Source organism: Paenibacillus sp. EB106-04-04-XG159, assembly GCF_058791835.1.
In genome coordinates this window covers 57,672-115,342 of sequence record NZ_JBYTDY010000004.1, presented here as the reverse complement: position 1 = coordinate 115,342, position 57,671 = coordinate 57,672, and the positions used below count along the sequence as shown (strand labels likewise).

Annotated in this window: 59 protein-coding genes and 2 riboswitches (2 of these 61 cut by a window edge); of the genes, 20 read left to right on the top strand and 39 right to left on the bottom strand. The window is 49.6% G+C overall.

Translation table 11 applies throughout. The features are described from left to right. A protein-coding gene (locus AC3WTP_RS06510) for a LysR family transcriptional regulator (RefSeq protein WP_492393778.1) crosses the window boundary here: on the top strand, positions 1-112 show its 3' end. 785 nt of this gene lie to the left of the window's left edge; 112 of the gene's 897 nt are visible here — the last part of the coding sequence; its start codon lies off the left edge, out of view; the stop codon is at positions 110-112. Positions 113-237: 125 nt separating this feature from the next. Then, positions 238-612 carry a GntR family transcriptional regulator gene (locus tag AC3WTP_RS06505; protein WP_492393777.1) on the top strand — a complete coding sequence of 125 codons (375 nt, stop codon included), beginning with the start codon at positions 238-240 and terminating at the stop codon, positions 610-612. Between the two features lie 85 nt (positions 613-697). On the opposite strand, the gene AC3WTP_RS06500 is transcribed toward AC3WTP_RS06505, so the two are convergent. Both AC3WTP_RS06500 and AC3WTP_RS06495 read right to left on the bottom strand, forming a co-directional pair. Further along, on the bottom strand, positions 698-1,372 hold the full coding sequence (locus tag AC3WTP_RS06500; protein WP_492393776.1) for a potassium channel family protein: 675 nt from the start codon (positions 1,370-1,372) through the stop codon (positions 698-700). Between the two features lie 23 nt (positions 1,373-1,395). Continuing rightward, positions 1,396-2,757 carry a TrkH family potassium uptake protein gene (locus tag AC3WTP_RS06495; RefSeq protein ID WP_492393775.1) on the bottom strand — a complete coding sequence of 454 codons (1,362 nt, stop codon included), beginning with the start codon at positions 2,755-2,757 and terminating at the stop codon, positions 1,396-1,398. A 61-nt stretch (positions 2,758-2,818) separates the two neighbouring features. Continuing rightward, positions 2,819-2,986, bottom strand: a riboswitch (cyclic di-AMP (ydaO/yuaA leader). A 256-nt stretch (positions 2,987-3,242) separates the two neighbouring features. Between AC3WTP_RS06495 and AC3WTP_RS06490 the strand changes: the two genes are divergently transcribed. Continuing rightward, a complete protein-coding gene (locus tag AC3WTP_RS06490) occupies positions 3,243-4,919 on the top strand; it encodes a CPBP family intramembrane glutamic endopeptidase (protein WP_492393774.1) in 1,677 nt (558 codons plus the stop codon). 57 nt (positions 4,920-4,976) lie between these two features. Here AC3WTP_RS06490 and uvrC read toward each other — a convergent pair whose 3' ends face one another. Together uvrC and trxA are read right to left on the bottom strand one after the other, a co-directional pair. After that, entirely contained in the window at positions 4,977-7,040 is a 2,064-nt protein-coding gene (gene uvrC, locus AC3WTP_RS06485) for an excinuclease ABC subunit UvrC (RefSeq protein ID WP_492393967.1), read from the bottom strand. Positions 7,041-7,351: 311 nt separating this feature from the next. Next, the gene (trxA, locus tag AC3WTP_RS06480) at positions 7,352-7,672 is read right to left on the bottom strand and encodes a thioredoxin (protein WP_492393773.1); all 321 of its coding nucleotides are present in this window, start codon (positions 7,670-7,672) and stop codon (positions 7,352-7,354) included. 248 nt (positions 7,673-7,920) lie between these two features. Between trxA and AC3WTP_RS06475 the strand changes: the two genes are divergently transcribed. Continuing rightward, positions 7,921-8,073 (top strand): YqzM family protein, encoded by a 153-nt coding sequence (locus AC3WTP_RS06475; protein WP_458568952.1) that lies wholly within the window; start codon positions 7,921-7,923, stop codon positions 8,071-8,073. A 106-nt stretch (positions 8,074-8,179) separates the two neighbouring features. Here AC3WTP_RS06475 and dnaI read toward each other — a convergent pair whose 3' ends face one another. From dnaI to AC3WTP_RS06450, 5 genes are all read right to left on the bottom strand, one after another. Further along, positions 8,180-9,124, bottom strand: coding sequence for a primosomal protein DnaI (gene dnaI / locus AC3WTP_RS06470; RefSeq protein ID WP_492393772.1), 945 nt, complete (start codon positions 9,122-9,124; stop codon positions 8,180-8,182). A gap of 58 nt (positions 9,125-9,182) precedes the next feature. Further along, positions 9,183-10,733: a DnaD domain protein gene (locus AC3WTP_RS06465; protein WP_492393771.1), complete on the bottom strand. Its 1,551-nt coding sequence runs from the start codon at positions 10,731-10,733 to the stop codon at positions 9,183-9,185. A gap of 123 nt (positions 10,734-10,856) precedes the next feature. After that, a complete protein-coding gene (locus AC3WTP_RS06460; protein WP_492393770.1) occupies positions 10,857-11,402 on the bottom strand; it encodes a flavodoxin family protein in 546 nt (181 codons plus the stop codon). Between the two features lie 160 nt (positions 11,403-11,562). Beyond that, positions 11,563-13,278: an ABC-F family ATP-binding cassette domain-containing protein gene (locus tag AC3WTP_RS06455; RefSeq protein WP_492393769.1), complete on the bottom strand. Its 1,716-nt coding sequence runs from the start codon at positions 13,276-13,278 to the stop codon at positions 11,563-11,565. Between the two features lie 453 nt (positions 13,279-13,731). Beyond that, positions 13,732-14,028 (bottom strand): YuiB family protein, encoded by a 297-nt coding sequence (locus AC3WTP_RS06450; protein WP_492393768.1) that lies wholly within the window; start codon positions 14,026-14,028, stop codon positions 13,732-13,734. Positions 14,029-14,286: 258 nt separating this feature from the next. On the opposite strand from AC3WTP_RS06450, the gene hemQ reads away from it, so the two are divergent. Continuing rightward, positions 14,287-15,036, top strand: a complete 750-nt coding sequence (gene hemQ, locus AC3WTP_RS06445) for a hydrogen peroxide-dependent heme synthase (protein WP_492393767.1) — start codon at positions 14,287-14,289, stop codon at positions 15,034-15,036. Positions 15,037-15,145: 109 nt separating this feature from the next. Here hemQ and AC3WTP_RS06440 read toward each other — a convergent pair whose 3' ends face one another. After that, on the bottom strand, positions 15,146-15,394 hold the full coding sequence (locus AC3WTP_RS06440; protein ID WP_492393766.1) for a hypothetical protein: 249 nt from the start codon (positions 15,392-15,394) through the stop codon (positions 15,146-15,148). 2 nt (positions 15,395-15,396) lie between these two features. Beyond that, entirely contained in the window at positions 15,397-16,587 is a 1,191-nt protein-coding gene (locus tag AC3WTP_RS06435; protein ID WP_492393966.1) for an NAD(P)/FAD-dependent oxidoreductase, read from the bottom strand. 455 nt (positions 16,588-17,042) lie between these two features. Here AC3WTP_RS06435 and AC3WTP_RS06430 point away from each other — a divergent pair, with 455 nt between their 5' ends. Beyond that, positions 17,043-18,047, top strand: coding sequence for an NAD(P)/FAD-dependent oxidoreductase (locus AC3WTP_RS06430; protein WP_492393765.1), 1,005 nt, complete (start codon positions 17,043-17,045; stop codon positions 18,045-18,047). Between the two features lie 93 nt (positions 18,048-18,140). Then, positions 18,141-18,425 (top strand): hypothetical protein, encoded by a 285-nt coding sequence (locus AC3WTP_RS06425; protein WP_492393764.1) that lies wholly within the window; start codon positions 18,141-18,143, stop codon positions 18,423-18,425. A gap of 35 nt (positions 18,426-18,460) precedes the next feature. Here the strand turns inward: AC3WTP_RS06425 and AC3WTP_RS06420 are convergent, their stop codons facing one another. Further along, positions 18,461-18,610: a sporulation histidine kinase inhibitor Sda gene (locus AC3WTP_RS06420; RefSeq protein ID WP_492393763.1), complete on the bottom strand. Its 150-nt coding sequence runs from the start codon at positions 18,608-18,610 to the stop codon at positions 18,461-18,463. Positions 18,611-18,898: 288 nt separating this feature from the next. Continuing rightward, positions 18,899-19,561 carry a YheC/YheD family protein gene (locus tag AC3WTP_RS06415; RefSeq protein ID WP_492393762.1) on the bottom strand — a complete coding sequence of 221 codons (663 nt, stop codon included), beginning with the start codon at positions 19,559-19,561 and terminating at the stop codon, positions 18,899-18,901. Between the two features lie 231 nt (positions 19,562-19,792). On the opposite strand from AC3WTP_RS06415, the gene AC3WTP_RS06410 reads away from it, so the two are divergent. The 5 genes from AC3WTP_RS06410 (at position 19,793) to AC3WTP_RS06390 (ending at position 25,003) form a co-directional block, all read left to right on the top strand. Then, positions 19,793-19,999 (top strand): hypothetical protein, encoded by a 207-nt coding sequence (locus tag AC3WTP_RS06410; protein ID WP_492393761.1) that lies wholly within the window; start codon positions 19,793-19,795, stop codon positions 19,997-19,999. 207 nt (positions 20,000-20,206) lie between these two features. Further along, positions 20,207-20,881 carry a response regulator transcription factor gene (locus AC3WTP_RS06405; protein WP_492393760.1) on the top strand — a complete coding sequence of 225 codons (675 nt, stop codon included), beginning with the start codon at positions 20,207-20,209 and terminating at the stop codon, positions 20,879-20,881. 2 nt (positions 20,882-20,883) lie between these two features. Further along, complete coding sequence (locus AC3WTP_RS06400) at positions 20,884-22,266, top strand: sensor histidine kinase (protein ID WP_492393759.1); 1,383 nt, start codon at positions 20,884-20,886, stop codon at positions 22,264-22,266. Between the two features lie 92 nt (positions 22,267-22,358). Then, positions 22,359-24,593, top strand: a complete 2,235-nt coding sequence (locus AC3WTP_RS06395) for an MMPL family transporter (protein ID WP_492393758.1) — start codon at positions 22,359-22,361, stop codon at positions 24,591-24,593. A gap of 14 nt (positions 24,594-24,607) precedes the next feature. Next, positions 24,608-25,003: a DUF2871 domain-containing protein gene (locus AC3WTP_RS06390; RefSeq protein ID WP_492393757.1), complete on the top strand. Its 396-nt coding sequence runs from the start codon at positions 24,608-24,610 to the stop codon at positions 25,001-25,003. A 149-nt stretch (positions 25,004-25,152) separates the two neighbouring features. On the opposite strand, the gene AC3WTP_RS06385 is transcribed toward AC3WTP_RS06390, so the two are convergent. Further along, complete coding sequence (locus AC3WTP_RS06385) at positions 25,153-25,686, bottom strand: hypothetical protein (RefSeq protein WP_492393756.1); 534 nt, start codon at positions 25,684-25,686, stop codon at positions 25,153-25,155. Between the two features lie 87 nt (positions 25,687-25,773). On the opposite strand from AC3WTP_RS06385, the gene AC3WTP_RS06380 reads away from it, so the two are divergent. From AC3WTP_RS06380 to AC3WTP_RS06370, 3 genes are all read left to right on the top strand, one after another. Continuing rightward, positions 25,774-26,277: an RDD family protein gene (locus AC3WTP_RS06380; RefSeq protein ID WP_492393755.1), complete on the top strand. Its 504-nt coding sequence runs from the start codon at positions 25,774-25,776 to the stop codon at positions 26,275-26,277. A 104-nt stretch (positions 26,278-26,381) separates the two neighbouring features. Continuing rightward, a complete protein-coding gene (locus tag AC3WTP_RS06375) occupies positions 26,382-26,741 on the top strand; it encodes a VOC family protein (RefSeq protein ID WP_492393754.1) in 360 nt (119 codons plus the stop codon). A gap of 110 nt (positions 26,742-26,851) precedes the next feature. Next, complete coding sequence (locus tag AC3WTP_RS06370) at positions 26,852-27,076, top strand: hypothetical protein (RefSeq protein WP_492393753.1); 225 nt, start codon at positions 26,852-26,854, stop codon at positions 27,074-27,076. 615 nt (positions 27,077-27,691) lie between these two features. Here the strand turns inward: AC3WTP_RS06370 and AC3WTP_RS06365 are convergent. Continuing rightward, the gene (locus AC3WTP_RS06365; RefSeq protein ID WP_492393752.1) at positions 27,692-28,051 is read right to left on the bottom strand and encodes a HesB/IscA family protein; all 360 of its coding nucleotides are present in this window, start codon (positions 28,049-28,051) and stop codon (positions 27,692-27,694) included. 224 nt (positions 28,052-28,275) lie between these two features. Between AC3WTP_RS06365 and mqnE the strand changes: the two genes are divergently transcribed. Both mqnE and AC3WTP_RS06355 read left to right on the top strand, forming a co-directional pair. Next, complete coding sequence (gene mqnE / locus AC3WTP_RS06360; protein WP_492393751.1) at positions 28,276-29,382, top strand: aminofutalosine synthase MqnE; 1,107 nt, start codon at positions 28,276-28,278, stop codon at positions 29,380-29,382. A gap of 161 nt (positions 29,383-29,543) precedes the next feature. After that, positions 29,544-30,617 carry an NAD(P)/FAD-dependent oxidoreductase gene (locus AC3WTP_RS06355; RefSeq protein ID WP_492393750.1) on the top strand — a complete coding sequence of 358 codons (1,074 nt, stop codon included), beginning with the start codon at positions 29,544-29,546 and terminating at the stop codon, positions 30,615-30,617. Between the two features lie 38 nt (positions 30,618-30,655). Here the strand turns inward: AC3WTP_RS06355 and AC3WTP_RS06350 are convergent, their stop codons facing one another. After that, a complete protein-coding gene (locus tag AC3WTP_RS06350) occupies positions 30,656-30,898 on the bottom strand; it encodes a YuzB family protein (protein ID WP_492393749.1) in 243 nt (80 codons plus the stop codon). 92 nt (positions 30,899-30,990) lie between these two features. Between AC3WTP_RS06350 and AC3WTP_RS06345 the strand changes: the two genes are divergently transcribed. Then, complete coding sequence (locus AC3WTP_RS06345; RefSeq protein WP_492393748.1) at positions 30,991-31,236, top strand: NifU family protein; 246 nt, start codon at positions 30,991-30,993, stop codon at positions 31,234-31,236. Positions 31,237-31,278: 42 nt separating this feature from the next. Here AC3WTP_RS06345 and AC3WTP_RS06340 read toward each other — a convergent pair whose 3' ends face one another. From AC3WTP_RS06340 to AC3WTP_RS06320, 5 genes are all read right to left on the bottom strand, one after another. Next, a complete protein-coding gene (locus tag AC3WTP_RS06340; RefSeq protein ID WP_492393747.1) occupies positions 31,279-32,052 on the bottom strand; it encodes an SDR family oxidoreductase in 774 nt (257 codons plus the stop codon). A gap of 151 nt (positions 32,053-32,203) precedes the next feature. Beyond that, entirely contained in the window at positions 32,204-33,037 is an 834-nt protein-coding gene (locus AC3WTP_RS06335; protein ID WP_492393746.1) for a MetQ/NlpA family ABC transporter substrate-binding protein, read from the bottom strand. A gap of 107 nt (positions 33,038-33,144) precedes the next feature. Next, on the bottom strand, positions 33,145-33,816 hold the full coding sequence (locus tag AC3WTP_RS06330; RefSeq protein WP_492393745.1) for a methionine ABC transporter permease: 672 nt from the start codon (positions 33,814-33,816) through the stop codon (positions 33,145-33,147). Then, the gene (locus AC3WTP_RS06325; RefSeq protein ID WP_492393744.1) at positions 33,816-34,844 is read right to left on the bottom strand and encodes a methionine ABC transporter ATP-binding protein; all 1,029 of its coding nucleotides are present in this window, start codon (positions 34,842-34,844) and stop codon (positions 33,816-33,818) included. The genes AC3WTP_RS06330 and AC3WTP_RS06325 overlap by 1 nt, the downstream gene beginning before the upstream one ends. 188 nt (positions 34,845-35,032) lie before the next feature. Then, a riboswitch (SAM riboswitch) is annotated at positions 35,033-35,180 on the bottom strand. A 154-nt stretch (positions 35,181-35,334) separates the two neighbouring features. After that, positions 35,335-36,033, bottom strand: coding sequence for a Cthe_2314 family HEPN domain-containing protein (locus AC3WTP_RS06320; protein WP_492393743.1), 699 nt, complete (start codon positions 36,031-36,033; stop codon positions 35,335-35,337). A gap of 261 nt (positions 36,034-36,294) precedes the next feature. On the opposite strand from AC3WTP_RS06320, the gene AC3WTP_RS06315 reads away from it, so the two are divergent. Further along, positions 36,295-36,474: a hypothetical protein gene (locus AC3WTP_RS06315; RefSeq protein ID WP_492393742.1), complete on the top strand. Its 180-nt coding sequence runs from the start codon at positions 36,295-36,297 to the stop codon at positions 36,472-36,474. On the opposite strand, the gene AC3WTP_RS06310 is transcribed toward AC3WTP_RS06315, so the two are convergent. Continuing rightward, positions 36,475-37,404 carry a COX15/CtaA family protein gene (locus AC3WTP_RS06310; protein WP_492393965.1) on the bottom strand — a complete coding sequence of 310 codons (930 nt, stop codon included), beginning with the start codon at positions 37,402-37,404 and terminating at the stop codon, positions 36,475-36,477. It abuts the gene before it with no gap. Between the two features lie 242 nt (positions 37,405-37,646). Beyond that, positions 37,647-37,985, bottom strand: coding sequence for a thioredoxin family protein (locus AC3WTP_RS06305; RefSeq protein WP_492393741.1), 339 nt, complete (start codon positions 37,983-37,985; stop codon positions 37,647-37,649). A 141-nt stretch (positions 37,986-38,126) separates the two neighbouring features. Between AC3WTP_RS06305 and AC3WTP_RS06300 the strand changes: the two genes are divergently transcribed. Beyond that, on the top strand, positions 38,127-39,398 hold the full coding sequence (locus AC3WTP_RS06300; RefSeq protein WP_492393740.1) for a DUF2515 family protein: 1,272 nt from the start codon (positions 38,127-38,129) through the stop codon (positions 39,396-39,398). 62 nt (positions 39,399-39,460) lie between these two features. Here the strand turns inward: AC3WTP_RS06300 and AC3WTP_RS06295 are convergent, their stop codons facing one another. From AC3WTP_RS06295 to AC3WTP_RS06220, 16 genes are all read right to left on the bottom strand, one after another. Next, positions 39,461-41,035, bottom strand: coding sequence for an acyl CoA:acetate/3-ketoacid CoA transferase (locus AC3WTP_RS06295; RefSeq protein ID WP_492393739.1), 1,575 nt, complete (start codon positions 41,033-41,035; stop codon positions 39,461-39,463). Further along, the gene (gene fabG / locus AC3WTP_RS06290; protein WP_492393738.1) at positions 41,035-41,778 is read right to left on the bottom strand and encodes a 3-oxoacyl-ACP reductase FabG; all 744 of its coding nucleotides are present in this window, start codon (positions 41,776-41,778) and stop codon (positions 41,035-41,037) included. Before fabG ends, AC3WTP_RS06295 begins: the two co-directional genes overlap by 1 nt. A 1-nt stretch (position 41,779) precedes the next feature. After that, positions 41,780-42,676: an intracellular short-chain-length polyhydroxyalkanoate depolymerase gene (phaZ, locus tag AC3WTP_RS06285; RefSeq protein ID WP_492393737.1), complete on the bottom strand. Its 897-nt coding sequence runs from the start codon at positions 42,674-42,676 to the stop codon at positions 41,780-41,782. After that, a complete protein-coding gene (locus AC3WTP_RS06280) occupies positions 42,661-43,764 on the bottom strand; it encodes a 3-oxoacyl-ACP synthase (RefSeq protein ID WP_492393736.1) in 1,104 nt (367 codons plus the stop codon). Before AC3WTP_RS06280 ends, phaZ begins: the two co-directional genes overlap by 16 nt. After that, entirely contained in the window at positions 43,736-43,942 is a 207-nt protein-coding gene (locus AC3WTP_RS06275) for a hypothetical protein (protein WP_492393735.1), read from the bottom strand. The genes AC3WTP_RS06280 and AC3WTP_RS06275 overlap by 29 nt, the downstream gene beginning before the upstream one ends. Continuing rightward, on the bottom strand, positions 43,939-44,916 hold the full coding sequence (locus tag AC3WTP_RS06270; protein WP_492393964.1) for a branched-chain amino acid ABC transporter permease: 978 nt from the start codon (positions 44,914-44,916) through the stop codon (positions 43,939-43,941). Before AC3WTP_RS06270 ends, AC3WTP_RS06275 begins: the two co-directional genes overlap by 4 nt. 95 nt (positions 44,917-45,011) lie before the next feature. Next, complete coding sequence (locus AC3WTP_RS06265) at positions 45,012-45,881, bottom strand: branched-chain amino acid ABC transporter permease (RefSeq protein WP_492393734.1); 870 nt, start codon at positions 45,879-45,881, stop codon at positions 45,012-45,014. A gap of 28 nt (positions 45,882-45,909) precedes the next feature. Beyond that, the gene (locus tag AC3WTP_RS06260; RefSeq protein ID WP_492393733.1) at positions 45,910-46,614 is read right to left on the bottom strand and encodes an ABC transporter ATP-binding protein; all 705 of its coding nucleotides are present in this window, start codon (positions 46,612-46,614) and stop codon (positions 45,910-45,912) included. After that, complete coding sequence (locus AC3WTP_RS06255) at positions 46,586-47,416, bottom strand: ABC transporter ATP-binding protein (protein WP_492393732.1); 831 nt, start codon at positions 47,414-47,416, stop codon at positions 46,586-46,588. Before AC3WTP_RS06255 ends, AC3WTP_RS06260 begins: the two co-directional genes overlap by 29 nt. An 85-nt stretch (positions 47,417-47,501) precedes the next feature. Next, positions 47,502-48,818 carry a substrate-binding domain-containing protein gene (locus AC3WTP_RS06250; RefSeq protein ID WP_492393963.1) on the bottom strand — a complete coding sequence of 439 codons (1,317 nt, stop codon included), beginning with the start codon at positions 48,816-48,818 and terminating at the stop codon, positions 47,502-47,504. A gap of 97 nt (positions 48,819-48,915) precedes the next feature. Further along, on the bottom strand, positions 48,916-52,257 hold the full coding sequence (locus tag AC3WTP_RS06245) for an ATP-binding protein (protein ID WP_492393731.1): 3,342 nt from the start codon (positions 52,255-52,257) through the stop codon (positions 48,916-48,918). Positions 52,258-52,429: 172 nt separating this feature from the next. Further along, positions 52,430-54,025, bottom strand: a complete 1,596-nt coding sequence (locus AC3WTP_RS06240) for an acyl-CoA synthetase (protein ID WP_492393730.1) — start codon at positions 54,023-54,025, stop codon at positions 52,430-52,432. Further along, the gene (locus tag AC3WTP_RS06235) at positions 53,994-55,172 is read right to left on the bottom strand and encodes an acetyl-CoA C-acetyltransferase (protein ID WP_492393729.1); all 1,179 of its coding nucleotides are present in this window, start codon (positions 55,170-55,172) and stop codon (positions 53,994-53,996) included. The genes AC3WTP_RS06240 and AC3WTP_RS06235 overlap by 32 nt, the downstream gene beginning before the upstream one ends. A 172-nt stretch (positions 55,173-55,344) precedes the next feature. Beyond that, a complete protein-coding gene (locus AC3WTP_RS06230) occupies positions 55,345-57,024 on the bottom strand; it encodes a putative polysaccharide biosynthesis protein (protein WP_492393728.1) in 1,680 nt (559 codons plus the stop codon). 65 nt (positions 57,025-57,089) lie between these two features. Continuing rightward, a complete protein-coding gene (locus tag AC3WTP_RS06225) occupies positions 57,090-57,575 on the bottom strand; it encodes a DUF456 domain-containing protein (protein WP_492393962.1) in 486 nt (161 codons plus the stop codon). A gap of 42 nt (positions 57,576-57,617) precedes the next feature. Further along, positions 57,618-57,671 carry the end of a Cof-type HAD-IIB family hydrolase gene (locus AC3WTP_RS06220; protein WP_492393727.1) on the bottom strand. Its footprint extends 681 nt past the window's final position, so only the last 54 of its 735 coding nucleotides appear in the window; its start codon lies off the right edge, out of view; it ends in the stop codon at positions 57,618-57,620.

The following is a 57,671-nucleotide window of genomic DNA, read 5'->3' as shown; positions in this document are numbered from 1 at the left end:
GAAGCAGACGGAACGCATTACATCACTAGTTTATTCTGAACAAGCCTCCTTCTCGAATGAAGTCAAGCAGTTCTTGATGGATGCTGCACTCCACAGCAATTGGTCAGAATAATGGCTATATTTTTCATTAACCATTTTGATTAGGGCTTAATACATGTACACACAATCGTAATTTTTAACAAGAGGCATCTTCGCTTCTAGAAATAATCAACTGTTGCAGCAAGTGAGGTGAGTTATGTGCTGTTAGATGAATCGAAGTCTATATATCTGCAGATTGCCGAATTAATTGAAAATGAAATCCTAAACGGAGAGCTGCAAGAAGAGCAGCAGGTCTCTTCAACTACCCAGTTCGCCAAAGTGCTGCAGATTAACCCGGCAACAGCTGCTAAAGGCATCAATCTGTTAGTAGATGAAGGAGTGCTGTACAAGAAAAGAGGGGTTGGAATGTTCGTCGGCGCTGGAGCGGCAGCCATCGTGAGGAAGAAGCGCCGTGATCAATTCGCGGAGGTTGAGCTGCCCCGCATTCTGCAGACTGCGAAAGCATTGGAGATTACGAAAGAAGAGCTTGTACATATGATTATGGAAATAAAAGAAACGCCGCAGGATGAATAACGTGCATATAGCGCAGTCACACAATAAAAGCCCCGAGCGATGCTCCTGACTATTGTTCAAGAGCTTGCTTGGGGCTGTAGTATAATTAAGATTTCCGATTATCTGTAATCTTTTCTTCAAATTGTTCAATTTGCAAATTAGTACCGATCATGACCATGATATCATTCTCTGCCAACACATCATCTGCGGATGGAGCAACTATAATGCCATTAGGTTTATTCAAGGCTACGATGCTGCAGCCGTATCGTACGCGCGAGTTCAGCTCACGCAGTGTGACTCCATTCAAGCATCTCGGTACGTTGAGCTCCACAATCGTATATTCCTTAGACAACTCAATATAATCAAGGAGATTAGGTGATACGAGATGGTGAGCAACCCGAATGCCCATATCCCGTTCCGGATATATAATTCGGTCAACTCCAAGCCGCTCCAGGACTCTGCCATGCAGATCAGACAGCGCCTTGGCAACTACTTTCTTGACCCCCAGCTCCTTCACCTGAATACTAACCAGTATACTCGTCTGGATATCATTGCCTATTGCTACAATGACACAGTCAAAGTTGCGAATGCCGAGCGAACGAAGCACTTCCTCATCTGTCGCGTCAGCAACGACTGCATGTGTTACCACATTGTTCATTTCATCAATAACTTCCTCATCCTTGTCGATTCCCAATACCTGGTGACCAAGCTTCATCAATTCTTCAGCCAAGCTGGAACCGAACCGTCCCATTCCAATGACGGCATACTGCTGCACATCCATCTTTGATACTATCCCCTTTGTTGTTAACCTATCGTTATCTTTCCTTCTGGATGACGGAACAATTCACGTTCCGTCTTCGGTCCAAGCGCATATGCAAGTGTAAGCGGGCCTAATCGGCCGATAAACATCGTCATCGCAATCAACAGCTTGCCGATGCTCGATAGATCGCTGGTGATCCCCATAGTCAGACCTACAGTACCGAATGCAGAAGTTGTTTCAAATAAGATCGCAAGAAAATCTGCATCCTCTGTCGTTGACAGGATCATGGACACGGTAATGACCAGACCTAGCGCTATCAATATTAAAGTGAGTGCTTTATTCAATCGGTCTTTCGCCAAGCGATGCTTAAACATCACGATATCATCCTTGCCGCGTACCATCGCAACGACCCCGCCGAATAATATCGCGAATGTCGTCGTCTTAATACCGCCGCCCGTCGAGCCTGGAGAAGCACCGATAAACATGAGAATGACTATAAAGAATTGAGTTGCCTGCCGCAATCCGGCAATATCAACCGTATTGACCCCTGCTGTACGAGGTGAAACCGATTGAAAGAATGAAGCTAATATCTTCTCGAAGAAGTTCATATCCCCCATCGTGTTCGGATTCGAAAATTCGAATACGAAGATGACAAGCGCCCCGAATAAGATTAAGAAACCAGTCGTATACAGAACAACCTTCGTATGAAGCGACAAACGCTTCGTCCTGCGATAATCAACCAGATCGGACATGACGATAAATCCTATACCTCCCGATACAATCAGGAACATCGCTACGATATTAGTGATCGGATCATCGACATAGCTGGTCAAGCTGGAGAACGGTCCGCTTGCTGTCATCCCGAATATATCGAATCCCGCATTATTGAAAAAGGATATCCCGTGAAATATACCAAAGTACAGCGCCTGTCCAAAAGGCATGTCGACCGCCCAACGCAGTGCAAACACAATAGCGGCTGAACCTTCAATGATGAGAGAATAGAGCAGTACTTTGCGGATCAGACGAACGATACCTTCCATCGAACCCTGATTCAGCGCCTCCTGCAAGATCAATCGTTCCTTCAATGATATCTTCTTCTTGAATACGAGCGCGAACAACGTCGCCATCGTCATAAATCCCAGACCGCCGATCTGGATAAGACATAAGATGACTATCTGTCCGAACATGGTAAAGTGCGACCCCGTATCAACGACAACCAATCCTGTAACACATGTTGCAGACGTCGCTGTGAACAATGCATCGATAAAGTGGAGCGGTTGACCGTCAACGTTTGATATGGGGAGCATCAGAAGAAATGAGCCTAACAAAATGATTGCAGCGAATCCCACTGCCAGTATGCGCGCCGGAGTTAATCTCCATGGTCGTAAAAGCTCAATCTTTTTCAATTGCTGTGCCCACCTCTAAAAAATTTCATAAAAAAAAGCATCGGAATACCAATGCTGTCTGGTTTCCTGACGTGCTCGCCTACGAGGTTAGCTGACGGATTCGGGCACGTCAAGTTGCCCTATTCGCAGCGCTTGCAGCTTATACTCTAAGTCTGCAGCACATTGCGAAATTCACCCCAAATATCGGTTCCCCCGCTTTCGCTTGCGCGAAATTCGGCTCTATACAATTCATAACGAGATGATTATATACGTTTATACGAGCACTTACAAAGTCAATAAACTGGCAAATTCATCTGAAATGTACCCGAATTAGGGATTAAGAGCGTTTACATTAGATTGTTTTCATGCAATGCATCAGTGTGACGCCTGTTTTCTTGACGTTGCATTATAATTTCGATAACCTTGTTCTATTCAAATGAAACATAAGCGGCTATGATCAGATATACAATCATAATAAGACCATTTCACGATAGAGGGGGATTCCCTTGTCTTCTCACTTTGAACAAGCATCCGTTACTGCGTCTTTGCATCAGAGAACCGTCTCAAGACTTGTTGTCGTTTGCTCCGTGATCGGGTTCATGATCTTCTTGGCATTTCAAGTCATAGCTCCCATTACATCTGGCAGTGAAGAAGCACTCGCTAAGCCCATCACGAAACAAGAAGCTTTGAACCTCGCATATAAGGTGTATGCGGATGAGGCATTCGCCTCAGGAAGACAGTCCTCTAAACCGCTGGAAACAGCTGTTATATACGATACGAATCAACTCTTATCCGGTTATGTGAGCAAAGAACAATTGATGGAAAGCTATGAGCCTTGGGACAAGCTGGCTCCATACGACTACTACCGTGTCTTGATGAGAAGAGGGAATCTGCATGATCTGGAATACACGATTGTAGATCTGCATATGACGAGCGGCAAGCTGGTCGGTTATCAGACCCAAACGACTGACATGCCTTCTAGTTCATCTAACCTTAGCGAGGCCGACATGGCGGCTCGGACGGATGAAGCAATTCGGGAGCTCGGGTATACAGATGCCCAAGTACAGCGATTGCCGATGTCAGCCGCGAATCCGAATGAGATCAGATATCGTGTACCTGCTGCCAAGGTAGGCGACGCCTCGTTGGAGCTAGTTGCCACATGGTCTGGAGACTATATAACCAGCCTTAGGCCTGTATGGGATGTTCCACCTGCATATACTTCTGAAATGAAACACCAGCAGGAATCAGCAGAGAAGACTCAAAACTACGCCTATCAGCTAATGTCACTTATTATGGGGATTGCAGCTGTCGTATGTGCTGTAGTCTATCGACGTACGATACATTTCGGTTCCTGGACGATCATATTGCTTGCTGTCATATCCTGCGGATTATCCGTCGTCCACTCATGGAATGCCCTGCCCAGCTATGTCATGCTGGAACAGAAAGTACCTGTCACAACCGGCGATATACAGAACGCCCTATATCTGCAATCTGCAATTGTTGTCGTACAAGGCGGAATTATGTTATATCTGGCCTTGGTCACGGGACGCGCGCTGTGGAGACGGAGCCTCCATACTAATTTGCTGCCTACATGGAGACATCCCAACTTTGGAACCGCATTGGTGAATGCCTTCTGGAACGGACTATGCTGGGCAGGAATACTGCTTGGTATGCAGACGATTATATTCACCCTGCTGGAGCTCGGTGTCGGTGCTTGGAGCTCAACGGATTCGATCTCATCTCCATTGAATCTGACTTATATGTACATGTACCCCTTGCTCGCATGGGTAGCCGCGATCTCTGAAGAAGGATTCTACCGTTTATTCGGCGTAGGGCTGTTGAGAAGATGGATTCCGAACACATGGATTGCTGCCATCGTCCCTACCTTCGTCTGGGCCGCGGGACATGTGATGTATCCGATATACCCGTTCTACTCAAGACCAGTAGAACTGATGATTATCGGCTTCGCCTTCGTATGGATAATGGTTCGGTACGGCTTCTGGACAGCCGTCAGCGCTCATCTGATGCTCGATACGCTGCTGATGGTGATGTCCCTATTCCTGGAGCGCTCCTTGGCGGGCTTTACATTCGGTATTATATACCTGCTGCTTCCAGTAACAGTTGTGTATTGCTTAGCCGCGATGCACCGCAATCGCAAAACGGTTACATATTCAATCCCATAAACAATTGAGGCACTTGCTGAAATACTATTTATAAGTATTCCAACAAGTGCCTCTTATTTATTCTATATCCCCATCGACGCTTTCGATATCATCATGATCTGCTTCTGCTGACTGATCCTCTTCTCTCAGATGTGATAATATCGTTTGCGCCAACTGCTCACCTATGCTTACTTCACGGAAGTCTTCTACAGAAGCCTCCCGAATCTTCTTGAGCGACCCAAAATGCTTCAGCAGCATCTTGCGCCGCTTCTCGCCGATCCCCGGAATCGAATCCAATGCTGACACGACCATAGACTTCGCTCGCCGTTCCCGATGGAACGTGATCGCGAAGCGATGCACTTCCTCCTGTATACGCTGCAGCAGATAGAATTCCTGGCTGTCACGAGGCAGATTGACTTCCTGCGGAGGGTCGCCAGCCATAAGCTGAGCGGTCTTATGCTTGACATCCTTCACAAGGCCGCACACGGGAATCGCTAACCCCAATTCATTCTCCAGGACGTCTATGGCTACCGCCATCTGTCCCTTGCCGCCATCGACCACGATGATGTCCGGCATCTCCAGACCTTCCTTCAATACGCGCTCATACCGTCTGCGAATGACCTCACGCATCGTCTCATAATCATCCGGTCCTTGTACAGTCCGCACCTTGTATTTGCGGTATTCCTTCTTCGCAGGCTTGCCATCGATAAATACAACCATAGCCGATACAGGGTCGGAGCCTTGGATGTTCGAGTTGTCGAACGCCTCGATCCGGCGCGCTGAGGCAACTCCGAGTGCTTCTCCAAGCCGTTCCGCCGCACGGGCGGTTCGATCTTCATCACGCTCGATGAGCTTGAACTTCTCCTCAAGGGTCACTCGCGCATTATCTATCGCCATCGTGACCATCTGCTTCTTCAAGCCGCGCTTCGGAATCACAACCTTAACCTTCAGCCATTGTTGCAGCGCATCCGCTCCGAAGCGATTCTGCTCATCCTCATGGGCTTCTTCAGGATGGTCAGAATGATCTTGACCCTCACCAGTGCCATGAGTGTCAATATGGTCAGAGTCTGCTGTTGCTGCTTGATCCGTTCCTTGCTCCGTCACATCAAGCGGCAGCATAATTTCTTTCGGCAGTGCCGGGTTATCGCTGTAATACTGGGCTACGAAAGACATAAAGTCATCATAGGCGGCGCCATAATAAGGAAACTTAGTCGCGTGCCGCTCAATCATCTTGCCTTGACGCATGTATAGAATCTGGACGCACATCCAGCCCTTATCAACCGCGAAGCCGAATACGTCACGGTCAAGCTGATCAGCCGTATTAATCTTCTGCTTCTCCATGATCGCGTCAATTGCCATCAGCTGATCGCGATATTCCTTCGCGCGCTCAAACTGGAGCTCTTCCGCAGCCTCTTCCATCTTCCGCTGGAGCTCCTTCTTGATCTCCTCATGTCCGCCGCTTAAGAACTTGGCAATCTCCTGCGTCATCGCATCATATTGCTCTGCGGTTACTTCATATTCGCAAGGTGCCAGGCATTGCTCGATATGATAATACAGGCAGACGCGATCAGGCATCGTGCTGCACTTGCGCAGCGGATACAAGCGATCGAGCAGCTTCTTCGTCTGCTGCGCGGCGTAAGCATTCGGATATGGTCCAAAATACTTGGCCTTATCCTTCAACACTCGACGCGTAACCTCCAGCCTTGGGTGCTTCTCGTTCGTTATTTTGATATAAGGAAAGCTCTTGTCGTCCTTCAACAGCACATTGTAGCGCGGATGATGCTTCTTAATCAGATTGCATTCCAGAATTAGTGCTTCCATGTTGCTGGCTGTGACAATATATTCAAAGTCTCTTATCTCCGAGACAAGCCGTTGTGTCTTGCCATCATGACTTCCTGAGAAGTAGGAACGTACTCGGTTCTTCAGTATCTTGGCTTTCCCCACATAGATAATGGTACCTTCCTGATTCTTCATCAGGTAGCAGCCAGGCAGATCAGGCAGCAACGCCAGCTTATGCCGAATGCGCTCGAGCGCTTCATCTCGTTCTGCAATCTCTTCAGCTGTTGGTTCATGTCCCAGATCCTGCTCCGCTCCGTAGCGTTCGTTCCAGCGCGCCTTCCACTTTTCAGATTTCATATTCATGATGGGCGGCTTCTCGATGATCTTAAGATCTTCCGTACTTGGCGGCTTGTTATGCTTATCTTTACTCACCGGTCTCCTCCTATCACCGCTTCGGCATTCTATTACGACTGTAAGCTGCCGCTCAACATTCCGTTCATCTCTTCTATTGTAACCGCAGCACTCCAAAAAGCAAAAGGCTGGCGGATCGCTGATTTAGCAAAAATCATGGTTGAGGTATACGGTAATTTCGACTATATGTCCCTATATTGCAAAAGAACCCAACACCGTTAGCGGTGCTGGGTTCTTACAATTGCCATAAGGCAAGCTGCATCTTATTGATGTTTAGCTACCAAGTTCTTCAACGCATCCTTGGAGTTCAAGCCAACAACCTTATCAACTGGCTGACCATCTTTAAATACGATGATTGTTGGAATGCTCATTACCCCGAAGCGGGAAGCGGATTCCGGGTTTTCGTCAACATTCACTTTCGCAATTGTTGCTTGACCTGCGATATCGTTATCCAACTCATCAAGAATTGGTGCAAGTGCTTTACAAGGTCCGCACCACGGAGCCCAGAAATCAACCAATACTACGCCTTGTTTGTTGTCCACGTCGGAGCTGAAGGATTGGTCAGTTACGTGTACGATTGCCATGAGAAAGTTCCTCCTTATATTGTAGAGCTTATAATTCTGAGTCAACATGTAAAGTATACCACAACTTCATCTTTTATGCGTCATGGTTCCTTAAAATTTGTCTCCGATTTGTCACAGAGTTGCCATACCTATTCTTTACAATTCTATGACAGATTCGTTATACTGGATACAATAATTGGCTAAATTTGCCTGTATCGGCTGATAAACAATCATCTGCCGATAGACATAATGAGATTGGAGGACTATCTATGGAAGCGAGAACGCTTGACCCTCGTGAGCACGTGAATGAAGAGCCGCGCGACGACTTGGGAGACTTAATGGTCGGCTTCACGGCCATGTTTGTATTCATGACCGTCGTCTTCTTTGGAATGGTGATCGTCAAGTTCATCATGTCCTCATGAGTTTCTCCGACAAGCCAATACATAAGAAGTCCGGTCATTTCCTACATGGAAGTGACCGGACTTCTTTGCGAATACGGGTTGTATTGAACTCTTATCGCTTGCAGAGCTATTCCCGTTTGTTTCTTCCCAACACCTCAACGACCTTCACATACGGCTTGACGCGATTCATCAATCGCTCCGCCTTATGTATGTCCTCGCCTTCACGCGTATAGCTGAAATGCTTCAGCAGCGCATCCAGATCGTAATTAGACGTGTAGAACGTCGGCTTGCGATTCATTCGGTGGTTAAGGATCGAACCAAGCACATGATCGCGTACCCACGGAGTCATATTTTCCGCACCAATATCGTCAAATACGAGCAGATCCGTCTCCTTGAGCATGTCCAGTGTGTCACGCAGCTTCGTCGGCTCTTGAAACATCGACTTCAGATCCTCAACGAACTCTGGCATATACACGATGACTCCTGTGTGCTCAGCTCTAGCCAGCTCATACAGCATATAGCTCATCAAGAATGTCTTGCCGGTACCAAAGCCGCCTACGAGATACAGTCCCTCCGCTGTCAATCCCTTCTCTTTCACATCTTCTACGTATTGCATGATGGCCGTTACAGCTTGAACCCGTTCATAATCTCGTTTAATGATCTCTTCCGCAGAATATCCCTGCTTCAACGCCATCTCATCCACATGGAAGGAACGAACGCGATTGTATACCGCTTGCTGTCTCTCATGAGTCAACAGCTTCTGACACGGAGCCTTGCGATCATCGATGATCGTAATCCCGTTCACAGACTCCGCATTCAGCTTCGTAAAGTGACCCTGGAAGTCGTTCGGACAGCGTTCCAGCCCTGGGCAATGCGCGCAATGATCCTGTTCTTTCACGTGTTGATACAGCTTATTGAGATTAAGCTTGAGGTCGCGTTCACTCACCTCTGGATGCTCCGAGCAAAACTGCACGATCAGCGGATGACGCAGCAGTTCAGCCATCTTCTGTTCCGCGTCAGCTCTTCGTTTATTCAGCGGCAGCTGCTTTAACACATCTCCCAACGATTCCATGGGCTGCACCTCCCTCTTCTATCCTCGCAACTTAATACGTTGTACTATCGCTTCTACCTTATTTGGTCTTTCGACCAGCGTCAAGGCGCCGTGCCAATTCCAACGCCCGATCAAGATCATCCTGTGATAGAGCTGGCTTCTCGCTTGAAGGCTGCACGATCGGAATGACCGGCTTCTGAGACTTGGCATAACGGCTGTTGTTCGTTCGCGGCCTGCCGCCCTTGCCATTAGCAGGTGCTCCGCCTTGTTCACGTTCGTGCTTCTCTGAAGCTACTTGAGCCTGTGTGCGAATATATTGTACAGCTTCCTCGTAGGTCTTAACCTGCTTGAGCAGCATATTCGATACGATCTGTTCTACAAAATTGCGGTTGAGTCGCTGATTCGAGCCTTGTGCCAGCAGCATCATTAAATAATGTATGAGGACATTGATCACTTCGTCCGGCATCTTGTAGTTCAGATCCATCTTCGTAAACATATCCATGAAGGAATCCGGAACCGCTCCTGGGAAAAACCTCTCCAACATTCTCGTATACGGCGTGTTGCGCAGCATCATATTGTATTGGTGAATATCGCATTTGCCCGAGAATTGAGGAGGTACCTCCAGATAGAACTCCATCTGCACGGCTATTTCTGGTTCATCGTCCTTCTTAGCTCCAGCGGTGTTCTCATTCTGCACTCTAGTCTGAATCTTCTGCTGTTCTCGTTCTCTCCATTCATCACGTCGCTTATTCTGTCTGAAATGCAGATGCGCGCGACTCTGAAGCTCGTCCAGCAGCAGCTTGCCGTCCGCAGCATCAAAGACGCCGTCTTCATCAAGGAGGCGGCACAATTCCTGCGGCGTCAGCTCAAACTTATTCGAGACATGGTTCAGGATCGCCATGCCTTCCCTGTCATAACGCAAACGTTCCACGTAAGCACGATTATAAGAATACTTCGGAAAACGAGTAATGATATCAGCGTAATTCAACGCATTCGCTGAAGCATCTTCCGCTGCCAGCTTCGTGCGTTTGTGCGGAGCGACCTCTTGCAGCGCTTGCTCCAGCTCATAATCAATAACTTGCGTGTTCAGCCTGAACAATTCATAGAACGGCACCGAGATGTTCTCTCGATTAACGGAGTCCGCATCATACGGCACAGGCTCCTTCGTTATAAATTGCTCGCGCAGCTCCAGCACGGCATATTTGCCCACTTTATCTCTCAGCAGCAGTGTTAAGTGCTGCGTATCGAAGAACTCGCTCGGCTTAAGCGGCGTTTGGAGCTCATACTCGAACATGTAATCGTCCGCCTCAGGCTGCATAATTCGCGAGGTCTGCAGGAGACCTACCGCCTCCAGCTTGGACGTCTGCTCGATAAAGTAGGTTCGCCCCTTCTCGCTTGGTTCCAAGCCAAGCAGCAGAAACAGCTTGCGCTGTGAATCCATACCAGAGAAGCCTATAACATCAGAAGGTATATGCTGATAGAGAAGGCGGTACAAACCAATAGCGAATGCCCCAACCATCGGTTGGTAGACATGGGAGAGCATCTTCTGATCCAGCTCGCTCATGCAGAAATCTCGATATACGGTATAACGATGATGCTCCGTAAAATAAAACAAATTCGACATCCGCACCAGCTTGTCGACTCCCCTTTCAATTAATAGTATAGTGCACTTATTGTAACATAAAGAGGGCATATTCGTCCGACAAAATGGTGGTAAACCGTCGAATATGCCCTAATGCTGTCAGCTTATCATTTAATTATTATACAATCGCCGAAGTTCCTCGTTCAATGCTTTAGCCTCAGCAATCGTCTGTGTATCCGTCAATATATCTTCCGGTCTAGAGCCGCGACCGATGATCCATCCTTCGAAGCTCATGCCCATGAAGTCAAAGATGTGGCGGAACTGCTGAATGAGCGCAAGGCCCGTCATCTTTGCCTTCGGTCCGCCTACAACGACGACATAGGCCTTCTTGCCTCTCATCCGCTCCTTGAACTGCATCGACTCAACTCGCAAATATTGTGTCCAATAATCAATAAACAGCTTCATATGGCTGGACATTCCATACCAATACAACGGAGTCGCGAATACAATCGTGTCATGCTCCATCATCGCAAACATTAACTTGGACAAGTCATCTTCCTCTTGCGGAAACCCGTTAGGATCGTGACGCTTGTCTATGAACGGCTCCATATGATATTCACGCAGGCGAATTGTTTCCTTGTCTATGCCTTCGAGCAGAAGCTCTGCCAACTTCTCTGTGTTGCCGCCATCTCGGGCGCTTCCTTGTATAACAAACATGCCGCAACTCCTCCTAAGCCTGTCGCCAACTGCTGCATTCTTCACTAGCCCTCTATAACATTCCTTAGACTTCGAGTGAATAGATAGCTGTTATGTTCCATACATGTTCCACGATTGAGGTTTAGTGTTGCCTTGAACTGATTATTTTATTGGCGAGAGCCTAGCCAAATCGCTCCGCTCTTTCCTTGGCCATCGAACGGAATTGAAGCTCCAGCTCTTCCTTCTCTTCGTCTGACATGCCGGGCTGGGACAGCCTAGCCAACAGCGCGGTCCAAGCCAGCTCGAAGCTGAGCCGATCGATATCGCTGATCGGCGAGGCCGCCGGAGCTTCATCTCGCTCGGCGCTGCCCTTCCGCGGCGGGGAATCGGTATCGATCGAACCGAACACCGCCTTCGCGCCGCTCATATCCAAGCGGTGCGTCGCGATCTTCTCGACAAACACACGGTCATGCGACACGAACAAGAGCGTGCCTGGATAATCGCGCAGCAGCTCCTCCAGCCGTTCGCGAGCATGAATATCGAGGTAGTTGGTCGGCTCGTCAAGGACGAGTACATTCGCTTCGCTGAGCAGCAAGCGTATGAGGAGCACCTTTACCCGTTCTCCGCCGCTCAGCAGACCGACTGGCTTGAGGGCCATGTCCCCAGCCAGGTTCAAGCGCGCCAAGGCGGTGCGGATCAGGTGCTCCGGGTACTTGCTCGCCAGTTTCACGTTCTCGACTGCGCTTCGCTCGGACACAAGCTCCTGCAGCTGCTGATCGTAGTATCCGAGCCGGGCCCGCGGCGCGGTCTTCACTCTGCCACTGACCTCGATGCCCGCTTCATCGGGCCATATCGCGGACACGGCTCCGCCTTCCGCGATGGACCGTGCAGCGGCATCCAGCAGCACGCGCAGCAGCGTCGACTTGCCGCAGCCGTTCGGGCCTGTCACCGCTATGCGCATGCCTGGGCGCAGGCGGAAGGCCGCCGGCTCGGTCAGCACCTTGCCGCCGCTCACGGCCATGCCTAGCGCTTCGCATTCCAGCAGCACCTTGCTCCGCACCTGCTCATGGAGCGCGACGTCGAATCGAACGACCGGCTCCTCATAAGGCCGCTCCAGCTTCGGAAGCTGCTCGATGCGGGACTGAATCGAGCCCGCCACGCGATCCATCTTCGCCTGCTTGCGGCTGAAGTGAGGCTTGGCGATCCGAATCTCCTTGCTGTTCAATGACTTCGTGTTCGGCTTCTTCATCATGCCGCGCGCCTGCTCACGCTTATCCGCAAGCGTCTCCGTCAAGCGCTGCCGCTCTTCCTCCACTTGCTCGTAGGCGCGGCTTCGCTCCTTGAACAAGCGCTCCTTCTCCTCCTGATACGCTCGGTATGCGCCGGGACGCGCTGCTGTGTATACCTTCAGCTTGCCATTTTCCACTTCCCATATCTTCGTACACAATTGATCCAGCGTCGCGCGGTCATGCGAGATGATAAGCACCAATCCGCGATGCTTCAGCACAAGGCGCTCCAATTCTTCCATACCATCAATATCCAGATGGCTCGTCGGCTCATCCAGCAGCAGAATATCTGGACTGCTTCTCAGCGCTTCGCGCAGCTTATGCTTCGTCCATTCCCCTCCACTTAGGTTTACAAGAGAGGAGTCATGCAGCTCCGAACGGTCATCCCATTGTTTTACCAGCACTGCGCTTCCATTCAACAGCACCTCTCCGCGCTCGGATTCCGCTGTTCCCGCCAGCACGTGCAACAGCGATGATTTGCCCGCTCCGTTCGTTCCGACAATGCCGATGCATTCCCCTTCATAACAAGTCATCGTCTCTGGTATATCCACGATTAGCCGATCCGCGTGGCTAATGCGCAATTGTCTCATTTCCAACATCCATCTAGTCATAAAAAAACCTCCCCGGGTCATCTAGTCCCAGAGAGGATCGTCTGTTGTTCCAACTTACACATATGTACTCCTGTGCAAACATCCAAGCCCTGCTCATCAGCAGCGAACATTCGCTAACTAATAACATAACGGCAGCAGACAATATGATCTCATCATGAAACCATACAACCATGAAGATCATACCTTACAGCCAGCACTATGAATGGTTCAGGACTGCACTCAGCGCATATCTGAAAATAGACAGACTAATCCTCTCTTAACGTTCACATCATTTACATGGCGCGTATCATACGCGTTCTGTTGTGTCGTCATCGATTGGATTAATTGCGCATCGGCAGAGTACCTTGCCTTTCATCAGGATAGTGGATGTTTCAACAATAGTATATGCTACATTTCGCTTATCGGTCAAACTCTCCATATAATATCCATGCTCAAGCCATTCATTACATCTTGTTAGAACATCTTAAACCCGCGCTTGCGCAAGGTGTTGATCGCCATTCCGCTAACGAGCGTTCCCATCAAGCCTGCCAGTCCTGTCAAATAATCAAACAAACCATATCCGATCAGGTTCTCAGCAAATGACTCAGCGTTATCCCACATCATATATACCGCTAACGGGACAAAGACGACAACAAAGAGTCCGACTGGAAACCAGGTCGTTTTCATGAGCATATTCAAGATAAAGCCAATGCCGAACATCATAACGAAAAATAGCACCATTAATATAAGCGCCATAATTAAGCCTTCCATAACAACCTGTCCCCTTCCTGCGTGTAACGCCCCTCACCGCGGACCTCATGAATCCCGTTGTTCTTAATTACGAATGACCATACATAATTCTCATAATTTACCTGTAATAATATTCTAAGTTTACTTGCCGCTAACGGAAAAATCAACGAACATTCAGTGACATTTCTCATATCGAGTTGCTCCACACTCTATAAATAGGCTACAATGTGGACATTGAACATGGTACAAAATTATCGTGATAACTGGAGGCTCGCCTTTATGAATGAAGCGGCTTTAACCCTCGAAGGTTGGTATGCCCTGCATGATTTCCGCTCCATAAACTGGGCTATGTGGAATAAGGCTGACAGCGAAGAGCGTGCGCACGCACTTGATGAACTCCATTCGCTGTGGGAATCATGGAGTCAAAAAGAACAAGATAATCAAGGTTCAACTGCTGTTTACTCGATCCTTGGACAGAAAGCGGATTTCGTTATGTTCCATCTCCGCGAAAGTCTTGAGGAATTGAACATGCTCGAGAACGAATTCAATAAATCATTATTTGCTCAATATACTATTCCGACATACTCCTATGTCAGCGTCGTGGAATTGAGCAATTACTTGGCTAAGCCAGGCTCAGATGTAGACCCTATGCAGATTCCAGAAGTAGTTGCTCGCCTGAAGCCGATCCTGCCTAAGTCCAAGCATATCTGCTTCTATCCGATGAATAAGAAGCGAGACCTGCAGGATAACTGGTATATGCTGTCCATGGAGGAACGCCGCGAGATGATGCGCAGTCACGGCATGATTGGACGAGGCTACGCCGGCAAGGTCAAGCAGATCATTACCGGCTCTGTTGGCTTTGACGATTGGGAATGGGGCGTGACCTTGTTCAGTGACGATCCGCTTCAGTTCAAGAAGCTTGTGTATGAGATGCGCTTCGATGAAGTTAGCGCTCGTTTCGGAGAATTCGGCTCCTTCTTTGTCGGCAATCGCCTAACTCCTAGTGACATTGCTGTAATGCTCAAATAATAAGCATCCATGCATTCAAGCTTCCGTATACCGCACCGCAATTGGCTTCGGAAGCCCAAATATAATAAGCCGGCTTAGCACCGTTAGGCGCCAAGCCGGCTTATTTATGTCAATCCTCATCCTCGTCCTGTTGTAAGGAAGCCAAGTATTCAGCAGTCATTCGATCTCGTTCACGACCCTTATCCTTTAAACGTTCAATTGCAGGCTGAATAAGGATATCAACTTCCTTCTGAAGGGTATATGATAAATCATATCGATTCTGCGACTCTAAGTAAGATCCAACTTCCATTAATGCGTTGTATCGATCAAGCTCATCTCGCGTCAACAAACCTCTTACCTGTACACTGCAATGTCTCATAGTTACAGGATCTTACCTTTGCGAAGAGCTAATGGTACCCCGCCAATGATGAGCAGCCAACGCACGTCGATTACCTTTTTCAATTGCGCGGCCCAGAAGCCTTTTAGCTTCTTATTGCCAACAACCCCTATTGCCTCACCCTTACCAAGAGATGCGACTGTACCTTTATTCTGGAAGGTAAATTTCTTCAAAGGTTGATTGCGAATCGAGGAAACGATATTGCTTGCGGCAACAGGGCCTTGCTGCATCGCCATTTGCGCAGTCGGCGGGAACGGACGCTCATTCTCTGGATTAATCATCAAGGAGTTGTCTCCGATGATGTACACATTGTCATGTCCAGGAGCACGCAAGAACTCATCGACCTTCACGCGCGAGCGCATCGCTTCTATGCCCGCTTGATCGATCAGACGGCTTCCGCGAACACCGCCTGTCCAGATAACCGTACCGGCCTTAACGAATTCCTCAGGAAGCTGAACACCTTCTGGCGTGCATTCCTTGATCGCAGTGCCGATCTTGAACGTAACACCTTTCTTCTTCAGCACGTTCATCGCATACTCTACCAGCTCAGGATCGAAGCCTGGAAGCGCAGTTGGTGCTGCTTCTACATTATATATCTTCACAAGTGATGGATCGACGCCATGCGTGCGACACAGTTGAGGAATACGATCAGACAGTTCGCCGACAAACTCGATACCTGTGAAGCCTGCACCGCCTACCACGAAAGTAAGATACTCTGGTCGAGGATCTTGCTTATACATCGTAAACTGATTCTCGATGTGCTCGCGAATCATCTTTACCGAATTGATGCTGCGAATGCTGAGTGAGTTCTCAACCATCCCTGGAACACCAAAGGTTTCTGTTTCTCCGCCGACAGCAATGATCAGATAATCAAAGGATAGTGTTCCATCTTCCAGAATGATCTTTTTATCCTGAAGACGAATCTCTTTGACCGTTGACTTCACGAAGTCGATCTTGAATTCATCGATAAGCTTAGAAATCGAAACGTGCGCATTCTCCACAGTGTCCGTTCCCGCTGCAGGCATGTGCAAGTGGGTAGTGAAATAGTGGTATTCATGTTTATTGACCAATGTTACATCCGCTTCATTGTAATTAAGCTCTTTCTGTAGACGCTGTGCCGCCATGATACCGCCGTATCCGGCACCTAAGATGACGATCTTCGGGATGTTGCTCATGTCGTATTCTACTCCTTCCACATCTGTGTCCATATCTGTTATATGATCTGCCGTCATTGATCATCCGAACATTCGCTGACAGTTGTTGACAAATATATGACAACTAACCTATATTTAACTGCAATCATAGCCATTTCATATGTAAAATACAAGCTAAATTTTGCACACATAACCAAACTGTGTGATTAATCCGAATTCTTTTAGGCATTCCTCCAAATATTAGAAACCTACTATTTTTCCCAGTCTAATGATTGCATGAACCCCCCTCTGTAAAGTGTCTTTTCCTTATGTTGCACAGTATAAAATCGTATTATAAATGAAAGATTCGCAAATATTTGGATATTTTAAACATATCCCATGTTTCCTTTTGATTCTCGTAACGTTTATAATGGTAATTGTGCTAAAGTATCCACATTATGATACCTTATTCACAACACCATTTGGAGGTGCTTCGCATGTCTACTACAACCGAGACACAACAAAACGTTGTTGATATTTTGATTATTGGCGGCGGACCAGCAGGTATGTTTGCTGCCTTTTACGGCGGAATGCGTCAAGCATCTGTACGTTTGATCGAAAGCATGCCGCAGCTTGGCGGACAGTTATCTGCGTTATATCCCGAGAAGCATATATATGACGTAGCTGGATTCCCTAAAGTTACCGCACAAGAGCTCGTTAACAACCTGTCTCGTCAGATGGAATTGTTCGAATCCGATATTCATCTTGAAGAGAAAGTGCTTAATGTCAAGAAATTGGATGAGCGTCTGTTTGAAGTGACTACGGATAAGGGAGTTCATCATTCTCGAGCCGTTATCCTAACAGCTGGGGTCGGCGCCTTCGAACCACGCCGTCTAGAAACTCCTGAAGCAGCGAAGTTTGAGAAGACGAACCTGCATTATTTCATCAATGATCTGCAGCAGTTCAAAGGCCAGAAGGTACTCATTACCGGAGGCGGCGATTCTGCTGTTGACTGGGCGCTTATGCTCGAACCGATTGCTGAGCAGGTTACGCTTATTCATCGTCGTGACAAATTCCGGGCTCATGAGCACAGCGTTGAGCTGCTGATGAATTCGAAGGTACAAGTTATCACACCGACTGAAATCACGCAGTTGTACGGCGAAGATCGCATTAACCGTGTAACGATTACAGATGTAAAAACTTCGGAAACCCATGATATCGAGATCGATGCACTTATCGTGAACTTCGGATTTGTGTCATCTCTTGGACCGATTGCAGAGTGGGGCTTGGAGATTGAAGGTAATTCGATCGTGGTGGATTCCCGTATGGAAACGAATATTCCAGGGATCTTCGCAGCTGGAGATGTTACCACTTATCCAGGCAAAGTAAAGCTGATAGCTGTCGGGTTCGGTGAGGCTCCTACGGCCATCAACAACGCCAAAGTCTACATTGATCCAAATGCCAGACTGTCCCCAGGACATAGCAGCAATATGAAGATGTAGCCTCGAGCGCGTATCGTTGTTCTCGAAATAAAATAAATTACAATAATAAGGGTACCCTACTCCATATCATCTATGTACTGGAGGAGGATACCCTTGTTTCATGTTTGTCCACTATGCAACGGCATGATCAATCCGGACTTCACATGCCCAAACTGCTCGAACCCTGCCATTGATTGTGGTAAACGGAATGATTTTGCCGGTCCATATGCTCCATATGAAGAAGAAAGCGACATGTCGAATGAAACATATACCGACATTCAACCTTCATTAATGAACATATTCCGTTCTAATGAAGAACATTGTCTGCATATACTGTATTGCGAACAGTGCGGTACCATCACCTGGATCGATGGCTGCAGTTCTTCGATTACAGGCTGATATTTCGCGTGAATGGCAGTTTTCTGTCGAAATGTTCAACCTGTATGCCACTGATTTGTTTCGATTGAACGAAGGCGGCGTCTATTCATTTCCACAAGTAACATGGTAATAAAATCTTCGTCCAAATTGAGCTGAACGGCTTGATGATACGATTCTGTCAGCAACTCATCAGAAAGCAACGCCATCTCAACCACAACCTTTACTTTATTTTCCTTATTGATTACCATCTTATCATGATGAAAACAAATAGAACATCCAGCCCTTATCCACACCATATTGTGGGTAATATGTGTATATATTGTTGGCAAGTGTCGATTTTATTGATTTATCACTAGGGATAATGTGGATATATTTATCCACAACTCACCAAGCAATCTCTTCAATAAGTAACTTTAATCAACTAGACTATAACAATAACAGGAATCTATCATATCTGAGCGATGAAGAGATAGAGTTGGTTGCTAGCTTATGTTCTATTGAGGTCTCGTATTCACTTCAAAAATCCAGATCCTGCCGCCCCCATCAAGTCCATAATCAAAGCCCAACTGTCCTATGCCAGGATATTTCGTTTCCAGAATGGACGTGCATATGCGAGATACATGCCGCATCTCACTCATCTTCGATCTAACACTTCTACCAGACAACGATAATCGAAGCCCATATGCCGCTTTCACCATCGTGCCGCCGCGGCACAGATTCGTCACGAACAGTCCTTTTCTCGCAATTCGACCAACCAACGCTCGAAATACCCAATGCCCGTTCATCTTCACGATCTTAACCCGATAATCAATCGGACGACCGTCGATGGTTGCTAATCGAACGCCTCGCTGGATAAGATAGGATCTCTTCTTCTTGACTGTTATCAATGATCGAACCATTTCATCAAAGCTGCCAAATGAACGTGTCTTCGCCATATAAGTATATTGATACTGGGAACCATCCTTCGCTACTCTTATAACACCCGCTCCACCGCCGCCTACTACCGGCTTAATGACCACGAAATCATAGAGATTCAGCATCTGATGCAGATTCGATGTGTTAAACATCCGTGTCGCGGGAACGTAGCTTGCAACACGGCTATCTGACAATAGGGCTTCCGTCTTCAGCCATTTACTGGCTAGCTGTCTGCCATCCACGCGTTCATCCCCTTTCGCCAATGTACTTTATACATACTCGCCTCAACTCCTATATTCTTGTATGATTGTCCAAGGCAAATGCCCTAAATTTAGTTGTTCATCGCCTCTATCCACTTTACGCGCCTCCAAATTTTCACATTATACAACTTTCATTTCCAACATAAGGATGGTATCTTAGACGTTGAAGCTACTAGGGTTCATTGAAATGGGGAGTCGTTAAGGGGGAGCAGTATGGATATTGCAGCCGTATATGAAGTATTGTATTGGGTCGCCATCGTTGCGATGGCATTGATTCTCGTATTGGTGAATGGAGCCATCTTAGTCTTAAGCTTCCGCTTTATAAAGCAGCGCCGAAGGCTGTTGGGAGCAGGGGCTTTCCTATTTTCCGCATTTTGCTTTTATCTCATCGTGCTCATGTTGGATAAGACATTTTTGTGAAGCACCACAGCCTTGAGTTGCCGTATCAACGGATGACTCGAGGTTTTTTATTTGATGCTTTTTCTATATACTATTGTTGATTCCTCGACTACACGTTCATAACTGATTTTTGATTAGCCAGATTTATCATTTGAGAAATGCATGGAATCGTTCATACTAAGTAACGAACAGTAACGCGGAAAGACAGTTAGGAGGATATATATCTATATGAAAATTCGTGTACTCATTGTCGACGATGATCACAACATCTTGTCCCTGCTCCGACTCGTGCTAGAATCTGAGCAATATGATGTCACGCAGGCTACCGACGGCTTAGCAGCATCTGCTTTATTAGAAGAGAACACGTTTCATATTGCCATCGTTGATGTGATGATGCCAGGCAAGAATGGCCATCAGCTATGCGCCGAGATTCGCGAGCTTTATGATATTCCGGTTATACTGCTTACCGCTCTAGGCGAAATAGAAGATAAGGAAGCTGGCTACGCGGCAGGCACAGATGATTATCTCGTGAAGCCGTTTGAACCTAAAGAGCTGTTGTTCCGCATGAAAGCTCTGTTGCGACGTTATCAGCTCGTGTCTGATATGTACATCCATTTTCCACATACGGTAATCGACCGGTCCGGCTATACGGTTACGATAGATGATCAGCTGCTGATGCTGCCTCGCAAGGAATTCGAGCTGCTGGTGCAGTTGGCAAGCTTTCCAGGCCGTATCTATACACGAGATCAACTGCTCGATTGGGTGTGGGGAACCGATTTCGAAGGCGACAACCGCACGATCGATGTTCATATTAAACGTTTGCGAGAGCGGCTCCATCCTTTGACGGATGACTTTCGCATCGTCACGATCCGTGGACTTGGTTATAAGTTGGAGGTTGTATAAAGATGAAGTCCCTATATTCGCGCATTGTGCTCTTTTCCATCTTCATCGTGTGCCTTAGCTTCATTCTCGGCCTATTCATTGCCAATCTCGTATATAATCGAGGCATCAAAGCTGAATACGAACAGAAGATGGAGGTCGTCGTTGCTTCTATTGAAGGACTTACCCCAATTGTTGATCAGAAGGACGAGCTGTTAGAGCCGTTTCTGACCCATCTGTCAGGACTTGGCTATCAGATCTATCTGGTGGATGATTCAGGCAATGGACAAATGTTCGGCCGTGCCTTCAAGACTATGGATCTGCAGCCAGAGCAAGTAGAAGCTGTGCTGTCCGGTCAACGATACAAAGGTCTGGCGGTTCAGCCATCCGGCTGGCTCGTACCGACGTTGTTCGAGAATCGCCTTTCTATGTCAGAGGGGTTTCCATTTGAATGGAACGGCACTACCTACGCTTTATTCGTCCGTCCCGATATGGTGCAGCAGTTAAATGAAGTTCGCATCATGCTTGCGGTTCTGTTCACGGCCACTTTCTTCATCAGCTTGGTGTTGATCGCCATTAAGACTCGCTATATCGTAAGACCATTAAAGCGGCTGACGATCGCAACCGATAATCTAGAGAAGGGGCATTACGAAGTTAGTCTAGATACCGCTCGCGGTGACGAGATCGGTGAACTAGCACGCCGCTTTACACGCATGACCCATACGCTCAAGCAAGTGGATAAGATGCGCAAGCAGTTTGTCGCGAATGTGTCGCACGAGATTCAATCGCCATTGACGACGATTCACGGCCTTGCCGAACAGCTTCGCGATCGTCCGCTTCCTCCGGAGCAGGAGAAGAAGTACTTGCACATCATAGCAGAAGAAAGCGACCGTTTGTCCGCTCTCAGCCGCCAATTGCTCACATTAGCCGCATTGGAGCGAGGTACTGAAACGTTGAAACGCAATTCATTCCGGGTAGACGAACAGCTTCGCGAGGTGCTCATTCGTATGGAACCCGAGTGGTCCGCGAAAGAGATTGAGCTTGATATCGAGCTATCTGAGTCTGTCATTGCAGGCGATGCCGGACTTCTCTATCAGGTATGGAACAATCTAATCGGCAATGCGATCAAATTCACGGCATCCGGAGGTCGAATTCATGTATCATGCAAGAGAATCGAGTTCGGAGGCGTAACGGTCAAGATTACGGATAACGGACCCGGTATACCTGAGGATGACATTCCGTTCATATTCGACCGTTTTTACAAATCTGATAGCGGCGCAGGCCGCAATCGAAACGGAACCGGTCTCGGCTTATCGATTGCCAAGCGTATCGTTGAGCTGCATGAAGGCGATATCCACGTAAACAGCTCAGTTGGCAAAGGAACAGAATTTACCGTCAAGCTTCCATAGTTTCCAGAGCTATGTAATGATCTGTTCATATTGCGTTCATCTTGATGAACTACACTTCAGATATTCCAATATGTCGGGAGTGTTGCTTTACCATGAAGTTCTTGAATTCGATCGCTAACATGGCGGCATCACGCAAGCGGGCATGGACAGTAATAGCCGCATGGCTCGTAATTGTCATCCTGCTTAGCGCGGTGGCTCCTGCTTCTAAGCCATATGCAGTAACGACTGGAGAAGGATCGGCATTCAACCCCGCGCTTGCTGAGCAAGCACAGGATCTGATGCGAGCCGCCTATCCTAATGAAGAAGGCACCACCGCTCTATATGTGTTCCATCGCGAGGGCGGATTGACGGAACAGGATCTGGCAGGCATTATAGAATGGAGCGAATGGCTCGCTTCTGATGAACGACCGTCGCAAGTCGTTTCATCTGTGCCTTATCACCAACTACCGCCGCAAGTTCAGGAAAGCATGCTGTCCGAAGACCATTCCACTCTACTCTTCAGCCTCAGCCTTACCAAAGGTCTGGATACGAAGGTAATGGGCAAAGTATTAGACGGCATCAAGGATGAAGCAGTTAGCCACGTGCCAGCAGGTCTCGAGCTTAATGTAACTGGCCCAGCTGGAATCGCAGCGGATACTTCACGCCTGTTCGCGAATGCGGACTTCGTGTTGATGGCTGCGACTGTTGTACTTATACTCGTGATGCTCATTGTCATCTATCGATCACCGCTGTTGGCTATCCTGCCGCTATTGATCGCAGGAATTGTATATCAGGCGGTAGATCGCACCATCGGCTTGTTGGGAGAGCAGGGCCTCATGACGGTTGACCGTTCGGCGATGTCGATCATGCTCGTCCTTCTATTCGCAGTATTAACCGATTACTCTTTGTTCATATTTTCACGATTCCGTGAAGAGCTCCGACATCACGAGTCACCGTTCCATGCCATGCAAGCGGCCGTTCGCGGTGTAGCGGAAGCCATTATGTTCAGTGGCGGAACTGTACTATTCGCCATGCTGGCGTTATTCGGAGCTGTGTTTAATCCTTACCACGCGTTCGCCAGTGTATTCTCGATCGCGATCGTCTGGATGCTGCTCGCTGGGCTCACATTAATCCCAGCCGTATTCGCTGTAGCAGGCCGAGTAAGCTTCTGGCCGTTCACAGCTCGAGTTCGCTTCGTACCTGAGAAAGATGGCGCGGAAGGCCGCGCGGAGAGTCATGGAATCTGGACGAAGCTAAGCCATGTCATCGGGAAGCGGCCGCGCACATTGTCCGCGATCCTACTCATTATACTAATGGGATTCACTGTATTCAGCTCCCAGATTCAATATTCCTATAATCTGCTGCATTCCTTCCCGGATACGATGAGCGCTCGTCAAGGCTTCGATCAGCTCGCTGAATCGTTTCCACCTGGAGAGCTGGCTCCTGTTACCGTACTGCTAGAGACGACAGCAGATAAGAAAGGGAAAGACGAGAAGCAGCTCTTGAAGCTGGAAGAGCAGATCAACAAGTGGGATCAGGTCGAGAGCTTCACTTGGAAACGAACCAAAGGCAACCCTGCCGAGCAAAAGCTAGCTTGGTCAGAAGATCAGCCTGTGCTTGCAGGTGAGCTTGTTCTAACTGATGACCCGTACAGCGTCGAGTCGATATCAGCGTTGACCAAGTGGCGAGACAACGCGACCAGCATCATTCAAGGCGCTGGCTTGTCCGTGAATGACTACAGCCTGCACTTTGCGGGTCAAACTGCTGATCAAGCTGATGTGAAACAGATGAATGCTCGCGATACGATCTATCTGTTCGCTGTTATTACAGCTGCGCTGCTTGTGATGTTAACTGTACTGACCCGTTCGATCTGGACATCCATCATGATGACAGGTACTATGCTTCTGTCATTCGGCACGACGCTCGGCGTTGGCTGGCTCTTCTTCCATAATGTGCTCGGACTAGATGCTATCAGCTATCGACTACCGGTATACACCTTCTTATTCATGGTTGCACTCGGCGTCGACTATAGCATCATGATGGTCACTCGCATTCGTGAAGAAGCTCGCGTATATCCATGGCGAGAAGCCGTTGAGCACGGCGTTGCGAAGACAGGCGGCGTTATCTCATCAGCCGGTATTATCTTAGCCGCAACTTTCGGTGTATTGATCACGCAGCCATTGCAGGAGCTCATGCTGTTCGGCGGAATGATGGTATTCGGCATCCTGCTCGATACTTTCATCATTCGGGGTATACTGCTCCCATCCTTATTCATTGGTTACGACAAGCTGTTCCGTCCATCACCAAGACGCGAAGCAGCATCTAAATCATCAACTACTACACTTTAGGAGGGCACTACATTATGAAAAAACTTTATTATTCATCATTTTTCTATGCTGTTCTAGGTCTTATCGCTGGTTTATTCTACCGAGAAGTTACGAAGCACAGCGACTTTACAGGCGACACGATTCTCCGCGGTCTTCACACGCATATTCTCGTGCTTGGCTTCATCTTCTTCCTTATCGTGCTGATCTTAGGCAAGCTGTTCCAAGTACATGAAGAGAAGTCGTTTAACATCTGGTTCATCGTATACAACCTCGGCTTGGTAATTACACTCGGAGCCATGACAACGCGTGGCATGCTGCAAATAAATGGCGAAGATCTCAGCTTCCTGCCGCATATCGCAGGACTTGGTCACACCATTCTCGGCTTAGCTATTGGCTGGCTCATGATCCTTCTTGGAAAACGCGTAAAATAGCAACTAATTAAACAAAACGAAGCAACATGATGAAAGGGGCTCACTCTAAAGTAGTTCTTCTACCTTAGAGATGAGCCCCTTCATGATTATAAACCTTCTCATCAATTATATATGCTGGTTATAATGATGAGTCACGATGCGTATATTTCTTATTTAACAATCAACTTCTTCGCGCCATCCGATTCCTCAATGGTGGAAAATACGACACTGAATGAGCTGTTATGTCCACCTCGTTGATCCATCAATACTCCATAATAATTGCTCTTTAGCTCTGTTACTCCTTGTTCGTCTATAGTTAGCGCCATTATTTCCTTCTTCTGCTCACTATCCCACAGCACAGAATAATGAAATGACTTTATTTCCGGAAAAAATTTGTTCACATCTACGGCATATTCAGCAAGCTCTTTGTATATATGCTCCTTCATGAATTCTGAACCTACTTCAGGCACATACGATATCGAGACACCTAATTGTCCTTTCGCGTTCTGGAACTTGATCTGCTCCAACAATCGAAACGTCTTCTGGGTGTAGCCTTCAATTCTAGACTGCAGCAATCGTTGACTGGCGGCTTCATCTGCCGACTTATCTCCCTTAAGATTGTTAAGATTGACTAATAGTAATACGCCAGTAAGAATAAGCAAACACGGTAGAATCAAGTACAAGAGCATGCGATTAATTTTCATACTATCCCCCTGCTATCATATTGTGAAGCTCGTAAACAGGTTCCTCATTGCGCATACGATGAACAATGCCTAGAAAGGAGATCCAAGATGAAATTATCGATTAGAAGATTGCTAGCCTATTGGCTGGACTTTGTGCTTCTAGCAAGTATTCTAGTTGGATTACAGTGGCTGCTGTACAGCATTGGCTCTGGATTTCCATTTTATATTCTGGATGATGGGTATGAGATCGAGCTATGGGTCCTCTGTTCCATGTCATTGCCGGTATGGACTTACTTTATATTGAGTGAGAGATATAAGCAGCAAACGATCGGAAAGCGATTATTGAAGTTAATCGTGACCAATCATGAAGGCGGCGCAATCAGCACTCGGCAAGCGTTCATTCGAACGGCGATCAAGCTGCTGCCATGGGAGCTTACCCATCTCATTCTGCTCGTTCCTACGCCTTGGTGGAATGTTAAGGAGCCTGAGAATATGGTTCTCATCTTCATTCCGAATCTAATGATCATTTTATATTTTATGTTAATATTTGTAAATAATGGAATAAGAGGACTTCATGATTATATGGCAAAGACGCAGGTGAGGACTCGATGAACCGTTTGAATAATTGGGATATTTTAGGTAATATAAAATGAAGTAGTTTGATAGGAAATGAGAAATCAAGCTGCTCACCTATCCAATTGTGTAGGAGGATCGATATGACTCCCATGTTCAAACGAATCGACACTGTGTTTGTATATGTAAGCGATCTGGAGCGTTCCGTTCAATGGTACACGAATATTCTTGGGCTGCAGGTACGTTGGAATATGCAGGAGTATGCGATATTGTCTGTCGCGGAAGGCGAAACACCATTGACTTTGATGCAAGCTACGGAAAAACAGCCTATTATTCCGACTGGAGAGCAATTTAATTTCTTCACACCCGACATCGACAAGGCTTATGCCTATCTATCTGAGCAAGGTGTATGGGTTGATGAGATGAATGTGGACGGCGGGGTTAAATTTTTTACGTTTAAAGACCCTGACGGAAATAGATTAGGAGCCTGTTTTTTTGAGTAACCATAATACTGCGTTCCATACGGCAAATATAACATTTCTGCTTACAGGCGAACCGCGGACGGGAAAAACAACGCTTTAGAGAGCTCTCGATTGACCTTATGGCGATCTTCTTGAAGCTAGTAATATTGATGCCGTACCGTCCAACTCGTTATGATATTGATGATGCAGATTGGGAAGCGTTATTAGGCGGAGGAATTGGCTTTTCTACTGAAATTCCTATTTATAAGGGTGAATTTGGGTTAACGAAGGAGTTCGTGTGGATAGAAATTCGATCAGTTCCGAAGACTTATCCAATGTATTATCAAGATTGGCATTATCATTTGGGAGGTAAGTGAGTTGGAGGCGAAGATATTATGGACTTTGTTTTTTTTCATCGCATTTGTAGTCTCAGGCATAATTGGAGTTATTTTTCCTGAATTTACCGTTAGAACAACTGCATTAAACACACTAAAAAAAAAAACCTACATCGGGTCAGATCAAGCGATAAAAGTTTAGTAGTTATGTTTGGATCATTCTGGGAATTGTGCTAATAGTAATTACTTGGCTAGGTGGTTTTAAAGGAGTATAGTGCGGCTTACTTTTTGGACGATGAGTTTTATGCTCATCGTCCATTTTTTCTTTGTTAGCTTGATTAACCATAGAAGTTGAAATAAAATCCCTTCGAAGGGGTTATATGATCCGAGGCGTCTCCAATTTGATGCATTGCATGGGTATAAATTACACGGAACCTACATATACCTTGGCGGCAGACGAAGAAAAGCAATCGGACTTCGAACTTGTCTGTTCCAGAACGACACCCCAGGCGCTGATCTGTACGCAACGAACTATGAGGATCTGTTAACAGAATTGAAGCATCGGTGGGCATGAGAAAAGCCTCTCCGTAAGTTGATATCGCTCCACGATATGAACTGCCGAGAGGCTTTGCCAGCAACATGATTTTTTTAAGATGCTTAATCGTCGCACTTCTCCGCTTTACCTGCAGCTGCTGCTGTACGGAAGGATTGACCGCATCCGCAGGAAGCTATTGCATTTGGATTCTGAATCGTGAACCCGCCGGACATGCCCGATTCCTTGTAGTCGATCTCCAGCCCTTGAAGATGCGGTACACTTTCCTTATCAACCACAACTTTCAGACCGTTTGTTTCGATATGCACATCATCGCTCGTTTCTTCATCATCGAAGCCCATTCCATATGAAAACCCGCTGCATCCGCCTGGTTTAACACCGATACGCAGGAACATATTCGGGTTCCCTTCTTGTTCAAGCATTTCCTTTATCTTTTCAACCGCGAAATCGCTAATTGTGATCATTGTTATATCCCTCCTCGTATTTCTAAGTATACCCCTCCATGAACTAGGGCACAAGTGAACACTTGCAACGTCAAATGATTGCCAATGTCTGCTGGACATGTATTGCTCCTTCATAGAGGCAGGGTTATAATGAAACTAAATGTGATGAAAAGCACTGTCAATCTCCGATGGATTATTCCGCCGCGGAGTTATTTTTATGCATAAAGTAAACTGGGGGAGCTAATATGATAACAAACTGGACTCGACACGCTGATGCGCGTATGGCCGAAATCGCCGAGAAAGTAGAACGCGGTGAACGGCTTACATTAGAAGATGGCGTATATTTGTATCAATCTGACGATATTTTGACCTTGGGTCAACTAGCTAACCTAGCGAATATGCGCAAAAACGGTAAAAACGTTTATTTTATTGAAAACATGTCTCTATATTTCACAAATGTGTGCGAAGCTCACTGTGCTTTCTGTAACTTCCGTAAGGATGAAGGTGAAGAAGGATCCTATACCCTGTCTGGCGCTGAAATGATTGCTTTCGTCGATCAGCATATTCATCCAGGCGTACGTGAGTTCCATATCGTTGGCGGTCACAACCCTCATGTCCCGTTCCAATACTATGTAGATTCGCTTCGCGCCTTGAAGGAGCGTTACCCTAACGTTACCTTAAAAGCCTACACCGCAGCAGAAATTGACTTCTTCACGAGAATCAGCGGTCTGAGCATTGAGGAAGTGCTGCACCAGTTGATGGAGGCAGGACTGGAATCGCTAACAGGCGGCGGCGCTGAGATACTGTCCGATGAATACCGCAAGAAGATGCGTGTAGAGAAAGCAGGCGTTGACCGATACCTTGAAGTGCACCGTACCGCGCATCAGCTTGGTATGAAGACGCACACGACAATGCTCTACGGCGCTATCGAAACGCATGAAGATCGTGTTCGCCACATGATCAAGATTCGTGAGCTTCAAGACGATACGAATGGCTTCCTCGTGTTTATCCCGCTGTCTATGCAGCCTAAGAGCCAGAAAGCGAGCATCAAGCGCCGCAATTCAGCCTATGAGGACCTGAAGACGATCGCAATCAGCCGTCTCATGTTGGATAATATTCCACATATCAAAGCGTACTTCATTAACATCGGCACACAGTTAACGCAGATGGCGCTGACATTTGGCGCATCCGATGTTCATGGTACGATCGTTAAAGAACGAATCAGTCACGCGGCGGGCGCATTAACGCCTGAAGGCTTAACTCGTGACGAATTGATCTGGCTCGTGAAGGGCGCAGGCCGCACTCCGATCGAGAGAGACACGTTCTATAACGTCATTGAAGTGTACGAATAGATAGGTGAAGCCGCAGAAGAACTGCGGTGTACTAGAGAAGCGACACCCATGCCAAGACACCATAGAACCGCTATGTGGAGATTCGGATGATCTATACTGTGCAGCGTCCTGCGTGGACGCAAATCATCTTAACATTTGGCATCTTGGGAGGATAATCAAACATGAAGCGCTTTGTTGTTTGTGGTGGAGGATACGGCGGTCTAGCACTTATTAATCGTTTGTTGGAACAAGGACTTCCAGCTAATATCGAGATCATTCTCATTGACCGAATGCCGTTCCAAGGATTAAAGACAGAATACTACGCCTTGGCGGCAGGCACCGTGTCCGACGTCGAAATTCGGGTTGCCTTTCCAAAGGACCCGCGCGTTACGATCCGTTATGGTGAAGTAACCAGCATCGATCTTGATGCTAACCTGGTCCATCTTCATGAGCAGGACCCTATCTCATATGACCAATTGGCGATTGCGCTTGGATGCACAGATCGTTATCACGGCATACCGGGTGCGGACATATTCGGCAACAGCATTCAGAGCTTGTCGAGTACGAGAAAAACGTATCAGTTGATTAATGATGTAAAGCCATATGGGCAAGTAAGCATTGTTGGCGGCGGTTTGAGCGGAGTCGAGATGGCTGCGGAATTGCGTGAGAGCCGACCTGATCTGAATATTCGAATATTGGATCGAGGCACACGCTTAATGTCTTCCTTCCCAGAGAAGATGTCCAATTATATATCGGAATGGTTCACGGAACATGATGTGGAGCTTCGCTCGCGCATGAACGTCACCCGCTTAGATCAAGGAGTCATCTATAATCGGTTAGAAAGCGGCGAAGAAGCCATCAGCTCCGATGTCACGGTATGGACTGCAGGGATTCAACCCGTCGCTCAAGTTCAGGAGCTTATGGTTCCGAAGGATCCGCAAGGACGCATCCTGCTGAACAACTACCACCAGATACCGGATTATCCGAATGTATTCGTAGTTGGGGATTGCGCCAGCTTGACCTTCTCACCAAGTGCTCAGGCTGCAGGCGCTCAGGGCGAACAGATCGCTGATGTCGCATTAGCACAGTGGAAAGGCGAGACCCCGCAGCTCGGAAAGATTAAACTGAAGGGAGTACTTGGCTCCCTAGGGAAGAAGAGCGGCTTCGGCATGCTGGGCAAGCGTCCTATGGTCGGCTTCGTACCGCGCGTGATCAAGAGCGGTGTATTGTGGATCTCGAAGCATCACATCGGATAACTGAATCAAAAAGGGAACCTGCGAGTATCCATCTACTCCTAAGGTTCCCATTCTTCAATTTCCTTGATCTTGATCAATATCGCTTCTAACAGCTTCTCCGCTGTCTCTGCTGCGACAGTTTCCCCGTTTACAAGCGCATAGGGGAACATATAGCATTCACCGCAGTTGCCAAGACAGCCGTATTCGATGACATCAACATCTGGATTCTGCTCCAATTGTCGCAGGACCTCGTCTGTGCCATGGTGCATGTTGCCAACGCAGAATTCAATGATGGGTCTCATTGACAAACATCCTTTCTTTGAGCTTAGTCCTTTGATTTTGGATCGCTTTATAATATAATAACAGTAGCATGGATGAAAGGAGTTGGCTAGTAATGAGTGAAACTTCACAAAACGGCATGTATGATGAAGTGCTGGAAGTGTTGGATAAATTGCGTCCGTTCCTGCAGCGCGACGGCGGCGACGTTGAATTGGTCGATGTTGAGGACGGTATCGTGAAATTGCGTCTGATGGGCGCTTGCGGCAGCTGCCCTAGCTCCACGATCACGCTTAAAGCCGGCATTGAACGCGCTTTGGTTGAAGAAGTCGAAGGCGTACAAGAAGTCGTTCAAGTATTCTAATAAACAAAAGGAGTCTTGCCCTCGCGGCAAGACTCCTTTTGTTCATCTAATATTATTGCGGATCGGATCCAATCCTCCGGATACGTTGATAATATTCCCCGTTATGAAGTCGGATTTATCCTCACATAGGAACCGAATCGTACGCGCGACATCCTCCCCTGTGCCAGGTCTGCCCCGAGGCGTTTCTTCATCGCGTATGTTCATTACGTCGTCGATCATCGCTTCCTTATAATGACCGCGTATGTCCCCTGGACAGAGCATATTGACCGTTATACCATAAGGCGCCTCTTCTACTGCCAACGTCTTCGTGAATGAAACGAGTCCAACCTTGGCAGCCGCATATACTGCGCGATGCGGCCAGGCACGCGCCTCGACAGCATGACCGAAGCCATAGTGGATAATGCGCCCCCACCCCTTCGCGCGCATATCTGGCAGCAACAGATGATCAAGCAATATAACACCGGTCAGATTGCCATCCATCAAGTATAAGATCTCTTCTTCCTCATAATCGCTAAACAACCGCCGTTCCCGAATAAAGGGTCCTGCATTATTGATGACGATATCCGGCGATCCCAGCTGTTCCTTCGTATCACTAACCAGCCGTTTCACATCTTCCCGCTTGGATATGTCGGCGCCAATCGCCGCACAACGCACACCCTTGTCTTCAATTGTACGCCGAAGTGTCATCGCTTCTGGTTCACTGTGCACGTAATTAATGACAATATCATAACCCGCATCAGCTAGCGACAATGCGGCAGTCTTGCCAAGCCCCTTGGCACTTCCTGTGATTAGCGCGATCTTACGCTTCTGCTCCACGTCGTTTCCATCCCCCCCGGGCTATTCCTGAACATTAATTTCAGTATAAAAGATATGGCAATTAAGAACAACCGAACGAAGAATTCAACAGTTAGGTACTTATACGACACATAAAAACCCAGCGCCCGCAGGCACTGGGTTATAGGCTTGATTAGAATGCAGGAACAATGGCTCCCTTGTACTCCGTTTCAATAAATTGCTTCACTTCATCGGATTGCAGTGCGGCTACTAATTTCTTAATCGCATCGCTGTCCTTGTTGTCCTCACGCGCAACCAAGATGTTTGCGTAAGGGGAATCTTTATCCTCGATGAAGAGTGCATCTTCCATCGGATTAAGTCCAGCTTGAAGAGCATAGTTCGTGTTGATCAGAGCAAGGTCCACCTCGTCCAATACACGCGGCAGCATCGCTGCTTCAACCTCTTTAAACTCGATGTTCTTCGGATTCTCTACGATATCACGCTTTGTGGCATTCATGCCTGCACCGTCTTTAAGTTTGATAATCCCTTGCTTCTCAAGCAGGAGCAGAGCGCGTCCGCCATTCGTCGCATCGTTCGGAATCGCAATGGTTGCACCGTCTGTCAGCTCGTCCAGCGACTTAATCTTCTTCGAATATCCGCCAAACGGCTCAACATGCACATTACCTACTGATACCAAGTTCATGCCTTTTTCAGCATTTTGCTCATCTAGATATGGCTTATGCTGAAAGAAGTTCGCGTCAAGCTGCTTCTCATACAACTGTGTATTGGGAATCACAAAATCCGTAAATTCTTTAATTTCCAGCTCAATGCCTTGCTCCTTCAGCTTCGGCGCGACAAGCTTCAATATCTCCGCGTGCGGCACCGGTGTTGCGCCAACTACCAACTTCGTTGTTTCGGAGCCTGTTGAAGCGCCGTTAGCTCCATTTGATTCCTCAGGCTTACTGCCGCACGCTGCAAGCAGTGTCACCAAGCTTACTAATACCAATACAACAAGACCTTTTTTCATCTGAATATCTCCTCTCGATGTCCCCTTTTATAGTTTACTTTCATGGTGTCGTTTCTATAGGGTCATTTATTTATAATTAAAGCTGTATAAGCTGGCTTCTAATGTTATTACTTGCGGGAAAAGTGTTTCACTAGTATATCGCCAATCCACTGCAGCACCTGAACGAGCACGATCATCAGAATGATCGAGACGATCATGACGCTCGGCTCATATCGGTGGTATCCGTAACGAATCGCTAAGTCGCCTAATCCGCCGCCGCCGATCATACCTGACATCGCTGTATACGAAACGAGTGTAACAGCTGTTATCGTCGTGCCAGCGATCAAGCCAGGCATCGCTTCTGGCAGCAGCACTTTGCGAACGATTTGCCAAGTTGAAGCTCCCATTGCCTGTGCTGCCTCGATAACCCCGCGATCTACTTCACGCAGCGACGTTTCAACGAGGCGGGAGAAGAACGGCGCCGCTGCAATAACGAGCGGTGGGATCGTCCCCTCAACCCCGATCGAGGTTCCTACGAGAAGCTTCGTAAGCGGTATGATGAAGATCATCAGAATGATGAACGGTACCGAGCGCAGAATATTAACGATGAATGACAGCACGCTGTATAGAATTCGAACGGACCGACTCTGAGATTTACCCGTTAAGAACAGCAGTACACCTAGCGGCAAGCCGAGAATGAATGTAAATACCACCGAGAACAGCATCATCTGTAACGTATCGACAGTAGCGGTTCCGATCTCGCTCCAATCTAATCCTGTAAAATCAATGCCAAACAGCATTATGCAAGCACCTCCACTTCAAGCCCTTTTTCCTTCAAGCCTGCAATAGCTTGCTCGACTGCAGTACGCTCGCCATCGAGACGAACCACAAGCTGTCCATACGGCACATCCTTCATTTTAGAAATCGTCCCCTGCAGGATAGCGAAATGAACACCAGCGGCCACCAACACCCGGTTCAATACCGGCTCATAGGTGACATCACCCAAGTAATCGATCTTCACGACTACAGAGCCAGCTCCTCCCAGCTTCTTGAACGATGCCCATGGCTGAATATCGTCATGATGGCTTTCTTCTAATATAAATTCGCGTGTAACCTGATGCTTCGGCTTCAGGAACACGTCAACTACACTTCCTTCTTCCACGATGCGTCCACCGCTGATAACGGCAACTTTATCGCATATCGTCTGAATCACATGCATTTCATGCGTGATCAGTACGATCGTGATGCCGAGATCGCGATTGATCTGCAGCAGCAGCTCCAGAATGGACTGCGTCGTCTGAGGGTCAAGCGCCGATGTAGCTTCGTCACAGAGCAGCACCTTCGGATCATTCGCTAATGCGCGAGCAATTCCGACACGCTGCTTCTGTCCGCCGGACAGCTGAGCCGGGTACTTGTTACGGTGCTCTTCCAGTCCTACCAAGCGTATGAGTTCATTGACTCTTGCGTTCACTCTTTCCTTAGAATGCTTATGCAGCTGCATCGGAAAGGCAATATTGTCAAACACCGTAGCAGACGAGAGCAGATTAAAATGCTGAAAGATCATGCCGATCTTGCTGCGCTGCTGCTGTAACTCCTGCTTCGACAGCTTCGTCAGGTCAACGCCGTCAACGATGACTTCTCCGGATGTAGGACGCTCCAGCAGATTCATACTGCGAAGCAAGGTACTCTTGCCTGCGCCTGAATGACCGATGATTCCGTATATTTCACCCGCATGAATCTGGAGGTCGATATGTTCTAGTGCCAGCAACCCTTCTTCCCCTTTGCGAGGGCTGGGATAGCGCTTGGACAACTCTTTAATGTGTATCATGCTCTAGCACATTCCTTTCTACTTTCGTCATAACTAACTTGATGATCATCGTGATATATCTGCAGGAGAGTATCTTTATTTTGAACAAAACCCTCCCGCATAATGCCAAAAAGCCCCTCTTGGCAGATGCCAAGAGGGGCTTCATATCTATACCGTTCATCATAAATAGGCGGCACATATAAACCCTTCTCTCATCTGCCAGAATGCTGATATGCATCCTGAAGGAATTAGCACCATAGACATCATGCGAACTTTTCGCCGTAGCGAAACTCACTGGGTCGCATGATCGGTTGCCGGGCTTCATCGGGCCTGTCCCTCCGCCTCTCTTGATGAGATCAGTCTTGATCCGTTCTTCGTACAGAAACGAGATCAAGTTGATTATCATTATCACATCGATCTTATGAAGTTATTGCCAAAGTATAAAGTAGTCTATCAGGCAAGTCAACAACCAATAATTTACAATGAATGGTTGTCGAATCGAGTTCTAAGCTTATTTGAAATGATGGAGCTGTTCAAACACCGCCGTTAATACGTGACATACCATGCGATAGCCCTCACGCAGATCATCTACATTGTTCTTAATGTTCTCCAGCTTGATCTTCTCATTCAAGCTACGATGCCGCTGCCACAGATCATCCTGCATCTCGGTGTTCATATGGTGAATCTCCGTATTGCGGCGTTTACGCAGACGCTGCAGGGCATCACTATGCTGCTCCTTCAATTCGATCAAACCATTCGTCAATTGCGGTGTGACACCCTTCGACCGCATCTGGCGCACTACGGTATAGAAGGAGAAGCGGCTCTTCACCTTGTCAGTCTCTAGATTCAGCGCTTCATTCAGCAGCGTTCCCAGCTTATCCAATACGGAAAATACCCGAATGAAGCCATTCTTGTAGAAATACACATGACGATAATAATCGTCCAGCTCGGATTCATTCATCTCCTCTTGATACTGCTTCGTTACGCGCTCCGCGAATCGATCTGACGCATAGACGCTCTGCTCCAGCTCGTCGAGTGATGTCTTGAGGCCAACCGTCCACACCTCATATTTGCGCCAATCATGCTTCGGATCCCCATGCTTGACCATCTGAGAGCGTACCTTTTGTACATATTGATCCATAGCGTCCATTGCCTGCTTAATTTCACCATCGTCCGCACGAGGCGGTTCACCGAACAGCATTCGGAGCATGCTAAGCCCTCCATTCACCAATGATATGAATCGTCATTATCCTATTCTTGTCATCTTGCTTGGTTTAAATGCTATGCGATGAATCACAAGCCTTGAAGACTATAGATAACGACACTTTCAGCGCTTATCATACAGGTGACAACAATGTAAGGCGAACGTAAGTCAGCTCAATGGTTAGCTGCAGCCTCCAATTGTACAATGAACTCAACAAGCAAGCGCACAGACGCTTACTCACTATATTTCAATAGGAGGAACTATCAGATGAATACACAAGTGAAGAACACTCTCTCAATATCAAATGCTGACAAGCCGCATGTGGAGCTCAAACCGAGCATCAGTTGGAATATGCGATGGGTAGAAGCCGTTAAAGCTACAGCTTGCGTCTTGTTTCTAGGGACAAGCATCGATGAGCAGCAGCATACTGCTCAGAAAGGCGCATAATCATGCGGACAGTTCTGACTGCTTCCGCTCCCTCAACTGCCACACTCTTACGCTCATATAGCATAGAACACTGAACATGCCGCAAATGAACACCGTATGAAGCAAGCTCGTAAACAGCAGCAGATTCTCATCCATGATCGTGAACACGACGAGTGCCCCGGTCAATATTTGCCCTAAGCAGAGCGCTAACGTCCAGATGCCGCATAATTGAATCTCGCGATTGTTCTTATGATGATGGTAGGCAAAATGGGCCATTGTCGCGACTACCACAAACAGCAGCGCTGCTGCCACACGATGCATGAATGCGATCAGCGTACCGCCCGATAGATCGGGAATGAGCTCACCGTTGCAGAGCGGCCATCCGCTGCAACCTCCTGCAGATTGGGTATGACGGACAAACGCGCCCACGTAGATGACGATATACGTGTACAGCAATGTAAACCAAACGCCATAACGGAATACATCCTTTACAGGCTGTTGGTTGTAGGACGGCTGCGGCGTCAATCCTATAGAGTAGTTGCGTAGTGACACGCTCAATAAGAATGATGAGGCGAATGCAATCAGCGAGAATCCGAAATGCAGAGCCATTATAGGTGCACTCTGTGCATAGACAACTGCAAGTGCGCCCATCATAGCCTGAACTACAGTAAATAATAGCGTTAAACTCCCATACATCATACTGTCTCGCATATTTCGGGCATGCTTCCAGAGCAAGATAAACATGAGCAGTACGAGCAAACCTACTACCCCGGTTACGAGGCGATGCGAATATTCAATCAAGGATTCGATCGTATAGGCGGGAATGAACTTTCCGTTGCATAACGGCCAGTCCGTGCCACAGCCTTCTCCAGAACCCGTTTTCGTTACTACCGCCCCATTGAGCACAACTAAAAACATCCCAATGCATACGGCATAGGCAAGCCTCTTCATTTTAAGCAATAGGTTTGTATCCAATCGTTTCACCTGACCTATAATTCAGTATCTACACGCAAAGTACCAACTTGTTCCAATCGACATCATTATACTAGAAAAGGCAATTCTGTGAACAACCAAATTGTGACAATTGTAACACCAATATCATCTAATCGTTTAACATTTCTTTGTTCGTTGCTTCACCCCTATCAGACAAACAAAAAACCGCTCCCTGACGGGAACGGCTGTTGGTGGCTGAATTAATTCATTGCATTGCTGACAGCGATTGCTCGTTCCACAAACTGCTCGATCTCCGGACGAGTCTTACGCAATTTATTAACGAAACGGATAACCTCTTTACCACCCTTGAAGGCGACAAAGCTCGGGATACCGAGAATATGAATGCGCTCTGCAACCGGCAGAAGCGCTTCCGCATCAACCTCTATAAAGGTAACCTCTGGATTAGCGCTTTCGATGTCAGGCATGAATGGATCGATGAAATGGCAATCCGGGCACCAAGTTGTTTTGAACACCGCTATTGTCAATGCAGGCTCATGGATTATCGCTTCAAAGCGCTCTTCTGATTGTATCTTTTCCATATTGGAACCCTCCTAACTTTTGTTCACTTCAAGATATACCATCACTTTTCCGCTGTCAAATTAACTTTAGGTTACAATCCGCCGAAATACGGGCATAATGGATAACATTTCGACAAATATGGGAAGGGATGCGGTTATTCCGTGACTTCAGCTAAATCTCCCCGTTGGATCACGCTGCTCAGGCTTATTAAGCAGCTTACTCAGACTGCTTACTATACAGCTCGCCAGCAGATGAATACGCTGTTCTCCATGTGGAGATCGTCTAGATCGGGAATGCTGGAATGGAATCCCGCTCAGGCACAGCATGTTGAGGATCGAGTTCGTCGATGCATCGCGGAACAGGATTCTAATCGTCCTATTCTGAAAAGGGCTGATCCAGACAAATGCAGGCCGTTATCGAGAGAAGAACGAGAAATCGTGCGCCAGATTGAGCGGACAGTGCGCAATATGAATCGCAGCAATATTACCCGGACACATGCCTACGCGAGTATCTATCAAGCTTACCCGGAATTGCATTGGGCGATGCTTGCGCATATGGTATCCCGCAACGGCGGATGGAACATGACCGATCTGCAGGGCAATGTGCTGCCTTCCATCATGGATAGCGAGCATCGATTATGGATGTATCGCACGATGGAGCGATGCAACGCGCTTATCTTTCAAGACGCCTATCCGCAGCTGCTGCTCTATGATGCCAGCAGACGATTGGGGCGAAGCTTATTTCATCTGCTGCCGGTCTTCCATGTTTCCTCTTTCATGTCTCCGTTCTGGGAGTCGTTCTGGATTCAACCGAACAGCCCTCTACTTGCGATAGCATTGGTTATTAATGAGCAGCACGTTATTGAAGGCCGAGTTGTGCGCAGCGAGGAATATGTGAAGCATGCTATTGGACGCAATGACTTCTCGCTTCATGGAATCATTCAGATGAATCAAGTAGTATTTCCGATCGGCACACCGAACATAGCTGCTCCTATGCCGTTGTATGGCTTGACACTGGAGAGATTCGACAGCATCAACGAACGCATTTCATTTGGCAAGCAATTGTACACCCTGCTGTTTGATGTACCTGAAGTGTACGCTGGGGCTCATCGCTTCATGCAAGCCGTTCCGCATACGGCTTCTCGCTCGGATTATTGGCCGCACCGCTTTACAAGTCGACGGCATTCGACTAGCAGCCATATACATGAGCAGAAGGGAAATTACGATATGCTCATCTACAGTCCTAAGCTGACTGACGCGTGGAAAGACGATCGACACGCACCGATTGAGCCTGGAGACTGGCTTCGAAGAGACGATGTGCTGCAGGAATTGTTCCTTCCGCCAACTCCAACAACGCGTGCCGCCTATATATCGAACTTGCATGAACTGATGTGGGACGAATTGATCAGCATCGCCCAATTGGCGCACAAATAAACCGTGATTGGCCGCCCCTCTAGAGGACATGACCGATCACGGTTTATTATTGTCACCTATGCTCATATAAATAGCTCACTGTTCATCAGCCTCAGAGAATCTGAGATCAGCGGATGCGCGGACATATGAGCCAATATGTCTTCGTCAAGCCGCACACCAGGCGCAATCTCTGTCAAGAGCAGCCTTCCCTCGAACAGCTCGAATACAGCTCGTTCCGTCACATACAAGACCTCGACACCTTTGCCGGCGGCATATGCGGCTGGAAAGGTCAGATGCTCTACCTGTCCTACGAATTTACGGAGGCGGCCTTCCGCGGCGATATGAAGCTTACGCTCTCTTAGCTCGGTCTTCAAGCCGCCCGTTGTGAACGTTGAGCAGAATACGACCTTGCGGGCATTCTGACTAATGTTGATGAAGCCGCCGCAGCCCGTTAGTTTCCCACCGTATCGGCTTACATTCACATTGCCGGCCGCATCGGCTTCCGCCATTCCTAAGCAAGCTACATCGATCCCGCCGCCGTCAAAGAAGTCGAACTGAGAAGGCTGATCCAGAATTGCCTCGGCTCCAGCTGAAGCCCCGAAGCTTAAGCCGCGTGCAGGTATTCCTCCGATCGGCCCCGACTCTAGCAGCAATGTCATATCGGATCTTCCCGCTTCATATGCCGCATATCCTACCCCTTCCGGCAGGCCGATCCCTAGATTAACGACCTGATGCGGCCCGATCTCCGCCAAGGCGCGACGAGCAATAACGAGCCGTTCTGCTTCCACGATCTGCTTGGAAGCAGCAAGCGCAGCTGTTTGATCCACAAGCTCATGACCCGCGTAGGCTGCATTATAGTGCTCAGCGAAGGTCATCGCATGCTCGCCTTCATCCGCTACGACGATAGCGTCCACGAGAATTCCCGGCACCACCACGTGCCGCGGCGGAATGGACCCTGCAGGCACGATCCGCTGGACCTGCGCGATCACGATGCCGCCGCAGTTGCGGGCGGCTTGCGCCAGCGCCAGCATCTCCAGCGTGACCGCCTCTCGCTCCATCGAGATATTGCCGCGCGTATCAGCAGTCGTACCGCGAATGAATGAACAGTGGATCGGGAATGAGCGATAGAACAAGCGCTCCATCCCGCCGATAGTGACGACCTCGACCAAGTCCTCGGTCGTCCGTTCATTCAGCCTGCCGCCTTCATGCCGCGGATCGACGAAGGTGTGCAAGCCTACATGCGTCAGCGTTCCCGGCCTGCCAGCGGCAATATCGCGGTACAGATGGTTCATGACGCCCTGCGGCAGATTGTACGCTTCGATGCGATTCTCCATCGCAAGCGCCCCCATCTTGGGCGCGAGGCCCCAATGCCCGCCGATCACCCGCCGCACCATGCCTTCGTGCGCCAGATGATTCACGCCGCGCGTCGCGCCGTCGCCCTGCCCAGCGGCGTAGACGACGCTGAGCTCGGTCGGCGCCCCTTCCGCGAGGAAGCGCCGCTCCAGGGCGGCGGTCAGCGCCTCCGGATGGGCGCAGCCGACGAAGCCGCCTACAGCTAGCGTCGCGCGGCTCGGCAGGAGGCGCACGGCTTCATCGGCGGTCATCACCCGGGCTGGCTGGCGAGTGAGCTGTCGAATTGGCAGTCGCTCATGCAGCATCAGATCGACAGCCCTCCGTTCACTTCCAGCACAGTGCCGTTCACATATCTCGCCGAATCCGAAGCCAAGAACAGATACGCTTCCGCTACATCTTCGGGCTGTCCCAGACGGCGCAGCGGCACCTTATCCACCATCGCGCTCACGATCTTCTCCGGCATCTTCGCCACCATCTCCGTCTCGATAAAGCCCGGGGCCACGGCGTTCACGCATACACCCTTGAAGCCAAGCTCGCGCGCCCACGTCTTCGTCATCCCGATAACTCCGGCCTTGGCAGCCGCATAATTCGTCTGCCCCAGATTCCCTTGCACGCCGACGATCGAGCTGGTGTTGATGATCCTGCCGCTGCCCTTCGCCGTCATGTGAGGAGCAGCATGCTTCGTGCAGTAATAGACCCCGCTAAGATTGACGTCAAGCACCTGCTTCCACTGCTCTGTCGTCATCTTCGACAGCATCGCGTCGCGCGTGATCCCCGCATTGTTGATTAGAATATCGATAGCGCCAAACTCCGCAATCGTCGTTTCCATCAATCGCTGCACACTCGCTTCATCCGATACATCGGTCTGAACGAAGCGCGCACGCTGCTGCTCTTCTTCTCCAAGTGAAGCAATCGCTCTAACGCCCGCCTCCTCGTTATAATCAGCCACTACGACTATGGCGCCATTTCTGACAAACAGCTTCACGGCAGCTAAACCAATCCCAGACGCTCCGCCCGTAATAATCGCTGTCTTCCCCTGCAGCTTCATGTTAACCTCTCCTTTGCAGAAATGACTCTACAGCCTTCAGCAACTGAGCGCTGTCATCAATTAACGGAGAATGTCCGCAATCCGTCAGCGTTATCCCTTCAGCGCGCCCATTGAAATCCGCGAGTATTTCGCTATACATCGCCTCACTGATGACCCAGTCACGATCCCCGCGCAGAACGAGCGTCGGCGCGACAATTCGATCCACCATACAGGTGCCTTCACTTGCGCCATAATGCCCATGGCTAATATTGAACGCATTCAACGCGGTGTAGATGTCTATCAGATTGCGCTGCGTCAGGATATCATCCAGATACATCTCATATCTGACCTCATCCGGCTGATTCTTATCATAGATGACCGAATTGTACAAGGAACGTATGAACTCCTTATTGCGTTGTACATTTGCAGCCTCCACCATCTGATTTCTCGCCGCTGCGCGAATTCCTTCCGCAGTCGCGATCCGTTTGGCTGGATTCGGCATTCCGTCTTCGCCATCCTCATAGAATGGATAGCCGCGTGTGGACACAGACGCCAGCAGGATAAGCTCGCTGACTCGTTCAGGGTAACGTGAAGCCAGCTCCATCGCTACTCCGCCGCCGGTTGACCACCCCATCACTGCGCAGGTGGCCAGATCGATCGCATCCATAAACATGCGCACATCTTCAGCATAGATATCCAAGCTGGCAGCTGGCGTGTTATAGGTCGATATCCCGAAGCCTCTAAGATCGACAGCATAAATCTTATATTGCGGATCCATCTGCTCCAGCACCACGTCCCAATGTGCGGAAGAGTTCATATTGCCATGAATGAGCAATAGCTGCTTGCTGCCGCCTTCCCGTTCCCGATAGCCTAAGCATTCGCCGTTAGAAAGCTCTACAGATTTCAATTCCACGGACATTGCATATCCCCCCATCTCAATGTTAATCCTCCCCATGCATACCCTATGCCAGCTGCTGCCAGCACAACGACCGCTTGAGGATACATCAATCCTTGCTTGCTGATAAGCTCCAGATGTATGATCGGATCGAATTGCCCCATATGCCCATACTGCTCCAAATATATTCCCTTATCCTCAGCAATCCCCAGCGTGCGAAGTACATATTGATGCGCCGATCGCTTCATATGAAGCAGACCCATATAATCGATCTCGTCGACTTCGTATCCGCTATTGTGAACAGCCTGTTCAACGACCTGCACGAATCTTGCCATCGACAGCTGATCCAGCCTCTCCTTCATCCCTTCCGCATCTGTAACGCTGAACTTCGGCTCGCCTGCGGCAATAAGCTCCGCATTCAGCGGCTGCTTCGTCCCGCCGGCGCGTATAATGACATCTTCGCTGAACGATCCATCTGTCATCAGCGATGCCGCCAGCACTTCGGGGTACGCGCTGCCCGCGGCGCCCATACCCTTCCGCAAGATCATGGCCCCGCCTCCGGCAGCTAAATTGACCATGAAGCGCGTTCCTGGATCCTTCATGTCTATCAAGTCGCCATTGCGGTAGCCGCCTGCCAGCAGCACCGTGCGGATGCTGGAGTCTCCTAGCATCATCGCCTTGGCCGTCTTTACAGCCGCAATCGCCGTGCAGCAGCGGAGCGCCATATCGAAGCCATACGCTCGCTTCGCACCGATCTCTTCCTGCAGCTTTAACGCGGCTGTCCATACCGGATATTCCTTATGCTCCTCGCCGATATAGATGACCAAGTCGATCTCCATTGGATCAAGCGAGATCTGCTCAATCGCCTGCTTAGCCGCATATATCCCCATCGCGCAGGTATCATCCCCTGGTCCTGGTATCGGCTTTCGCTTAATACCCAACTTCGATTCTACAATTTCCCGGGGAATACCAGCAATTTCAGCAATATCTGAGCTCGTCATATAGGTAGACGGCACATACAGCCCAACGGATACGAGTCGGATCGTTTGATCCAAAGCGTGCATTTCACCCGACACGGCTGCACTATGCTCCATCTGTGATTGCTTGTTCATGCTGTCTCTGCCCCCGATCCATCATCGTACTCATATATACCACAGCCTCCTCGAGAGAGGACATGGTCAACTCTTCTTGCTCTTGCACATGCGTTACACGAATACGCCAACCGCTTGAGCTCTCGCAGGGCGTACACCTCAGGACAAACGAGCATACCGCAGTCCGATCCTCTATCACGAAGCTTCCTCCTCTCCAGCGGCAGATCCACCAGATCGCTTCAGCTTCCAAGCATGAATCCATTTGCGACACGTACCCACAAGTCCCGCTGGAAATACGAGCACGACCACGATGTATAAAAGTCCAAAGAAGATAATCCACCGTTCAAATATAGGATGAAACTTCGCAAGCTCTGTCAGGAAATGATGGGCCCATTCGATAATCGCCGAACCCAGAATGGCTCCAAATAATGTACCGACACCGCCGATGATCGTCATCAATAGCGCGTTAAGCGTCATATCCATTGAGAATACGGTTGTATTAACGAAGCGCAGAGTCAATACATAGAAAGATCCCGCTATGCTGGCAGCCATCCCCGCAGCAATCGTAGCGATAACCTTATAGTGCACGACCTCATAGCCTAGGGACTCTGCGCGCTGTTCATTTTCCCGAATCGCCTGCAGTACCCTGCCTAGTGGAGAAGTCGTGAAACGGCGCAAGACAAGGTAGACGATGACCATGACAGCTAAGACTGACCAATATAATACAGCCCGGTCTTTGAGCATATCCGGTATAGGAAATGTAAATCCGTCATTGCCTTTCGTTAAGGAGCGCCATTTCTCTGCCGCTACGAGCAGAAGCCCAGCAAAGGCCATCGTCAGCATCGCATAAAAATGACTTTTTAAACGGAGCGAGAGCATACCGACTACATAGCTTAACAACGCCGCGAGAATAGCTCCCACTGCAATCGACAGAAGCAGAATAGGGATAGTAGCTCCGACACGATCCATGAACAATCCGGTAGAATAAGCTCCAAGTCCGAAGAACATGGCATGACCAAAGGATACGATTCCGGTATAGCCAAGCAGCAGATCATAGCTCATCGCGAAGATTGCGAATATGAATATCTGTGTCATGAGAATAAACAAGCTGCGTGAATCCGATATAAAAGGCACAGCGGCAAGTGCGCCGGTCATCGCGACACCAAGCCACATCAGCAGCCGGCTGGAGGCGTTGTAAGAATTAGCTGGACTGAGCCTGATTCGGCGCTTCGGAAGTCCCGCGTTGTTATATCCAGAGTTCAAGTTGCTCATGCGCCTCCTCCCTTCACCTTAAACAGCCCAGATGGTCTAACCAATAGCACGACTACCATCAGCAGCATATTAGCGGCAAGCGATAGGTCCGGCACATAATAGGCCATCAGCGCGCCGGACAACCCAATAAGCATGGAGGCAAGCGCAGATCCCTGTATGCTACCCATACCGCCGATCACGACAACAATGAACGAGAGAATGGCGAATTGCATGCCCATCTCGGCAAAGATAACCCCCGAATACGGAGCCAGCAGTGCTCCCCCAAGTGCAGCAAGACCGGCGCCAAACATGAACACAAGCGTGAAGATGATGCGAATATTGATACCGAGCGACTGTACCATCTCAGGGTTATGAACACCAGCGCGTACGATGAGCCCGATCTTTGTTTTCTTTAAGATGAGCAGCAGTCCAAAGTACACCAGCACTCCAACCACTATGATAAATAAACGATACTTAATTAAGATAACGCCGCCGATATCCCAGCTTCCGTTCAATAGCGGCGGTACATCAGACTTAAGCGGATTCGGACTGAATACAACCTTCAGCATCTCGCTGAGCACGAGCATAACTCCGAGCGTTACCAATATCTGCTGAACGTGATTGCCATAGACCGGTCTAATGACAACACGCTCCATAACCAGACCGAGCAGCATTCCGATAACAACCGCTCCTATTACAGCAATGATAAATGAACCGCTCGCCGCATACAGCCACACACCGCCATACGCCCCCCATGCGAACAAGCCGCCGTGAGCGAAATTCAGTACGCTCATCAGGCCAAATATTAACGTCAACCCTGCCGCCAACAAGAACACGAGCATCCCCGTAGCCAGGCCGTTGACGATGAGGTTCAACAGTTGATTCACACCGGCTTCCTCCTTCGTTGCTCAAGCGTCAGGCAATGCCCAAGTATTTGCGGCGCAGGCCTTCATCCTGCTGCAGAGAATCCATCGTGCCGCTGCTGACGATCGTCCCTTCGTCCATCAGGTAGTACTTATCACCAATAGCGCTTGCCATCATAAAATTTTGCTCGACAAGGAGCACCGTAGTTCGTCCCTTCATCTGCTTGATCGCGTCGATCAGCTTCTCGACCATAATCGGAGCAAGCCCCTTGCTTGGCTCGTCGATCAGCAGCAGCTCACTATTGTTCACATAAGCTCTCGCAATCGCCAGCATCTGCTTCTGGCCTCCGCTCAGCAGTCCGCTCTTGCGGTCGCGGAACGTTGCTAGATCTGGAAACAGCTCTAGCATCCATTCCAGCCTAGCTGGGGCTGCCGCATCCTTATGCTTCAAGGCGATACGCAGCGTCTCTGCTACCGTCAGGTCCGCAAATATACCCTGATCCTCCGGGACATATCCGATTCCGCGGCGCGCAATCTTGTGAGTCGGCATCCCCTCTACCGATTCGCCCTTAAACCGGATCGTTCCGCGCGACGCCGGATTCAAACCCATGATCGTTCGCAGCGTTGTCGTCTTGCCTGCGCCATTGCGACCGAGCAGCACCGTTGTCTGACCCGCCTCCATCTGCATCGTCACCCCTTGAAGGATATGGTACTGTCCGATATGCGTCTCAACTGATTCCAATTGCAGCAGTGTCATCGTACAATCCTCCCAAGTACGCAGCCTGTACCGTATTGTTGTTCATAATGTCAGCAGGAGTTCCGTCAGCCAGTAAGCGCCCATTGAACAAAACAGCGATGCTGTCGGACAAGTCGAGCACCATCTCCATCTTATGCTCGATTAAGACAATCGTCCGATCGCCCTTTTCCTTCAGACCGCGAATGACTTCCAGTATGGCCGGCACCTCTTCCACCGATATGCCAGCTGTCGGCTCATCCAGCAGCAGCAGCTCGGGATTGAGCGCCATCAGCATGGCGATCTCCAGCTTGCGTTTCTCTCCATGCGCCAGGTGCCTAGCCATCGCGTACCGTTTATTCTCCAGCCGTACGAGCTGCAGCAGTGCTAACGCTTCATCTTCCAGCTTGCTGTACTTGCGGAGAGAAGCGAACAGTCGATAGCGAATGCCTTCTCGCGATTGAACCGCCAGCCGCACATTTTCCAGCACCGTTAGATTAGGAAATACATTCGTGATCTGAAAAGAACGGCCCATACCGAGTCGAGTTCGTTCAAAAGGAGGCAGGTTCGTGATGTCCTTCCCATTGAATCGAATGTTCCCAGCCGTAGGCCGCAGTTGGCCGCTGAGCAGATTGAAGAAGGTTGTCTTTCCTGCTCCGTTCGGACCGATAATCGATTTAAATGTATGCCGTTTTACCGTTAGACTGACCTCATGCACAGCCAGATGAGCGCCGAATGCGATAGACAAGCCATCCGTAGCAAGGATCGTCTCTTCCAGCTTGGAAGATGTCGGATGATCGGTAGTTTCCGCAAACCGATTCGTCATGCACACAGCACCTCTTCATCACGTAGTATTGCGGTACATCCAGCAGAGCGAAGGTTCGCCCTGTTTGCCCTGCTGGATTCTCAAGCTATCTCTTATTGCGAATAGGAGGAGCAGTCTCTTCCGGCTTCAGCTCACGCATCAGCACCGGAACCGGATATTCTACGCCATCCTTCTTCTCCAGCTTAATAGCGTACAAGGATTGCAGGGCCTGGTGATCTTCAGCACGGAACGTCATCTTGCCTTTTGGTGTTTCGAAGGACATGCCTTCCATCGCGGCAATGACTTTATCCGTATCGGACACGTCACCGTTTATCTTCTTGATCGTATCAACAATCGCTATGGCTGCAGACATTCCACCTGGTGTGAACAGATCCGGCACTTCACCGTTGAATCGCTTCTTATGCTCATCCACAAGCCAAGTGTTGATATCATTAGCAGGCAAAGTGTGATAATAGACAGAGAAGCCTTCCATACCGATCAGAGCATCCATCGTCTTCAATGCTGGAATATCCGGAGCACCTGTCGATATCTTGATGCCTTGATCCTGCACCTTCATATCCTGCAGCTGTTTCCACGGAGAGTTGGCTCCCGCCCATACAACGAACAAGTAATCCGGCTTCGCGTTCACGATCTTCTGAATGTTGGCGGTGAAGTCCGTCGCGGTCGCATCCGCATACTGCTCTTCTACGATCTCCGCGCCAAGCTTAAGCGCTGCTTCCTTGAATGCGGTGATACCGTCGCGTCCAAACGCGCTGTCCGGAGCAAAAGTCGCGATCTTCACGCCCTGCTTTGCAATAGCAGCGGCACCTGCCACAGCATCCTGCGAGGAGTTCCGCCCTGTGCGGAATACGTATTTATTCCACTGGTCGCCAGTGATGCTGTCTGCAACCGCAGGCTCAACAATCATGACCTTCTTATATTCCTCAGCGAGCGGCAGCACAGCAAGCGTGTCGCCAGAGCTAGAAGAGCCTACGAGGAAGTCAACCTTATCAGTCTCAAGCAGCTTCGTCGCTTTCTTGACCGCAACATCCGGCTTCGTCTCCGTATCTTCAAAAACGAATTCTATCTTGGTTCCATTGACTTCACGAGTACCGTTCGTTGCATAATCGATGCCAAGCTCAAAGCCTCTGGAGGTTTGCTTACCGTAGCTTTCAAGCGCTCCAGTCAAGGAGGCGAGCACGCCGATCTTGATCGTCTTGCCCGCGGTTTGAGGTGCTGGCTCCTTATCTTTCGCTTCCTGCTTCACGGGCTGCTGCTTCTGCTGCTCCTGCGGCTTCGTTCCACCGTTATTCGCTTCATTCGTTGTTCCGCCGCCTCCAGAGCATGCGGCTGTAAACATAAGCACCATCGTCAGTACAGACATTGCGCACATTCTGGTCCAACCTTTTCCATGCTTCTTCATTCTGGACACAAAAATACCCCCCCTACGACTCTTGATTCCCGTTCATCATAAGAGGGTATGGTTGCAAATGAGTTGCACGCTGCTTCTCTCCATAGAATCAGCCTGATTCCTCATTGCAACGTCTATATAGTTCTCGAATCGCTGCCATCGGCTCAACACCGAGCTCTTCCTCCAGCACGCTGACCGCGCGATGATACCACTTCAGTGCCTGATGACGGTTATTCAGATGCAGATTGCATTCCATTAGCAAACGATACGATTCTTCCCAACAGCGATCCTTCGCCAGCATGGCTTCAGCCCAGCGAATCGCCTTATCGTAAGCCCCCTGCTTGGTACAGATCTGCGCCAAGCGCTCAGAACCGCGCATGAATAATACCTGCAGCCGCTCTCGTTCTTCGATGCACCAATCCTCGTAGCGACGATCGGGCATGTAATCTCCATGATATAGAGACAGGGCCTGCTCCAGCAGAGCTGAGGCCAAGTCTCGATCATCGGTTTCCAGCCCCTGCACAATAACTGTCTCGAATTGAACCGCATCCAGCTGCCAGCTGGCATGAGGATTCAAACGGTAGGTTTGACCATCCCGTATGACAAAGTAAGGATCGCTTCTAACGCGGCGATGCGGTTCCAGCGCTGAATGAAGCGCATTGAGCGCTACCTTGAAGTCGCGGTTCGCCGCTTTCTCGTCCGCATCCGGGAATAGATAGATCAGCAGCTCTTCCTTGCTGATAGGAGCGCGGCGCTTCGTCACGAGCAATTGAAACAGCTCCTTCGCCTTGCCTCGCTGCCAATCCTTCTCGATCAAAGCTGTATTGCCCAGCTTTACACGGAATGAACCAAATGTCTCGATATGCAGCGTATACCCGGGATGATGCTTAAGCTTATCCATATTCAACTCTGTCAGGATCGAAGCTGGATACGTTCCGCCAATCCCTAGTCTCACAGCTTCAAGCAGCAGCGGAATTAATTGCTGCGGATCTGCAGGTCCCAACAAGGTTCGTGAGCTGAACAGAAATGCATATCCATACTGATCCGCATGATAAAGAAATCGTTCCATGCTATCCGCGAAGCGACCGTCCTGCTCTTGCCGGTACGCGGTCAGGGACAGCCACAGTTCGCTAAGTGTCAGCCCCAGCGCATCCCCGCATGCATCATATCGTCCCTTCGTCTCTTCAAACACCCGCTCAGCCTCCGGCAGCCTGTCGCTCTCGTATAAGGCTATGCCCATGCTGAGACGAATCAGCGATGACAGCCAGCCGTCATTGGCCTGTTCCGTATCCTGCAGCGCCGCTTGCCCGTAGCGCAGGGCAGTATCGCAATTCCGATCCCGCCCATGCAGCAAGCAGAGCCCCATATTTGGCTCTGCCGTGCCGCGAGCTACTTCCAGCCGCTCCATAATCGACAGCGCGGCATGATAGCAATCAGCGGCAACTGTCGCATCGTAGGCTCCGGACAGCTGCGCCGCATGACCCATGCGCATCCAGCCGCAGGATTCAACATAAGGAGCCTTGAGCCGGATGCCGTGCATCATTCCCGCTTCTGCCGTCCGCTTCGCGCTGAGCGGCTCGCCGCATAAGCTGCCGATCAGCGATTGCAGCAGATCCATGTCGCGATGCGAGCGCGACAGCGTCTTGCTGTTGTAGCTGTTGCCGCGGAACAAGCCTCCTGCTTCGGATTCCAGCTTCTGCGCCCGTTCCAGCAGATGGCGCGCCTCCTTGACCCTGCCCGTGCGAAGCGCGAGACGCGCCTCCAGCAGCAAATCTCGGCTGTCGCCATCCAGCTCCAGCGAACGCCCATACCACTGTCCCGCTTCCGCTCCTTGTCCGCGATTCAGCTTGTTCTCTGCCATGAGCGCATACAGTCGAGCCAGGCGCAGACGATCGCCATTAGGCTCATATCCATATGCGCCATAGGAGCGCATCCCCGCACCAGAGCCTGCCGTGTCCGGCTCGCCGGCAGTGGTGGATATCGCGATCGGCTCCGCTAGGGCAATCGCCCTCATCAGCAGCGGTTCGGCTTGGCCAGGCTGAATCGTATCCAGATAGAACATGGCCTGCCCCTCCAGCGCCAGGCCATGCACGACAGCGTTTCCCGCTTCGCTAGCATAGCGCTCCGCCTTGCGGTAGCTCGCCATCGCGGCTTCATAGTTGCAGCGATAGCGAAGAATATCGCCTTCAAGCACGTATAAGTAGGGCATCCGAATCTTTACCCGCTCCGGTATTGGCATAAGACAGCTGAGCACCGCCTCAAGATGGCCGCCTCGCACCAGCTGGGAGCCCCCTGAAGCCAATAGCTGCGCCATTTCCTCAGGGTCGTTCAACTCAGCAGCATGCCGAAGCGCAAGCTCCATGCGTCCTCTCGCTGCCAGCACATGCACGGCCTGGCGATGCAGGGACAGGCGCCAATCCGGTTGTCGACGAAGCTGATCCTGCAGGAATTGACGAAATAAGGAATGATAGCGGAATTGCCTGTCATCTATCGCTGTCAGAAAGCCGTTTTGACACAGCGCCAGCAGCAGAGCATGCGAGCCGTGACGACCGCAGACTGCGTCGCACCACTCGCCTGTCAATTCGTCGAAGATGCTCGTCTCCAGCATGAAGGTTCGCATCGCGGAAGGCTGCTTCTGGAACAGCTCTGCGGCCAGAAATTGAAACAGCCCTTCCAATGATTCGCGCGGAGCCTGCAGCACAGCATCAAGCGACTCCATAGTTGTCGTTAGGCGCTGCCATATTAACTGAATCGCGATGATCCAGCCTTCAGTAAAGTGATAGACAGCTTCCGCTTGAGCGATCGTCAGCGGATATCCATAGTAATCCGCGAACAGCACCTCGATATCTTCCGCTGAAAATGCAAGCTCCGAACGTGACAGCTCCAGCACTTCACCTCGCACACGCATCACGGTCAATACTTCCCAAGTTGGACGAGTTCGGGATGAGATGACGACCCGCAGCTTGTCGCAGTCTGGCAAATAGCCAACTACATACTGCATCCAAGCCTCAATCCATTCGCTGTGCTCCACGGTATGATAGTCGTCCAGACATAGAAGGATCGAATTGGATAGATTCATAGCTTCATTCAGAAACAGATCCGCTAACGCATATACATCATCCACGCTTCCGATCCGCGCTCCTCCTAATTCCAGCAGTAGCGTTTCTCCGAAAGCCGGATCCGCTTCTCGAAGAGTGGAGGTTAGATGCATCAAAAACGGAAGCAGATCATGGTCTTGTGATGAAATGCTGTACCACGCATAGTCGACGGCGGATTGCTGGACATAGGCCGATAACGCTGTTGTCTTCCCGAATCCAGGCCCCGATGCGATGATCGTAAGCGGCATATCCGGAATTCGATGCAGACGCTTCATCAGATCAGGACGATGCAGGAGATGCTTCTTAATGGGAGGAGGAATTAGCTTCATCTTCAATACCCGGCTTCCCTTCATACGCAGCCTCCTATTTCCATTATTATCCTCTAATTGTAGCATAGGGACAATCGATTTGACAGCGCATACACCGGTTAAGCACAGAACTCGACACATCGTGAAATGCACGCTAAAAAGAGCAGTCCAGCCAGGATTGCCACGGCTTTCAACTGCTCCTCATGCTCAAGGCAGCTTACTCCTCCGTAAATAAAGGGAGCAGCGCCTTCTTATCTAATTTGCCAACGACTGTCTTAGGAAGCTCCTCTACAGCCAGGATTCGCTTCGGTACCTTGTACTTGGCAACATACTCGCGGCAGTAAGCCTGCAGTGCTTCAGGATCGAGCATACAACCCGCTCGCAGCACAACTGCCGCCGCAACAATCTCTCCCCACTTCCGATCAGGTACACCAATTACCGCTGCAGCCACTATATCCGGATGCTGTTCCAAGCGATGCTCTATCTCCAGCGGATATACGTTCTCACCGCCCGTGATAATCATATCCTTCTTCCGGCCGACGATGTAATAATATCCTTCTTCATCTCGCTTAGCCAGATCACCGGTTAGAAACCAGCCATCCTTCAGCACTTCCTCTGTAGAGGCTTCGTTGTTCCAGTAGCGGTCAAACAGATGCCGCCCTCGCAGCGCCAGTTCACCGACATCATCTGCCCGCTCTATATCTCCGACATCTCCCACGAGCTTTACGTCGTTGAACAGCATCGGCATGCCCACTGATCCCTGTTTCTTAAGCGCTGCCTCAGGGGTAATGACGAAATTGTTCGGACCTGACTCTGTCGCGCCGTAACCCTCCTTGAACGGCAGTCCTCGTTCCGCAAATGCGGCATAAACCGCCATCTGACAAGGAGCGCCGCCGGATATAAACGCGCGAATCGAGCGAAATGCCGCTCCTTTAAATAAAGGGCTCTGCACCAGCAGATGGTACATCGTCGGCACGAGCAGCACGACTGTGCAGCGTTCGTGTTCCAGCGTATGAATTAGACGCTCAGCTTCAAAGGACTGTATGCAAACTACCGTACCGCCGCTCATGAGAATAGGCAGCGTAAGCGCATTTAAGCCGCCCGTGTGAAACATCGGCATGACCGTCAGTGTCACATCAGCTTCAGTCAGCTGCCATGTTGCCACTGTGTTGACCGCGTTCCAATACAAGGAACGATCCGTCAGCACGACACCTTTGGGTTTGCCGGTCGTTCCTCCTGTATAGATCATGAGCCAGGGCTCATCCGTATCATCTTCTCTTGCACCCTCCGCCATTTCTTCAACGATAGCTGATGAGTGCTCTTCTTCTGCTTCAAAGCTCTCTATTGGCAGCCACCGCCAAGGATGGTCATCATCTCCCTGCAATGTCTCCGCTAGACTCTCCGCGCCGGTATGGTAAAGAACGAGCGCTGGTGTGCAGTCCTCCATAATGAGCTGGAGCTCTGCCGGATGAAGCCGCCAATTGAAAGGTACCATGATCGCGCCAAGACGGCGGCAGGCAAACAGCACGACCAGCATGAGGCTGTCATTGGGCGACAGAACGCCAACCCGATCGCCTCTCCGCACCCCGCGCTCCGCTAGAAGCCGCACTGCTCGTTTCACTCGTTCCGCAAGCTCACGATACGTGCTTGACTTGCCAGTCGCCTCATCCTTCACCGCGACACGGTCTGCCGACAGCTTGCAGCGGCGTTCGAACCAGCCGTCCGGCCGCAGCTTCAGCAAAGGCTGCTCAGCAGTCACTGCTTGCCCTGAAGCTTCTCTGTTATGCCCGTTCGACGATAACTGCGACACCATGACCGCCTCCCACACATAATGCGGCTGCTCCATATCGCAGCTGTCGGCGCCTCAACTCATGCACGAGCGTCACAAGCACCCGTGTGCCGCTTGCTCCGATCGGATGTCCGAGCGCGATCGCCCCTCCGTTCACATTCACGCGGTCTGAAGAGAGGCCCAGCTCCTTCAAGCAAGCAAGCGCCTGTGACGCAAACGCTTCGTTTATTTCAAACAGATCGATATCGTCGATCGTCAGATTAGCCTTCGCGAGCGCCTTGCGAATCGCTGGAACAGGGCCGAGCCCCATCCATTCCGGTTCCAAGCCGACTGTCGCCCAAGCGCGAACCTTGCCGAGCGTCTCTAATCCAAGTCGTTCCGCTTCGTCGAGCGAGGTCAGCATAACGGCAGCAGCGCCGTCATTCATCCCGGAAGCGTTCCCTGCCGTTACAGTTCCGCCCGCTTCAAATGCCGGCTTGAGCCGCGCGAGCCCCTCCACTGTCGTGCCAAAGCGCGGATGTTCGTCGCGATCGACCGAACGCGTGCCCGAGCGGTCGCGAACCTCCACAGGCACGATCTCGTCAGCGAAGCGGCCGCTCGTAATAGCGGCTTCCGCTCGCTGCTGGCTAGCCGCTGCGAATGCATCCTGCTCTTCGCGGCTGATGCCGTACCGCTCGGCAAGCCGCTCAGCGGTGATGCCCATCGCTTGGCGCGATATGGCGCACGTTAAGCCATCATTGGCGATGGAGTCAAGCAGACTCGCCCCGCCATACTTCACTCCTCCGCGCATTGCAGGCAATACATGCGGGGCTTGGCTCATATTCTCCATCCCGCCTGCAAGCATCCATTCCGCTTCGCCGCTCTTTATCGCTTGGGCAGCCAACATAACCGTCTGCAAGCCAGAGCCGCAGACCAGATTCACCGACGATGCAGGCACACTTACGGGCAGACCTGCGGCAAGCGCGGCCTGGCGCGCCGGATTCATGCCGAGCCCCGCCTGCAGCACATGTCCCATCCACACATGGTCCACCTGTTCTGGTGAGATCTGTGCTCGCAGGCAGGCTTCCTTCATAACTGCCGCCCCCAGCTCTACAGCCGTCACCCGTCCGAATTGTCCCTGAAAGGCGCCGATCGGCGTCCGTACGGCACTCACAATCACTGCTTCTCTCATGTCGCCCACCTCTTGTTTATCGTGTGATCTCAACCCACTTGATTTGAGAACAGTTAACACGACATCGGTTGCAAATGAGTTGCAGTGCTCCTCCCATACCAAAAAGGAGTGCCGCAACTGTCGCCAGTCCGCACTCCTCTGAACATTTCCTATGGTTATATAGCAGCGATTCCTATCGGCTTCTTGCAGGTTGGGAAGAACGCTGCAGACGCATTAATGGTCTAAGCGCCTTCTGCACCATCCGCGGATAGCTGCCCAGCTCGTCCTTACGAATGACGCGGAACACAATAAGCCCAACAATAAAGGTGATCAGAACGACCATGCTCACGCAGCCCGCTGTCACCATGAACCCGAATTTCTGTGCGGCAGTAGCCGTAACCGTAGAGGGTTGTCCAAGTTCAATCATCGAAGAGGTGATACCGACGAGATGCTCACCCACACGCTCAACCACGAAGCCAAGTCCGCCTGACACCAATGTCGCGAGTATGAATCCAGGCCAACGCTTGCCCATCACAGCGAATGGCACAACTTTCTTCATGACACGCAGATTGAGGTAGGTGATGACAAGGAACGTAATCATCGTAGCCGCAATAATACCGTATATGCCAAAGATCTTCGCCAACACGAAGTTGAAGATAAGCTTGAGAATGATACCGAATGTAACACTGATCATCGCAATGTACGGCTTGCCCAAGCCGATCAGAATCGAGCTCGACGTCATCATCGTGATCTGCAGTATCGAGCAGAATGTCAGCAGTGCGATAATGCCAGCACCGTCCAACGAGCTAAACACTAAACCGTTAATAGAAAATGCCGAAACACCTAGAGCAAGCACAATCGGCATGCCGCTTAACACCGAGATCCGCATGGCCAGCGATATCTGGCGCTGCAGATGGTTCATTTCCCGCTTCGCGAACGCTGCCGATATGATCGGGATAATCGAGGTGCTTAACGCAATTGCCAGAATCGGAGGTATACCCGCGATTGACTGGGCGCGTTGACCTAACACGCCGTACATATGCATAGCGGCAGTTTCACCTACAGACGGCGTCAGCAGGCTAACCGTGAAGGTCGAATCAATAAAGTTAACCAATGGCACTGCGAGCGAAGCCAATACGATCGGAATGGATAAGGTGAAGATCGATGCAAAGATCGTCTTCAACGGTACATGCGGTGTATTGGTACTGCGAGCGCGAACGCCTGATTCTCTGTCCAAGCGGCGAATCTTGCGAATGTAGTATACCATGACAACAAAGGCACCGACGCTTCCCAGCACGCCGCCGAACGAAGCGCCTGCCGCTATCCATGCTTGAGAGGAACCGTTGTTAAGCAGCACGTACGCTAGACCAATAGCTGTAGCGACACGAAGAATCTGTTCTACAATCTGCGAGATTCCGCTCGCCTGCATCATGTTGCGCCCTTGGGTGTAGCCGCGCATCATCGCGAGCATCGGGAACAACAGCAGCGCGGGAGCAAGCGCACGGATAGCCGGCACCGCTTCAGGCTGCTTCGCAAACTGTGCATACGCAGGGGCTAACACGATTAACAGCGTTGTTGTTACGATACCGGAAATGATACCGAACAACAGCGCTGCTGAATAGATCCGCTCCGCCTCACGAGCCTGGTTGAGCGCGTATCGTTCTGAAACCATTTTACTGAGCGTACTCGGAATACCTGCGGTAGCTACAGCTAATATCATTAGATATAAGTTTTGTGAGGTTATGAATGCCGCGTTACCAACGGTACCGAGCATATGCTCTAGAGGCACTCGTTGAAATAATCCTAATAGTCGCGTCACGAATGTAGCAGCCGCGATGATGAGCGTGCCTTTAATAAATGATTCTTTCGCCAAGCAGTTCCCTTCTTTCTGTCAATGACGAAGAAGGCAGACACGTTCATGCCATACCTTCATGTCAATTAGACGACAATAATCCATATTACGAACAACACGATCATCACGAGCTGTAATATGAATTTCATGATTAAACTTGTAAACAAACCTACTATTGCTCCGATCGACGCTTTAAATGAACGGTTCAAGTCAGCGCCCGACAATAGCTCGCCAATCAGCGCACCGACAAACGGCCCGATGAGAAGACCGAATGCCGGGATTACAAACGGGCCTATGATGACGCCGATAGTACTCCCGATGATCGAGCCTCTTGAACCGCCATACCGTTTAACCCCCCACGCACTGACCGCATAATCAGCTACGAATAACAGTACGACGATCAAGGTCTGAATGCTCCAGAACCAGAAACCGAACGATTCAAAGGTGAAGAACATGCCATACACGAAGAACGCCGCGTAGATCGCTAGAGCTCCAGGCAGCACCGGCAATAGGGCTCCCGCCATGCCGACAGCAAACAATGCGATAATCAGTATCCAACCCAAGACATCCATTGCCATGATGAATCTCTCCTTTAGATAGGATTCGAGTTCATATTACAGCATATAACGACGAATGACCTCCACGATACCATCTTCGTTGTTCGATGC

Excerpts from the sequence above, each read along its gene's own strand:
- AC3WTP_RS06500 (WP_492393776.1), bottom strand. The coding sequence starts at position 1,372 with ATGGATGTGCAGCAGTATGCCGTCATTGGAATGGGACGGTTCGGTTCC.
- AC3WTP_RS06335 (WP_492393746.1), bottom strand. The coding sequence starts at position 33,037 with ATGAAAAAAGGTCTTGTTGTATTGGTATTAGTAAGCTTGGTGACACTG.
- AC3WTP_RS06260 (WP_492393733.1), bottom strand. The coding sequence starts at position 46,614 with ATGACACTGCTGCAATTGGAATCAGTTGAGACGCATATCGGACAGTAC.
- AC3WTP_RS06320 (WP_492393743.1), bottom strand. The coding sequence starts at position 36,033 with ATGCTCCGAATGCTGTTCGGTGAACCGCCTCGTGCGGACGATGGTGAA.
- trxA (WP_492393773.1), bottom strand. The coding sequence starts at position 7,672 with ATGGCAATCGTACACGTAACTGACCAATCCTTCAGCTCCGACGTGGAC.
- AC3WTP_RS06245 (WP_492393731.1), bottom strand. The coding sequence starts at position 52,257 with ATGAAGGGAAGCCGGGTATTGAAGATGAAGCTAATTCCTCCTCCCATT.
- AC3WTP_RS06350 (WP_492393749.1), bottom strand. The coding sequence starts at position 30,898 with ATGAGACCCATCATTGAATTCTGCGTTGGCAACATGCACCATGGCACA.
- dnaI (WP_492393772.1), bottom strand. The coding sequence starts at position 9,124 with ATGGAATCGTTGGGAGATGTGTTAAAGCAGCTGCCGCTGAATAAACGA.
- AC3WTP_RS06460 (WP_492393770.1), bottom strand. The coding sequence starts at position 11,402 with ATGTTTGTTATACAAGGAAGCGCCCGAGATGGCGGCAACACAGAGAAG.
- AC3WTP_RS06410 (WP_492393761.1), top strand. The coding sequence starts at position 19,793 with ATGGATATTGCAGCCGTATATGAAGTATTGTATTGGGTCGCCATCGTT.
- AC3WTP_RS06240 (WP_492393730.1), bottom strand. The coding sequence starts at position 54,025 with ATGGTGTCGCAGTTATCGTCGAACGGGCATAACAGAGAAGCTTCAGGG.
- AC3WTP_RS06235 (WP_492393729.1), bottom strand. The coding sequence starts at position 55,172 with ATGAGAGAAGCAGTGATTGTGAGTGCCGTACGGACGCCGATCGGCGCC.
- AC3WTP_RS06315 (WP_492393742.1), top strand. The coding sequence starts at position 36,295 with ATGAATACACAAGTGAAGAACACTCTCTCAATATCAAATGCTGACAAG.
- uvrC (WP_492393967.1), bottom strand. The coding sequence starts at position 7,040 with ATGAATATGAAATCTGAAAAGTGGAAGGCGCGCTGGAACGAACGCTAC.
- AC3WTP_RS06395 (WP_492393758.1), top strand. The coding sequence starts at position 22,359 with ATGAAGTTCTTGAATTCGATCGCTAACATGGCGGCATCACGCAAGCGG.
- AC3WTP_RS06365 (WP_492393752.1), bottom strand. The coding sequence starts at position 28,051 with ATGATCACAATTAGCGATTTCGCGGTTGAAAAGATAAAGGAAATGCTT.
- AC3WTP_RS06420 (WP_492393763.1), bottom strand. The coding sequence starts at position 18,610 with ATGGCGTTGCTTTCTGATGAGTTGCTGACAGAATCGTATCATCAAGCC.
- AC3WTP_RS06305 (WP_492393741.1), bottom strand. The coding sequence starts at position 37,985 with ATGGAAAAGATACAATCAGAAGAGCGCTTTGAAGCGATAATCCATGAG.
- AC3WTP_RS06255 (WP_492393732.1), bottom strand. The coding sequence starts at position 47,416 with ATGACGAATCGGTTTGCGGAAACTACCGATCATCCGACATCTTCCAAG.
- AC3WTP_RS06270 (WP_492393964.1), bottom strand. The coding sequence starts at position 44,916 with ATGTGGCTTGGTGTCGCGATGACCGGCGCACTTGCCGCTGTGCCTTTT.
- AC3WTP_RS06405 (WP_492393760.1), top strand. The coding sequence starts at position 20,207 with ATGAAAATTCGTGTACTCATTGTCGACGATGATCACAACATCTTGTCC.
- AC3WTP_RS06435 (WP_492393966.1), bottom strand. The coding sequence starts at position 16,587 with ATGAGCAACATCCCGAAGATCGTCATCTTAGGTGCCGGATACGGCGGT.
- AC3WTP_RS06295 (WP_492393739.1), bottom strand. The coding sequence starts at position 41,035 with ATGCTGCATGAGCGACTGCCAATTCGACAGCTCACTCGCCAGCCAGCC.
- AC3WTP_RS06450 (WP_492393768.1), bottom strand. The coding sequence starts at position 14,028 with ATGGAAGGCTTAATTATGGCGCTTATATTAATGGTGCTATTTTTCGTT.
- mqnE (WP_492393751.1), top strand. The coding sequence starts at position 28,276 with ATGATAACAAACTGGACTCGACACGCTGATGCGCGTATGGCCGAAATC.
- AC3WTP_RS06375 (WP_492393754.1), top strand. The coding sequence starts at position 26,382 with ATGACTCCCATGTTCAAACGAATCGACACTGTGTTTGTATATGTAAGC.
- AC3WTP_RS06440 (WP_492393766.1), bottom strand. The coding sequence starts at position 15,394 with ATGAGACATTGCAGTGTACAGGTAAGAGGTTTGTTGACGCGAGATGAG.
- fabG (WP_492393738.1), bottom strand. The coding sequence starts at position 41,778 with ATGAAGCTGCAGGGGAAGACAGCGATTATTACGGGCGGAGCGTCTGGG.
- AC3WTP_RS06345 (WP_492393748.1), top strand. The coding sequence starts at position 30,991 with ATGAGTGAAACTTCACAAAACGGCATGTATGATGAAGTGCTGGAAGTG.
- AC3WTP_RS06355 (WP_492393750.1), top strand. The coding sequence starts at position 29,544 with ATGAAGCGCTTTGTTGTTTGTGGTGGAGGATACGGCGGTCTAGCACTT.
- AC3WTP_RS06455 (WP_492393769.1), bottom strand. The coding sequence starts at position 13,278 with ATGACTAGATGGATGTTGGAAATGAGACAATTGCGCATTAGCCACGCG.
- hemQ (WP_492393767.1), top strand. The coding sequence starts at position 14,287 with ATGAATGAAGCGGCTTTAACCCTCGAAGGTTGGTATGCCCTGCATGAT.
- AC3WTP_RS06310 (WP_492393965.1), bottom strand. The coding sequence starts at position 37,404 with ATGAAGAGGCTTGCCTATGCCGTATGCATTGGGATGTTTTTAGTTGTG.
- phaZ (WP_492393737.1), bottom strand. The coding sequence starts at position 42,676 with ATGTCCGTGGAATTGAAATCTGTAGAGCTTTCTAACGGCGAATGCTTA.
- AC3WTP_RS06330 (WP_492393745.1), bottom strand. The coding sequence starts at position 33,816 with ATGCTGTTTGGCATTGATTTTACAGGATTAGATTGGAGCGAGATCGGA.
- AC3WTP_RS06475 (WP_458568952.1), top strand. The coding sequence starts at position 7,921 with ATGGAAGCGAGAACGCTTGACCCTCGTGAGCACGTGAATGAAGAGCCG.
- AC3WTP_RS06390 (WP_492393757.1), top strand. The coding sequence starts at position 24,608 with ATGAAAAAACTTTATTATTCATCATTTTTCTATGCTGTTCTAGGTCTT.
- AC3WTP_RS06400 (WP_492393759.1), top strand. The coding sequence starts at position 20,884 with ATGAAGTCCCTATATTCGCGCATTGTGCTCTTTTCCATCTTCATCGTG.
- AC3WTP_RS06385 (WP_492393756.1), bottom strand. The coding sequence starts at position 25,686 with ATGAAAATTAATCGCATGCTCTTGTACTTGATTCTACCGTGTTTGCTT.
- AC3WTP_RS06325 (WP_492393744.1), bottom strand. The coding sequence starts at position 34,844 with ATGATACACATTAAAGAGTTGTCCAAGCGCTATCCCAGCCCTCGCAAA.
- AC3WTP_RS06430 (WP_492393765.1), top strand. The coding sequence starts at position 17,043 with ATGTCTACTACAACCGAGACACAACAAAACGTTGTTGATATTTTGATT.
- AC3WTP_RS06250 (WP_492393963.1), bottom strand. The coding sequence starts at position 48,818 with ATGAAGAAGCATGGAAAAGGTTGGACCAGAATGTGCGCAATGTCTGTA.
- AC3WTP_RS06280 (WP_492393736.1), bottom strand. The coding sequence starts at position 43,764 with ATGAACAAGCAATCACAGATGGAGCATAGTGCAGCCGTGTCGGGTGAA.
- AC3WTP_RS06225 (WP_492393962.1), bottom strand. The coding sequence starts at position 57,575 with ATGGATGTCTTGGGTTGGATACTGATTATCGCATTGTTTGCTGTCGGC.
- AC3WTP_RS06380 (WP_492393755.1), top strand. The coding sequence starts at position 25,774 with ATGAAATTATCGATTAGAAGATTGCTAGCCTATTGGCTGGACTTTGTG.